The following is a 57,671-nucleotide window of genomic DNA, read 5'->3' on the forward strand; positions in this document are numbered from 1 at the left end:
GCCGGGGAGGTTCACGTCGGCGTCTCCGTCGACGCCACCGGCGCCGGGCAGGCCTACGACCTGTTCGACCTCTACGACGGCAAGCTGACCGCCAGGCCGTCGTTCCTCGATGACGGCGACTACGCCGACGAGACCGGCATCGACCTCGACTTCGCCACGAGCGCCTCCGGCGTCGGCACCTTTGGCCTGGCCGGCCACATCGCCGTCCCGTGGAGCCCCGGCGGCTTCGAGGAGGTGACCTACGAGGACGTCACCATCGACATGGGTGACGTGGTCACCGCGATCTCCACCCCGTTCAAGACCGTGGACCCCTACCTCGGCCCGGTGCGCGACGTGATGGACGTGCTGCGCACTCCGTTCCCCGTGGTCTCCGAGCTGTCGGAGCTCGGCGGCGGCGAGGAGATCTCCATGCTGAGCCTGCTCGGCACCCTGGGCGGCGGTGACGCCCGCGTCGACCTGGCGCTGCGGATCATCGGTTATGTCTCGACGACCGCCGACCTGATCGCGGCCATCGCCGCCTGGCACCCCGAGGACGGCTCCGACACCGCGATCGAGGGTCTTGCGGCCACCGGTGCGTTGGTCACGCTCGACCCCGCCGAGGCGGAGATCGCCTCGTCCTGCTCGGAGACGGTGAAGAAGACGACGCCGTCGGCGACGGCGGGCGGCGCATCCCGCGTCACCCGCTCCACGGCTCCCTGTGAGCCGGCCGACGACACCGCGGCCGCGACCCCGGGCACCATGGACCAGACGACCAACGAGCGTCGCGCGGGGACCCGCAGGACCAAGGAGAGCGTCACCAACAAGACCAAGAGCCTCACCGGCTCGGTCCCTGGCTTCTCGGTGCCCTTCTTGAGCGACCCGGAGCAGCTCGTCGACCTGGTCACGGGGGAGGGCGAGGCGACGTACTTCCGCATCGACTTCGGCAGCCTCGTCGCCAGCGCGACGTACACCCAGACCTTCGGCCCGATCATGGCCGGACCGGTTCCTATCCGCCCGTTCGTGGGTGGCTCGATCTCGGTCGAGGGGCGGCTCGCCGTCGGCTTCGACTCCTATCCGCAGACCCTGGCCGTGCGTGGGCTCTCGCACCCCGGCGCTGTCGACGAGCTCGAGGCGGCGTACGCCGCGTTCGACGGCGGCGACCTGATCCGCGAGGGCTTCTACATCGACGACCTCGACGCCGAGGGCGAGGACGTCCCGGAGGTCAAGCTCGTCACCACCCTCGAAGCCGGCGCCGGGGTGTCCATCGGCATCATCACCGCCGGCTTGAAGGGCGGGGTCACGCTGACGATCAACCTCGACCTCGCCGACCCGTCGCGCGACGGCAAGCTCAGGGCGGCCGAGATCCGCGACGTCTTCTCCGGGGATGCCAGCTGCATCTTCGACGCCTCGGCGACCATCGAGGCCTTCATCGCTGTCTTCATCGAGATCGAGCTCCTCTTCACCTCGCAGAGCTGGGAGTTCGACCTGCTGCGGCTCGGTCCCTACACGCTCTTCGAGTACGGCTGCGAGCCGAAGGTGCCGACGCTCGTCGTGTGGGAGAACAGCAAGCTCGTGCTCACCTCCGGTGACCACGCCGGGCAGCGCGTGTCGGACCTCGTCGACGCCTCTGACGACTACGAGGTGCGGCAGTTCGACGACGACGACATGACCGTCTTCGAGGTGTCGGGGCTCAACTACACCCAGCGGGTCGAGGTCGACCACACGGCGACAGCCGACGGCTATGCCGTGCGCATCTTCGATCCGTCCGTCGCCATCGCGACGGACGTCAAGGAGACCCACTACGTCGCCACGCTCGGCAGCGTGGCCTTCATGGCCGACGGCGGTGCCGCTGTCGACGTCCTGAAGTTCCTCCAGGGCGAGACCTTCGACGACGACGACCAGCTGGTCACCACGCCGTTCACCGCGCCGGTGACGGCCACAGGCGGCGTCGGCAACGACGCCATCTCCACCGGCGACGGAGCCGACCTGGTCTTCGGTGGTGTCGGCGACGACGCGCTCGACACCGGGCTCGGCAACGACCGCGTCTTCGGTGAGGGCGGCAACGACACCATCAACTCGGACGCCGGCACCGACGACGTCAACGGCGGACCCGACCACGACCGGCTCCAGGGTGGTCCGGGTGCCGACCGTGTCTTCGGCGGGGACGGCAACGACTCCGTCGTCGGCGGCACCGGCCGCGACATCAGGGCCGTGCTGGTGGCCGAGACCACTGCGCTCGCCCAGGAGCAAGCCGGGCTCCAGGCTCGCCTGGGCTTCGACAGCGGCGACGTGCTCGTCGGTGGACGAGGGGTCGACAACGTCGACGGTGGCGACGGTTCTGACGTCGTCGTGGGCGGTACTGCCGACTCGCTCACGGGCGGCGCCGTCGCGGATCGCATGACCACGACCACCCGCGTCGTCAACACGCTCGTCCGAGGCTCCACCAACCCGGTCGGAGTCTCGGTCGTGGTGCCCACGGCCAAGGTGCCAGGCCCCGGGGAGCTCGACACGCTCTGTGTCTCCGGGACATTGGAGTCCTCTGCAGCAGGCATGGACTTCGTGACCGGCGGCCCCGAGGCCGACGTGCTCGTCGGCAGTGACGCTCCCGACGTCCTCGACGGCGGGGCGGGCCGCGACGAGCTGTGCGGCCTCAACGGCGACGACCAGCTGTCCGGCGATGGTGCGGCCCAGGCCAGCAGCAACCCGGTCAACGACGTCGACCTGCTGCGCGGAGGTCTGGGCAACGACCAGATCTCGGGCGACCACGGCGCCGACGTGGCGTACGGCGACGACGTGACGCTGGTGCGCAACGGCACCCGTGTCGTCGACGGCAGTCTCGGCTCCGGCGCCCTAGGCGCGGGCGCCGACTACCTCGACGGCGGCGACGGGGCCGACGTGCTCAGCGGCGGCCGCGGGGCCGACCAGGTGGTCGGCGGAGCAGGCGACGACGTCACCTCAGGTGAGGGCGTGGACACGGCGGCGACCGGGACCGAAGCGTCCTCGGTGGCCAGCCGGCTGCTCGACTGCGCCGCCACGACGCGCGTGATCGGCGGGTTCCTCGACCTCAACGGCGACCTGATCGGTGGACCAACGTCCCTGACGGGCGTCGTGCCCGATCACGGACGTGCGGCGGGTTTCGCCGTCGACGACGGCTCGATCCTCACGCCGGGGAGCAGCACGGCATACACCGGCCTGCTCGGCAACGACGTCGTCGTCATCGACGGCGAGGTCGACCTCGACCGGGACGGTGAGGTGACCGACACCGACACCGGCACGATCGACCTGCCGTCCATGCGGTTCGACACCTCGACCGCCTCCGACGGCGACTGCATCCTCGCGGATGACGGCAGCGACCTGCTGCGCGGCGGTCTCGGCTCCGACTACCTCGGCTCCGGCGAGGGCACCGACCTGGCCGACGGCGGCGACGGCGACGACGTCGTCCTCGGCGACGCCGGCACCGACGTGCTCCTCGGCGGTCCCAACTCCGACGTGCTCGTCGGCGGCGACGACGACGACCACCTCGTCGGCGAGGCCGGCGAGGACCGGCTCCGCGGCAACGACGGCAACGACTCGCTGATCGGCGGCACGGAGGTCAACAGCGCCGCCGACGGCCAGGACGTGCTGCTGGCGGGTCGCGGCGACGACGTGCTCGTCGCCGAGAACGGCTCCGTCGTGAGCGGCGCCGTTGCCGCCGCGGTCGCCGTGGCACCCTGGCGCACCTCCACGCTCGTCCCGGCATCGACCGGCTCGGGCAACACCGCGCTGCGCTTCAACGGCAGTGCGGTCGCGTGTGGCACGGCAGCGGCGACGCGATGGGTCACCTTGCGACCGGGTGCGCCGGGGCAGGTGCGCACCCCGACGGCGTCTCCGGGCACCCCGGTGGCCTACGACGAGCTGTACGGCGGCTACGAGTGCGACTTCGTCTTCGGCTCCGCCGGCGACGACATCGTGCGCGGCGGCCAGGACGACGACGTCGTGGAGGGTGGCCCCGGGGCCGACCTCGCCAACGGCGACGCCGGGTCGGACGTCGTGATCGGTGGCAGCACGACCTCGCGGTCCGTGGCGGCCAAGGTCGACGTCGCGCGCACCGGCAGTGGCGCCCCTGACGGCGGCGACACGATCGCGGGCGATGGCGGACCCGACGGCGAGGTCGCGGCCGACCTGATCGCCGGCGACAACGCCACTCCGCTGCGGCGCACCGACGGCACCTACGACCTCACTCTCTGGGACGTGGCCGCGTCGGCGTCTGCCACGACGGCGGGCAACGACACGATCTACGGTGCAGAGCTGGCCCTGACGACCGGTGCCGACCGTGACCGGATCTTCGCCCAGGGCGGCGACGACGCGGCGTACGGCGGAAGCGACATCGACTACGTCGAGGGCAACGCAGGCGCCGACCGTTTGTACGGCGGCACCGGCGACGACGACCTCATCGGTGGCTCGTCGACGGCGTCCGGCCTGCTCGTCGCGACCGTGCGGTTGACCCAGGTGGTTCCCGACCTCGACACGAGCGCGGCGGGGCTTCCGGACGGTGCCGACCTCATCGAGGGCGGCACCGGCAACGACGTCGTGCTGGGCGACAACGGCCGGATCACCCGACCGACCGGCGTGACGAGCACGGCCCCGGCGCCGGCGTACCGCGACGTCGCCATGGCGGACGTGGCGGCCGGCACCACCTCGGGCTCCGACCGGATCGTCGGCGACGCCGGTGACGACGTCCTCTACGGTCAGCTCGACGACGCGACTGCCACGCTCGGGACGGGCGACCTCCTCGAGGGCGGCGCCGACCAGGACGCTCTGCTCGGCGACCTCGGCGTCGTGACCGTCAAGGCTGCGTCGGATCTCTCGGGAACGCTCACGCGGACGGACAACAGCGGGATGATCAGCGAGATCCTCTACCCCGCCACCAGCTGGGTCCCCGTCACCGTGCTGCTGTCGCCGCACGCGGTGCTCGGTGGCCAGGACGTGCTCCTCGGCGACTCAGGCAACGACGTGGTGCGCGGCGGCGGCGGGCGCGACCTCGCCAACGGCGGCGCCGACGACGACGTCGTGTTCGGCGGCGACGGGGACGACGTGGCGTGGGGAGGCACGGGCCACGACCGCCTCTTCGGCGGTTACGGCGCGGACGACCTCGACCTCAAGGCGCGTGCCGGCGACCTGGCGATCTACGCCACCGTGGCGGGCATCGAGGACCGGGACAGCAAGCTCTCCACGACCAACGGCGCCGACCTGATCTACGGCGGTTGGGGTCCCGACGAGCTCCAGGCCGACCAGGGTGCCGCCGGACCCACGCCGGGCAGCGACCAGCTGCTCGACTGGGTCGGCAACCACAACGTCTACTACGTCTGCCAGGGGGCCTACGGCGCCGGACGCACGATCCGCGAGAGCAGCCCCGACGTGATGCTGCTGCTGAGCGACGTCGCGACAGCGGCGGGGGCCACGGCCCTGACGACCAAGGCCTCTGGAGGCTGGTTCGACCTCGGCATGGTGAACAACGCGGACAAGGGCTCCAACACCAAGCCGACACCGGGCGCGCCGGGCAACTTCACCTGCGAGCCCGCCGACTGATCCAGCGGCACCGAAGAACACCCGGGCTCAGCCACAGGCATCTCGTCAGTCGACCGCGCGCAGCGCCTCGCTCGGCTGCAGCTCGGCCTCCATCGCCGCGCGGGTCTTGCTCACCTCAGACTCGTCGCGGCGAGACACGTCGACCCGTTTGACCACATCACCCGTCTTGACGTCTACCACGTGCAGTTCCTTGGTCATGGAGCTCCTCGCCTTCTCATGGGGGACGCTCCTGAGACTTGCCTGCTCGCCGACCTTGGGTCTACACCCGCGTGGGCGTGCGAAACGAGGCCCGTCATCGGCACGGCCTCGGAGAACGTGAGGTGCCCCCACCAGGATTCGAACCTGGGACCGGCGGATTAGAAGTGGGCTCAACCTCCACGTGATTCTGCGGCACACCGCGTCTGACCTGCGCGTTCATTGTGAACCATCGTGGTCAGTTGTGGTCGCCTGCAGCGGTTGTGTGCCACAGGGGTGCCACGGAGAAGCGGCCGCTGAATGACTCCGGAACGTGCCACTCGCGTGTCGGCCGGCGTCGACGGCGGATGCCAATACGAGGGCTACCAGCCGCATATTCAAAGGACGCAAGGCACGACCACCCGACCAAACCATCATCCTGAGACTCGTGACCAGCTAGCCGAAAGAATCTTGAGCCTCGGCTACGGAACGCACACGAGATCAGGGAATCCCAAGGTCCGTTTAACGTGTTGGGTGAACCGGTCTCTCGCATCGTGGAGGTCGCTCCGATCGAGAGGCTCTACCTCGGGCGACTTGGAGTCGCCGTTGCTGCGGGGGACGAGTCGGACGGGCTGACTCACTCCGCTTCAGGGGACGACTAGCCTCAAGTCAGAGGGGACCCGCGGGGCTTGGCTAGTGACGGCGCACCACTCAGGGACGAACCGCACTGGGAATGTTGGAGGCACCTTCCCCCACATGGCTCTTGGCCGGCGGTCAGCGAAGGTGTGGTCCATCGCGGCCACTGGCTAGCGGTATGACAGCAGATCTGATCCGTCGGCGATCAGCAGTCGATCCTCGGCAGCTCCCAACTGCGCGTCGTCCCCAAATTCGTCATCGAGAGTCCAGGCCGCTGACGACTCGTCATTACGGAAGAAGCTGACCTCGCCTTCAGACAGCTCGTACAGGCCACCGTCGACCGGCTGCACCGAGCCGTCATGGCTCCGACCGAGTGCCTCGAACTCCTCGTCGTAGAGGATTCCCTCGCCGAAATCGAAGGCGTAGACGTCGCCCTCGGACCGCACGGGGAAGGCGTAGAAGAAGGATGTGCCGGGATCGAAACTCGCGACGCGTCCATCACGGTCGTAGATCACCACTTTGGTGTCCTCGGTGTCATCCTCGAACGAGAAATCGTTCTTCTGGATGTAGACCTGGTCCGGAAACATGAGGCCGGCTGATCCGCCATCGTCTCCTGTGTCCACGCTCCACAGCTCTTCGCCGTCCTGGCCGTCGAACGCAATAGCGGTGTCTTCTCCGTTGACCACGACAAAGCCGTCAGCGGTCGTCATGTACGGGTAGTCGCCAAGGGCAAGTTCGGCATCAGCCGTCCACTGCTCCTCGCCGTCGAGCGCAAGTCGACGTAGCTGATCGTCCGCGAGAATGAACACGGAACCTCCGTCCACGGCGATGCTCTCGCCGCCTTCAGTTGTCCACTCGACGTCGCCGCTGTCCAGATTGATGCTGCTCAGCTCGTCGTCGTCCGACACGATGGCCTGGCCCTCGAGCACTGTCTCAAGTTCACCGTCGATGGCTAGGACTTCTTCACCGTCCTCTGTCGAACGCAGCGACCCGCCACCATCCGAGCCAGAGAGCCATAGCAGATCAGTCCGCAGCTCTGCGACGCTCAGGTACTCGGCACCTTCGACTTCGACGTCCCACAGTTCGTCGCCGGAGTCGTCGAGCGCAAATAGGGATCCGGACGTCAAGACGTAGGTGCTCTCGCCCTCAGCGACCGCATCCTCGACATCGCCTGGCGCCTGCCACGACCAATCCAGTTCCGGCTCGCTGGTGACGGCAGACGGCAGCGTCATGACTCGATCGGAGGTGCTGCGGCTATGCGCAACCCGCCACCAGGCGATTCCCGCAGCCATGACCAGAGCGAAGATCAACGCAGCTGCGAGGATGGTCGATCGCCTCGACCGTCGTTTCGGTGGTGTCGACTCTGCGCCCTGGATGACGAACTCCCCCAGCGGTGATTGCGCAGTTGGAGCTGGGGCAGATGCTCCGGCGCTCTTGGCTGCCCTCGTGCCAGGGGGCTGCCCTGAGGGATCGACCCGCCCTTCGACAGTTGCCGCTGTGGCGGTTCCGCAGCTTGGGCAGAAGTTGACCTGCGACGGCAAGGAGGCGCCGCAGTGACCGCAGAATCGCATGTTCCCCCCCGGGGGCTATCCTCCGTGCCTTGCCTGGATGGCCTTGACATCAGGCGGCAGCCTAAGTCGTGGGGCGCAAGTCGTCAGGCCTTCGAGAAAACTGACTGACGGCGAACGGTCACTGATGAGCTCGCACCACAAAAGGCGAGAGCATGGACGGCAACGTGCACGGCGTTACACGGCGCGACGAACGTCCCAATGCGTGGCGGACAGTGGCGCATGCGACCGGCGCATGCTCGGGACTGGGTCTGCTGCACGAACGGGTGACAGTCACCCATCCGTGCAGCAGACCCAGGCTCGCCACGATGTGTGTGCCAAGACGTGCGTCATTGCGCCGCCGACAGACCACGCCTGTCGTCACCCGCATTCACGATGGACTCTGACCGCACGACGGGAATCCGGGCGCCAAACGAGCAAATACAAGTCCTCTCGGGACCTGCTTCGAACCGTAGGAGTGTGTTCGGAACTCCATGACATGATTCGCGCATGTTGGACTCAGGTTCGGTACGGCACGCTGTGGCCCGAGGTGCGGCGATGTTGCTACTAGCCGTCGCTCTAGCTGCGGCGGTACCGCCCGACGACGCCAGCGGGTTGGCGGCGCCGCGGGGGCGGGGAGATGTCCACATCTTTAAGTTAGGCGAGAAGGTGGCGCCGCACGGCGGCCGCGTCAGGATAAAGCCGCCCGTGGAGTGGTGGGGCAACGCTCGCGTCCAGCGCAAGAGCATGACGGTCACAATCGGGGCCCGCAACGTCGCGACAGACGTAGGTAGCGTTCGGCTGGGCCCTGGCAAGTATCAGTTGAAGACGAAGGTCAAGTATCAGACGTGGAAGCTTGTACCTCACGTTTTCGTCTTGCCGCCGGGCTCCGTCGTGCGACTGAACAGCACTACAGGGAACGATGTGATCCGAGTGACGTTCTCAGGATGCAGGGTGACGTCGGTAACCGACGTGACCCAGTCTTCTGGAACTCTGACGTACGGGTGCTACTTCCTAGGGTGGAACAAAGTCACCCAGGAGGAGTTCGTCTTTCCCGTTATGCCTGTCCAGGGCACGTACCAGCCCGGCCAATTCAGCGACCAAGTCTTGGAGCACTTTCTTGGCGGCCAGTACGCCGGGTTCGTCAGCTCCACCAACCCTCAGGACTTGATCGACGAGGACACGGCGCTCGACCAACTCACTCTCCCACTAGAGCTCAGCACTGAGTACCAAGCTCCCGGAAACGTCAAGACGCACCGCGACAGTCGGTCGCAAAGCCTCGTCGTCCGGGCAGGAGTGAAGCCGCGGAAGTGTGCGACGTACGCCGACTTCCGGGCGGTGAACTTCGACTTCTCCGAACCGGAGAAGTACGGCGACTCGATGGGTCAGGTCGCGGACACGCTGCGCAGCGCCGGCAAGCGCATCTCGTTCACCGACTACGGCGACTACGTCATTGAGTTCCGCGAGTACCGCGCCTGTGACGAAAACGCCTCACTTAGAGTCGGGTTCGTCGACGGAAGGGCTTACGCAAAGTCCTATTCCACGTGACCGGGCGGTCGGGGCGGAGACAATATTCGTAGCGACCCGCTCAAGCCCGGAAAGTTTCTGCGGTTTGCAGGAGCGACGGGAGGTTGGTGCACCAGGGTCGTCGACGCTCGCATGACGGGGTGCGTCTTTACGCCGCCTGAGTAGGGGCAGTCGAGCAACGCTCGCAACACCCCGCCATGCTCGGCGTCGGTGATTGTTGGCATGCTCCTCGCATGCGCCATCCCATGTACGTCCCGAGCACGGTCTCGCCGAATCCCTTGAGTATTGCCCTGAGTCAGGGCGCAGCCCTACTCGCAACACCACTGCCCGACGACAGCGGACTCATAGTGCAATACGAGGAGGACGGGGATTCCACTCGGCGGAACTACGCCGGTCGCGCAGGTATCGCGGTGGGGCGACTTGGCTGGACCGGCGGCAACGATCGCAGCATCAGGTGCGCGGCGGAGTGCGTCGTCCCTGTTGGGGCCTACGACGACGTCGAGGGAGTCTTCGTCGTTGAAGACCCCGAGGCGCTGGCTGCCTGGATTGGCTGTGAAATCCTCGAACTCGACGAACAACTGATCGATCGCAGCCCTCGATTCGAGGCTCGCCGCGCTGGCGCAGTCCGAGTGATGCCGAACCGGCCGCCGCGGCCGGACGCCTGAGAGCCGCAGGCGCGTCAAACCGCCGCTTGCGGTCCAGCCTTTCAGTCAGCGGCGGGCGGAGGCGCTGATGTCGACTCCGGCCGATCTCATACAACCAGCCCTAGCCAGGCTCCACAGCCGAGAACGCGAACACGAACGCTGGATGCTCCACGCTATTCGTTTCGAAGAGGCTCTGCTCTCGCAGGCAGGATTCCGCGTCGGCGATGAATCGACCAGAGAAGGCGACGCTGTCGCCCTCCTCGAGCTTCGCGAGCGTGTCATAGAGGTCGGATTGCGGATCGATGAGCGTGCCATCGCCGACATCTGAGAAGCCGTTGTTCCACGTGGCGACGTTGATCCCATCCGCGATCTCCAGATCCAGGACGCCGCTGTCGCCGCCGATAGTGGTGTCAACCGAGTCGACTTTGCCCACCCAGCCGGTCACCGAGAGGTCTTTGGGGAGTAGCTCACACATCTCGGCGCTGCGCTTCTCGTGAGCCTTGTGCACGGCAACCTCGTTTCCTCTGCTGGCTTCTTGCGCAGCCTGAACAATGCCGATGAACTCCTGCTCTTCCTTCGGGGTTGTCGCAACCGAGTCGCCGCCGCCAAGCGCCGCACCGATGACGACCAACACGCCGACGACGCCGACCACCCAGACCCATGCAGGGAGGCCCCGGGGCTGATGGGGCTGCGAGCCAGATGCGCCCGCGAATCCGTGGCCGCCGGGAGGAATGTAGCCCGGAGGAGGCGGGCCATAGTTGTTCGTTGAACCAGTTGCCATCTGGGACGCAGGTGGCGGAGGTGGTGGGAGTTGAGCGCGCTGTGCCTCGATGAGGTGCCGCGGCACCCACGTTCGCCCGTCCCACCAATACGCCCCGTCAAGTGACCACTGTGGTGGTGCGCCAGACGTCTCACCGTCCCCAGGCGTGAGTCCACTCGTCATGTCAGGAGCGTAGGCAGCAGGCGTTCTCGGCGCAGCGGATTCGAGCCGACGGTGCAGCGTGACGCGCATCCCTGCGAGCACGCGAGAGCGCTATGGCGAACCTTTTCACCTAGGCACGCCGCCGCCGTTCATACGGCCCGCTTGCCAATTGGCGGGCGGGATGGCTTGCTGTGAACGGGGACTTTGCCTCCCTGGCCAGTGAGGTTCAGGAGTTCAATGCGCAAAGCACCAGATCTCTTTCGAAGGGGAGCCGCGTCATACCGCCGCGTCCGCGGCATCGCGGAACCGCAGCGCTGCTACCTCAGGGCACGTACGAGCCGACGAGGTATTCGATGAACCGCTCCGCGCGGTCAACGTAGGTGTGCACGGTGTCTGGCGCCTTCCCTGCGGCGATGAGATCTCGTTCGTAGTCAGCCAGTGCGGCGCGGAGGCTCTGCTCAATTCTCGTCATACGACAAGCGTGAGTGAAAACACGGGGGTCGTGTCTAGTGCAACTGCCTCTCGACCTTCTGCGACGCCGGCGCCCCGTGGTGCTGCATTCCGCCGCCTGAGGGACTCCGGGCGGCAGCTCAGTTAGTCGCACCAAGTGCACGACCTTCGTACCGAACAGGCTGGCGTTTCTCGATGCAGGGGCAGCGAGCGGGGCTTGGGTGAAGGACTCAGCATCACACCGAGATTCTTGTCAGCCCCACCCGGATTCCGAACCGTCCGGCCTCATTCGAAGAAGTCTTCATCGATCTCCACAACTTGCACGGTTTGCTTGACCTGGACTCCCACGCCGAACCGAATCATCAACCCGGCGAGACGCCGACCGTCGATTAGAATGACACGCGTCGGCAGGTTGGAGACGTAGTCGCGACCGCCCTGGCTGAAGCGCCCGGAAGTGATGAAGACACCCTGGTTCGCCTGGTTTCCATGCAGGGCGCCGACGAACGCCTGAATCTCGGGCCGTCCCACTGCGGCATCAAGTGCGTAGCGCTTGGCCTGAACGTAGATCCGGCTCAGCCCGAGCGCATCCTGGTCGACGATCCCATCGATACCGCCATCGTTCGAGAGCTGGGTCCGAGTTGCGTTGCCCTCAGCGCCGCCATACCCCATAGCGATCAAGAGGTCGAGCACGGCTTGTTCGAAGAACGCCGGCTCCTGAGCATGCAATCGCGCGAGCAGGTCGTCGGCCACGTCGGCATGGATCAGGTCGATCGCCTGACCAATCTGCTCCTCCGGACTGAGCCGGGACTGCGCGTTCGCGGCAGGCGCATCGATCGCCGATTTGGCCGCCTGAGCGGCAGCCAGCGACTCGGTGTACGCCGGAATTGTCCGTAGTTCCTTCTGGGTAATCCCGCTCGGGTACTGATGCACCAGCGTTCTGCCCACATCGGTGATTCGGTAAAGCCCGCGCGAGGGACGCTCTACTGCTTTGCCTCTGGCCAAGTCTGAGGCTGCCCAGCCGATGCGATCGTGGTGCCGCAGCATCCCAGACGAGATCGTCTCAGCCCGCTCGTCTGGCGTAAGGCCGACGTGATCGGCCACGAGTTCATACAGATCGCGTAACCGCCGGGTCTCGCCGTCAAGGAGGACCTGGAGAACCGGCACCATGAATTGGTCCCACGTCGGCATCGGCATGCTTCACCCTATGGCCATCGCAACCGCGGACGATGCGGCAAGTGCGGTCGACGGATCGTCTCGCTCAGTCGATGCACTCCATCAGCAGCAACGGGCGAGTGCGTCCATCCGCCGCTTGTGGGACGAAGACCACGATGACTTCCTCGGACTGTGCCTCACCGGGACCTCGGAACTCGAAGACGGGCGCCTATGTCAGGCGTAACCTGCGGCCATGACGGACGGGGATCTCCAGGCCACGGGAGGCGGCCATCAACTCAAGCCGGGTTGGTATCCGCATCAGACTATGCGTGACACCCAGCGCTATTGGGACGGCAGCCAGTGGACCGATCACAGCGCACCGATGCCCCACCAGCCCTCCCACGCACCAGCTTCTCCCACACCCAAGGTCGACCCATCGTTTGCCTGGGCCCTCGCGGCGACTCCTCTGCTCGGGTTGGTGATCTATTACCTGATCCCTGACGGAGGCTGGTCGACCGTCTTCCTGATCGCCGCGTGGGTGGGCGCCTTTGCGCTGGCCTGGGCAGACAGCAAGCGTTTGGAATCCGCCTACGTCGACGCCAACCCGGCTACGGCGCTCCTGCTTCCGATCCTGTACCTGTGGAGCCGAACCAAGGCCGCGAAGAGCACTCCCGCCATCCCCCTAGCGTGGGTGGCTTCAGCAGTCGTCTACCTCGCCGTCGTGTTGGCGCTTGGTTCGGTCTACACCTACGAGTCTGAGGAGATGGAGTCCGAGATCGAGAAGTGGTTAGCCGACCAGGGGCTGCCGGGAGCAACAGTGGACTGCCCTGCCGACGTCAGCGGCCGCGACGGCGAGCAATTCGACTGTTCGGCCGCGACGGCGGCGGGCACGCTTCCGGTTGTCGTCACGCTCACGGACGATGGCGGTTACAGCTGGCAGGTCGGCTAAGAGGGGCTGGGCGGACCCAGCCCGCAGCGTCGGCGGCCCGTCGTACGGTCTCGCGCATGAGCGACGCAACCTCCCCTGACCCGACCGCCGAGCGTGGGGCTGGTGTCGACGACAGTGACGGCGTCCTCGACCTCGATAACCTGCCGGACTATTGGGAGCTCCTGGATCGCCGGTTCGCGGTGATCGAAGCGCTCCCGGATGTCGCCAAGACTCCCAGGCTTACAGCTCGTCGCTTCGACGAGGCGCAAACCGCTGGACACCGCACGTACTTCGCCGCGACGCGGTACTTGGGCGTGGCCATGGACAACCACCGTGCGCTCGTCGGCCTGATGAAGCACGTGGGAGCTGGATACGTCGCCCCGTGGTCGCTTTTGAGGCCCTTGTTCGAGGCGGCCTTCTTCGCGTGCTGGATCCTCGACCCGGAGACGGGTCTGGATCGACGTCGTCGGGGGTTGCGTTGCGAGGTGAACGACGAGCGTGAGCGGAAGAACCACCTGGAGGCGTTCAAGGGTGTCCCGCAGGTAAGTAGAGCAATCACCGACGAGCTCGCTGAGCGTGACCGGACGGTGGGCCGAACGTACAGAGCGGAGGCCAAGGAGCTGGGCCTGCCGTGGAGCCGTGCCGGCGAGCGGGTCAACGTGGTTAGGGAACTGTCCACCCTGCGCTTCGTGCGCACGTCTAACGACCCGGTGATGTTGGCGATGCTGGTCTCGACATGGCGGATGCTCTCCGGGATCGAGCACGGGCTTGGGTACGCGCTACTTCGGGCGTCCAAGGCGACGACCGAGGCTGTGGTGCCCGGAGGATTCGTGACGCGGCTCACGATCGATGACACCGCATTCGTCACGGCCTGGAAGAGCACCGCCTACCTCCTGCTCGTCGCGTTCGAGCGGCTGGAGCGGCTGCACACACGCTTCGTCAACTGAAGCCGCGTGATCACGCACCCTTATGACGACCGTCCAGAGGCGTCAACTACGGAGCGGAATGCGATCTTGCTCTGCAAGCGCCTCGACCCGATCCGCCGCCAGTCGGACGCACGTCGGCGTGCTACGCCGTCATTCAGTCGCGGTGAGCCGAGATCTCGCGCCGGCAACCAACTCGCCATACCGGGCATCGAAGGGTTCGAGGAGCTCCCGCTCAAGTAGGCAGGACAGATTCCAGAGCGCGACCTGTTCCCCCGCATGCAGCGGAGGGCTGATGCGCTCCTCGCCCTCCCAGCGGTGCAACAGATCGAACAGAATGAGTGCCTCGTCCGCGGATAGGGAGATGACCACGTCGCCGGGTTCAGGCATCCGCCCATCCTGCACACGCGTCGTTGGCGTGGTCAGGCACAAATGCGTCAACTCGCGGCGACTGACCGGCGGATTGGCGCGTACATCGTGGTTGTCGCGCATCGTTGTGTGCCCTAGACGTGCCCTGACGGACATCCGACCACCGAGAACGAAGCAGGTTGCGGGGCAGAATGTGGCCCCTGACCTCGGAGAACGTGAGGTGCCCCCACCAGGATTCGAACCTGGGACCGGCGGATTAGAAGGCCGCTGCTCTATCCAGCTGAGCTATGAGGGCTGGGCGGGCACCATTGTGGCTCACGTTGATGCGCTGCTTCATGCGGACTCGGCCGCTCGGTCGTCAGAGCCTGAGGATGCTCGCCGAGACGAGGTACGACGCGGCGACGGCCTCTGCGTCGTGAAGGTCGCCCGGGGACGCGAGCGTGGCCTCCGAGCGCGCCCGGATGGCTGCGCCAGGGTCCTCGGCGACGAGGTCGAGGCAGAGTCCTGCGACGACGGCACTCGCGTCGTGCTCGTCGAGCCCGTCGAGGGCCAGCCCGTTGTGGAGCAGCGTCGCGGCCTCGACGAACACCTCACGCGCCAGGTCCGGGTCGACCTCGGGTCTCGCTTGAGCCACGGCGTCGGCGGTGGCGACGAGCTGGTCGAGGGGAGGTTCGAAGACCTGGACGGCTGCGGCCATGTGGCGAGGCTCGCAAGCGGAAAGGGCGCCCGCAACCGGATATCGCCCGCACGCGCTAGCGTCCGGTCGCAGGACGAGCACGGAGGGAGCGGGAGTGATGGGGATGCTCGACGGCACGGTGGCAGTGGTCACCGGAGCGGCGCGCGGGATCGGCAGGGCGACGCTGGAGGTGTTCCTCGAGGAGGGCGCACACGTGGTCGCGACCGACCTCGACGGCGACGGGCTCGCCGCGACGGTCGCGGCGACCGGCCACGACGCCGACCGGCTCGTGACCGTCGTCGGCGACGTGTCGGTGGAGGCCGACGCCGACGCGATGATCGCGAAGGCCGTCGACACGTGGGGGCGGCTCGACTGCCTTGTCGCCAACGCCGGCGTCATCCCGCTCAGCACGATCGACGAGACCTCGGTCGAGGACTGGGACCACGTCATGGCCGTCGACGGGCGCGGCATGTTCCTCACCTGCCGCGCCGCGATCCGGGTGATGGCGGAGCAGGGGAGCGGCAGCATCGTGTGCCTGTCGTCGATCAGCGGCATGGCGGGCCAGGCGAGCCAGGCGGCGTACGGCCCGGCGAAGTTCGTCGCGACCGGCCTCACCAAGCACCTGGCCATCGAGTGGGCCGCGCGTGGCATCCGCGTCAACGCCGTCGCCCCCGGCACCATCCAGACCGACGCGGTCAACGCGCTGCTGGAGTCGGAGTCCGGACGCGCCTACGTGGAGCAGATGGAGGGCCAGCACCCGATGGGCCGGCTCGGACAGCCCCGCGAGGTCGCGCAAGCCATCGCCTTCCTCGCCTCGGACCGCTCGAGCTTCGTCACCGGCGAGGTGCTGGCCGTCGACGGCGGCTACCTGGCGCAGTAGGCGCCGAGCCGGTGAGCCAGACGCCATTTCGAAGCAGAAACGCTGCCTAGCTCACCGCCAGTGCGCGACCAAGACCTCGAGCGGTGAACGCCCGCCGGACCCGCTCGGTGAGGACCTCGCGCGCCGCGGCCTGCCGGCGTACGGCGGCGCGCGCGTCGGCCAGATCGACCAGCTCGAGTCGCGCCTCGTCCCCGGGGCGGAGCTGACCGAGCTGGTCGAGGCCCGTCGTGGTCACCACGGCCACGACGGGGTAGCCCGCAGTGACCAGCCGGCCGCGCATCAGCACCAGCAGGCTGCCGTCGGGCACGACCTCGACGGCGCCGAGAGGGACGCCACGGGACAGGATCTCCTCGGTGTGGTTGCGCTCCACCGGGACTCCCTCGAAGCGAAGCCCGACCTCGTCGGACTGCGGGAGCAGGCGCAGGGTCTGGTCCAGTGACGTTGCGCCCAGCACCAGCCGGTCCAGCTCCGGCCCGACAGTGACGGGCACCCGGGTCGGGAGCCGCAGCGCCGCAGGTGCGGCGCCCAACCGGAACAGCCCTCCGAGGTCGTCGGCGGGAGCGGCGTACCTGCTCTCCACGACGAGGGAGTCACCGGGTGCGAGTCGCGTGCCTATGTCCAGCAGACGATCGGGGGCGACGCTGCCGAGGACCCGCGGCGCATCGAGGGCGCCGTTGACCGCGAGGTAGGAGCGGTAGCCGACGTCGGGCACGGGCACCACGAGGGCCGACCCGGCGGCGAGCGGCAGCGCTTCCCACGCCCCGACTCGCGCGCCGCCCACCACCACCTCTCGGGCGGCGCCCGTCACCGCGACCAGCACGTCGGACTCGGCGCGCACGACGAGCTCGGAGCCGGTGACCTCGACGAGTGGGGCGCCGGGCGGGTTGCCGACCAGCAGGTTCGCCACCTGTGCGGAGTGCTGGTCTGCGGCGCCGTTGACGGCGACCCCGATCCCGCCGTGACCCGGCCGGCCGAGGTCCTGGACGACGGCGTGGCCCGCGCGCTCGACCCGCAGCGCCGACGTCACGCGGGATCCGTCGGGACGAACCGGAGCCGGTCGCCCGCGCGGTAGGGCACGTGCGGCGGCGTGTGCACGTCGAAGAGCGGCTGCCGGGTGCGGCCGATGATCTGCCAGCCACCGGGAGACGCCGCGTTGTAGATGATCGACTGGACCCCGCTCATGCCGACCGATCCCGGCTCCATGCGCACTCGCGGGTTGGCCAGCCGCGGCACGCTCGCCGGGATCGCCGGCCCGTCCATCAGTGGGGCGCCCAGGGGCGAGCCGACGAAGCGCACCGTCCACGGCGTCGAGGAGTGCAGCTCGACCACCTCGGCCGGGGTCAGGTCCAACGCCGCGGCGACGCCGGCCAGGTCCGGGCCGTCGTCGCCGCCGTACGACACCGCGATCTCGAGCTCGCGCGGCTCGACGACCTCCGAGGGCCGGGACGACAGTGCGTCCACAGCCGCGCGCATGGCCTCGTGGTCGGTGCTCAGCGGGTCGAACTGCACGAAGACGTTGACGAAGCTGGCCACCACGTCGACCACGCCCGGCACCTCGGTCGCGGAGACCTCACGCAAAGCCCGTCCGAGGTCGCGCGTGGCCGCCCACCGGACCTCCGGGTCGTCGGCGAGGACGTCGACGAGCAGCCCGGCGTCGCCGTACTCCCGGCAGACCAGCCGGACCGGAGAGGCCAAGACGTCAGCCCGCGGTGGGCCGTGCGAACGGGGCGATCTCGACGCCGGCCTCTTCCAGCGCCGCCCGGATCCGCTCGGCGGTGCGCACCGACGACGGATGGTCGCCGTGCATCAGCAGCGAGTCGCAGGTGACCTCGACCCGCTTGCCGTGGCGCGAGGTCACGGACCCGTCGAGCACCATCGAGAGCGCCCGCTCGACGAGGGCGTCCTCGTCGTGCACCAGGGCCTCCGGGTCACGGCGTGACACCAAGGTCCCGTCGTCCTCGAGGTTGCGGTCGACCAGGCCGTAGACCACGACCGGCAGCCCCCGCGCGTGGGCTTCGCGCTCCAGCTCTCCGGTCATCGTGAGGAGCGTCAGGGTCGGCCCGTTGGCAGCGATCTGCTCGATCGCGTCGGCGACCCCCTTGGCGTAGTGCGGGTCGGTGCCGACCAGGGTGCCGAGGCGACCGTGGGGCGAGACGTGCCGCACCTCGGTGCCGGCCGTGCGTGCGAACGCCTGGAGCGCACCCACCTGGTAGATCACGTCGGTGGCGATCTCCTCGCGCGAGAGCTCCATGGCGCGTCTGCCGAAACCGACCAGGTCGGGAAAGCTCGGGTGCGCGCCGATCGAGACGTCGTGCTCGAGGCAGAGCTCGATCGATCGCTTCATCGTGCGCGGGTCGCCGGCGTGGAAGCCGCACGCGATGTTGGCCGAGGTCAGGGTGCGCAGGATGTGCGCGTCGTCGCCCATCGTCCAGGAGCCGAAGCTCTCCCCGATGTCGGCGACGAGGTCGACGGTGCTGCCCATGCGACAAGGATGCCGGGTGGCACGAGCGCCGTCGACCGGGGTCGCCGACGTGGCAGCTGGCGATCAGCCGAGGACGGTGACCGTGCCGGTGTAGATGTCGCGGATGCCGTCGGGGATCGGTTCGCCGACGAGCTGGCCGGCTCCGTGTGCCCCGGCCAGCACGCCGTCGGAGTCGACGATCGCCCAGGTGCCGTTCGAGCCGCTGTCACCGAAGCGGGCAGACACACTCAGCGTGACGCTGCCCGCGCCTTCCGCGCAGTCGAAGCGACGGATGCCGTGGAAGGCGCCGCCTCTGGGATTGAACGCGGCCATCGAGCGTACGTCGACCGCGACGCCGGTCTCGCACCCGTCAACGTTGAGCCAGAACGGATTGTCCCCGCCGACGAAGCTCTGGTCGTTGACCAGCTCGACGGGATACTTGAACGCGGCCTGAGCCGGCGGGGCCACCGCTGTGGCGGCCAGAAGGGTGGTGCTGAGGATCCCGAGAGCGGTGAGTCGTCTCATGGTGAGACCTCCCTGTGGGATTGGATCCTGCGACGCTACGCCCGCATCGCAGCCGTGGCGCGCCGATATCGACCCGGTATGGACCGGGCCGACATCGGCTGTGCCCCACAGCGCCTCTCGGCGCGCCTTCCCCCTAGGCGCGACGGGCGGTGACGAGCAGGTACTCCCACTCCATGGCGCCGTCCTGGTGGGAGCGGTCGCCCAGGGCCGCCAGCTCGGCGTCCAGCTCGGCGGTGCGCTCGGGGTGCTCCGCCAGCGAGGAGTAGACCGCGATCGTCGGGCCGTAGTTGGTCTTGAAGTAGTCGCGGAACGCGGCCCCGTCGGGGAAGGCCGTCACTCGCAGCGTCTGCTGACGTGCCTCGAAGTCGGTCACCCGGTCTCCGAGCAGCGCGCGCACGTGCTCGACGTGACCCCACAACGGCGGGGGCTGGGCGCCCGGAGGCGGCGGCGGGGCGAACGGCTTCATGGTTGAGAAGAGCTGGCCGATGAAGCCCTCCGGCGTCCAGCTGAGGAGGCCGATCGAGCCGCCGGGGCGGACGACGCGGACCAGCTCGTCCGCGGCCACCTGGTGGTGCGGCGCGAACATGATGCCCACGCAGGAGATCGCGGCGTCGTACTCACCGTCCTCGCAGGGCAGCGCCTCGGCGTCGGCGGTCCGCCACTTGATCGTGAGCCCTTCGGCCTCGGCGGCCTTGCGGCCGAGCTCGACGAGCTCGGGGGTCAGGTCGGTGGCGGTGACGTGGGCGCCGCGGCGGGCGGCGGGCAGGGACTCGTTGCCGGATCCGCCGGCGATGGTCAGCACCTTCTGGCCCGCCTGGATGCCGGTGGTCTCGACGAGGACGTCGCCCAGGTCGTGGATGATCTCGGTGGCGACGGCGTTGTAGTTGCCGAGCGCCCACATCTTGGCGTGCTTGGCCTTCAGCGCGACGTCTTCGGGTGTGGTCGTGATGGTCATGGTGTCTCCCCGTCAGGTGTCTTGTCGTTCTCGACACGACGAACCTAGGAGTTGCTCGCCTCCGGCCACATCGGTGCAACCGCGCATCTTCTGCGCGTACGCGGTCAGCGACCGTGGCGGCGTACGCGTAGTCGGCCTGCCCGACGGCGGCGCCGCGTCAGACCCGGGACAGTAGCCGTGCCACGGCGGCGGTGCGCGCCGCCTTCCCCTGCAGGCCGAGCTTCGCGTAGAGGTTCTGCAGGTGCCGCTCGACCGTCCGCACGGACAGGTGCAGCCTCCCGGCGATGGCGTCGTTGTCGAGCCCGTCGGCCGCGAGTCGCAGGATCTCGACCTCGCGTGGGGAGAGGCCCGTCAGGGTGTCGGACGGCGGGGGCGCGACTGCCCCGTCGGCCGCCACGAAGTCGGTGATCTCGCGCAGCAGCACCTGCCAGGCCGGCTCGTCCTCGAGCACGATGTGGTTCTTGCTCTCCAGGGCCACGAGGCGGGCGCCGGGGATCTGCGCGGCGAGGTAGCGGCTCTCGTCGAAGCTGTTCATCAGGTCGCCCCGACTGTGCACGACGACGGTCGGGAGGCTGAGCCGGGGCAGGACGTGCCGGGCATCCGCCTGGCGGCGCTGGGTGCGCGCGAGCATCGCGGTCTCGGCGGTCGCCGCCATCCGTTGCAGCTCGTCCACCCAGCGCATCTGCTCCTCGGTCGCGTCGGGGATCATCAACGAGGTGAAGACGCGCCGGAACTCCGGCGTCGGACGCTCCCACCCCACCTTGATCAGCGCCTGGAACGCGTCGTCGAGCTCGACCTCCTCGGAGGTCGCGTGCTGCATGGCGTTGGCATAGCTGCCGTAGAGCATCAGCCTGGTCAGCCGCTCGGGGTGACGGTCGGCGTACTCGAGCGCGACCGGGCCCGCCTGCGCCATCGCCAGCATCGCGAACGAATCGAGGCCGGCGTCGTCAGCCACCGCCTCCAGGTCGGCGACCCGCAGCTCGAGGCTGTGGTCGGTCACGCCGCGGTCCGAGAGACCGTGCCCGCGCTCGTCGAACCTGATGACCGTCGCGATCTTGCCGAGCTCGACGAGGTAGTGCCGCCACACCGGGCTCTGCCAGTCGAACTGCAGGTGGCTCAGCCAGCACCCGTCGACCAGCAACGGTGGACCGGAGCCGTGGACGGCGTACGCGATGTTGACCCCGTCGGCAGAACGCGCGAAGCGGATGTCCTGCACGCTGCTGGTCGCCCCCGCCGCCATGGAGCGGATGGTACGCCGCGTCGTGCCGGCATGGGGCTCGTGACAGTTGCCAGCGCAACTTCCTCGAGACCCGGCGACCGGTCAGGGCAGGAGCGAGCCCATCCACTCCTCGACCTCGGCGGAGGTGCGGGGCAGGGCGACCGAGAGGTTGCGGTAGCCGTCGGCCGTCACGACGATGTCGTCCTCGATGCGGATGCCGATGCCGCGCAGCTCCTCGGGGACGAGCAGGTCGTCCTCCTGGAAGTAGAGGCCGGGCTCGACGGTGAGGACCATGCCCTCGGCGAGCTGTCCCTTGGCGTACGCCTCGGGCGCGGACTGGCCGCAGTCGTGCACGTCCATGCCGAGCATGTGGCTGGTGCCGTGCAGCGTCCAGCGGGCGTAGACCTTGGAGTCGGGGTCGAGCGCCTCTGCGGCGGAGACGGGCAGCAGCCCCAGCGACTCGAGGCCGTGCGCCAGCACCTCCATCGCAGCGGTGTGCGGCGCGGTGAAGGGTACGCCGGGGCGCACCGCCTCGTTGCCTGCCTGCTGCGCGGCGTACACGAGGTCGTAGAGCTCGCGCTGCACTGTGGTGAAGGTGCCGTCGACGGGCAGGGTGCGGGTGACGTCGGCGGTGTAGAGGTTGTGGCCCTCCGCGCCCATGTCGAGCAGCACCAGCTCGCCGGGCGTGATCGGGCCGGAGTTCTCGATCCAGTGCAGCGTCGTCGCGTGGCGGCCACCGCCCACGATCGAGTCGTAGCCGATGTCGTTGCCCATCGCCCGTGCGCGGCGGAAGAAGGTTCCCTCGATCCAGCGCTCGCCGAACTCGATCGCCCGGTCCCACTCGCGCACCGAGTCGGCGAACCCGAGCGTGGTGATGTCGCAGGCCTGCTGCAGCTCGGCGAGCTCCCACTCGTCCTTGATGAGCCGCATCTCGGAGGCGACCCGCGCGAAGTCGTTGTCCGTCGCGCTGTCGGCCGCGACCAGCGCGTCGACCCGCGGGTCCACGCCCCTCAGCACGCGTGTCTTGCCCGTGCCGGACAGGGCGGAGGGCAGGTCGTCGATGTGCCGGACCTCGAGGCCGAGCGAGGACGAGATCTCGTGCGCGGACGGCCGGCGCCCGGCCCACAGCTCGCCGTACTGGCGGTCGCGGAAGAACTCGTCCGTGTTGCGCTCCGACCGGGGGCGCGCGTAGAGGACAGACTCGTTGCCGCGGATGACCAGCACCGCGTCGGAGGTCTGGTTCCCGCAGAAGTAGGTGTGGGCGGTGTCGGGCCGGAACCGGTAGTCGGTGTCGTAGGCCCGGACCTTGTAGGGCCCCGCAGGCAGCACCAAGGTCTCGCCCGCGAACATCTCCGCCAGGCGCTGGCGCCGGTCCGCGGCGTACGACGCCACCGGGTGCGGCGGCAGGTCGAGCTCGCGGTCGCCCCAGCCCTGCCGCATGAACGCCGAGTAGGCCTCGGGGACGGCCGGGTCGTGGGACTCGGTCTTGAGCTGGGTCTCCTCGATCTGGCCGTGCTCGATCTGGTTCTCGAGGGGAGCTTCCGGGTGTGTGTGCTCGGTCACCCGGCCACTGTACGCCGGGGCGCGGGCGGCAGGCATGGCCCCGGATAGGCTTCCCGCGTGCCGACCCTTGGGGCCGCCGGACCCCGCAACAGCATCGCCTTCACCCTCGTGGTGACGGTGCTGTCGGTCGTCGGCGCGGTCGGCATGCTGCTCGTCATCGCCCTGTCAGGAGCCCCGGGCTCGCTGGCGCTGGCCACCGTCCTGGCGGCCCTGCCGGTGGGGCCGCTCGTGGCGTGCTACCTCTGGCTGGACCGCTACGAGCCCGAGCCGAAGAGCCTGCTCGCGACCGGCCTGGTCTGGGGCGGCTTCGTCGCCACCGCCGGCACGTTGGTGATCCAGGGCGTCGGGGGACTCTTCGTCCCGATCTCGGAGAGCGCCAGCCTGGCGATCGCCGCGCCGGTCGTCGAGGAGGCGGCCAAGGGGTGCTTCCTGCTGCTCTTGTTGTGGTGGCGCCGCCACGAGCTGGACGGGATCCTCGACGGGCTCGTCTACGCCGGCATGGTCGGCATCGGCTTTGCCTTCGTGGAGAACATCCTCTATCTCGCGGCTGCCTACAACGGCACCGACGCGACCGGGCCTGGCGGGGCTGAGGCGCTCACCGGCACGTTCGTCATCCGGTGCCTGGTCAGCCCGTTCGCCCACCCGCTCTTCACCTCCTTCATCGGCATCGGAGTGGGCCTGGCCGTGAGCCGGAAGTCGCTCGCTGTGCGGATGGGAGCGCCGCTCCTCGGGTACGTCCTCGCTGTGGCGACCCACGCGGCGTGGAACGCCTCGACCCTCGGAGGTCTCGACGGCTTCGTCGGCGTCTACGTCCTGCTCATGACCCCCACGTTCGTGGCGGTCATCGTGTTCGCGGTCTTCGTGCGCCGTCGCGAGCGACGGATGCTGGTCGCCGCGCTGGAAGACGCGTCGCGGCGGGGCCTGCTGCCGGCCAGCGACATCCCGTGGCTGGTCGACCTCGGTGCCCGGCGCACCGCCCGCGCCCACGCCCGGCGAGAGGGCGCGCAAGCGCTCGAGGCGATGCGCGACTACCAGCAGGCTGCCGTCGAGCTCGGCTTCCTCCACCACCGATACCTGCGCGGCACGCCGCCGGTCGACTACGCCGCCCGCGGGGCGGCGTACCTCACCGAGATCCGCGCGGTCCGCCCGTACGTCTCCTTCCCCGGACAGCTGGTGCCTGCACGATGAACGCGCCCAAGGGTGAACGCACGCCCGACCTGCCCACCGACTACGCCGCCATGCTCACCGCACTCGTGAGATTGCGTGGGGCGTTCCAGGAGACCCGGCTGCCGCTCGAGCTGCCCGGGGCGGCCGAGGCCCGCGCCACCGCCACCGAGGTGGTCGATCAGCTCGAGGACTACGTCATCCCGCGGTTGATGACGATCGACGCGCCCCTGTTGACGGTGGTGGGCGGCTCGACCGGGGCCGGCAAGTCGACGCTGGTCAATTCCCTGGTCGGCCGGCGCGTCACCCAGCCGGGGCTGCTGCGGCCGACGACGAGGTCTCCCGTGCTGGTGCACAACCCGGCGGACGCCGAGTGGTTCGGCCAGGACCGGCTGCTGCCCGACCTCGAACGCGTCTCCCACTCGACCAACGACCCGGGGGCTCTCCAGCTGGTGCCCGCTGACACGGTCCCGCCCGGGTTGGCCATCCTCGACGCGCCCGACATCGACTCCGTGGAGGAGCGCAACCGCACGCTGGCGGCCCAGCTGCTCGCCGCCGCCGACATGTGGTTGTTCGTCACCTCGGCGGCGCGCTACGCCGACCAGGTGCCGTGGGACCTCCTGCGCAACGCGGCCGAGCGGTCGGCCGCCGTCGCGGTGGTGCTCGACCGGACGCCCGAGGACGCCGTCGACACGGTCTCGACCCACCTGGCCCGGATGCTGGCGAGCCGTGGTCTCAAGGACTCCCCGCTCTTCGTGGTGCGCGAGGCCGAGGTCGGCGACGACGGCCTGCTCCAGCCGGCCGAGGTGGCCGACATCCGCGGATGGCTCGCCTCGCTGGCCGAGGACGCCGAGGCCCGGGCCGGAGTGGTGAAGCAGACGCTTGAGGGGGCGGTGCGGACCATCGCACGACGCACCCACGAGGTCGCCGACGCCGCTGCCGTGCAGGTCGACTCGGCCGTGCGGCTGCTCGAGGACGCCGACAAGGCGTACGACGACGCGCTGGCGTCGGTCGAGCAGGCGTCCGCCGACGGCACCCTCCTGCGCGGCGAGGTGCTCGCGCGCTGGCAGGAGTACGTCGGCACCGGCGAGCTGCTGCGCTCCCTGGAGACGCGGGTCGGTTGGCTGCGCGACAAGGTCGTCAACCTGGTCAAGGGCAAGCCGCAGCAGGCCGAGCGGGTGACGGTCGCGGTCGAGTCCGGCCTGGAGATGCTGCTCACCGAGCACGCCGAGGCGGCCGCGGAGCGGGCGGAGGCGTCCTGGCAGTCCCACGCGGCCGGGCAGGCGCTGCTGACCGACGCCGGTGAAGACCTCGGGCGGGCCTCGCGTGACTTCCGGCGCAGGGCCGAACGCACCGTGCGTGACTGGCAGGCGGGCGTCCTGGAGATGGTGACCACCGAGGGAGCCGACAAACGGTCGACCGCCCGGTTCCTCGCGTTCGGCGTCAACGGGCTGTCGGTGGCGCTGATGATCGTGGTCTTCGCGCACACGGCCGGCATCACCGGCGCCGAGGCCGGCATCGCGGGAGGGTCGGCCGTGCTCGGGCAGAAGCTCCTCGAGGCGGTCTTCGGTGACCAGGCGGTGCGCACCCTCGCCGAGCGTGCACGCGCCGACCTCCACCAGCGCGTGATCCAGCTCTTCGAGTCGGAGCGGGCGCGCTACACCGACCTCCTCGATGCCCTCGACGTGCGCCCGGGCGCTCCGGACGCGCTGCGCGCCGCCGCCCGCCGGGTCGACGACCTGCGCTTCGCCGCACAGTCCGAGTCCGGCTTCCTGCACCACGCCTGAGGGGCCGGCACCGAGCACACAGGCTCACGCGACGGCAAGCGACCGAGGTAGGTCGGGAGCGTCGGGGCGTACCCCCTACGCTTGGCAGGCGGGGACCACCGACTCGGGGCTGACGAGGGAGAAGATGACGTCGTTGCTGGAGGGAGCCAGGAGACTGGTCACCCGAAGCACTGATCTTGGCGCGCGGCTGGCCGGTCTCGAGGAGGCCGTCGAGGCGAGTCGCGGTCGGCTCCCCGCCGTCTCCGTCCGGCACGCCGCCGGGGTCGTCGAGCGGGCGGGAGCGCGGCTGCGGCTCTCCGCCGACCACACGGTGGTCGCGATCGCAGGAGCGACGGGGTCGGGCAAGTCGTCGACCTTCAACGCTCTGACCGGACTCGAGATCTCCTCGGTCGGCGTGCGCCGCCCCACGACGTCGTGGACCACCGCCTGCGTGTGGGGCCAGCAGGGGGCCGACGAGCTGCTCGACTGGCTGGAGATCCCGCCGCGTCACCGGGTCGTGCGCGACACGCTGCTCGAGTCCGGCCGCGAGGACAAGCAGATGCAGGGCGTGGTGCTCCTCGACCTGCCGGACCACGACTCGACCGAGGTCTCCCACCACCTGGAGGTCGATCGGCTCGTGCAGATCGCCGACATGCTCGTGTGGGTCCTCGATCCGCAGAAGTACGCCGACGCGGCGATCCACGACCGCTACCTCGCCCCGCTCGCGGGGCACCGCGACGTCATGCTCGTGGTCCTCAACCACATCGACACGGTTCCGGAGCAGCGCCGCCAGAGCATGCTCGACGACGTGCAGAAGCTCCTGGTCCAAGACGGTCTGGGCGGTGTCGCGGTGCTCGCGATCAGCGCGCGGCACCAGACCGGCATCCCCGAGCTCCGGACCGAGGTCGTGAAGCGGGTAGCGGTCAAGAAGGTCGCGCGCACCCGCCTCGAGGCTGACGTGCGCGGCGCCGCCCAGGACCTGGCGGAGCTCACCGGCGATGCCAGGCCGGGAGCCCTGCCGAGCGCGCGGGTGCACGCCCTGGACGACGCGATCGCCGACGCGGCCGGGGTGCCGGTCGTCGTGGACGCGGTCGAGAAGTCCACCCGGCTGCGCGCGGGGCGCGCGACCGGCTGGCCGTTGCTGACCTTCGTGTCCAAGCTGCGCCCGGACCCGCTCAAGCGGCTCCACCTCGACCTGGGGCCGGCGGGCCGGGCCCTCACCGGCCGGGCGCGCACGTCGGTGCCCGCGGCCTCGCCGGTCCAGCGCGCGCGCGTCGACAACGAGGTGCGCGCGCTGGCCGACGAGGTCTCGCACGGCCTCGGCGACGCGTGGGCCAAGGCGATCCGCCGCGCGTCCACGACGCGGCTCGACGACCTGTCCGACCGGCTGGACGCCGCTCTTGGCGCGACCGATCTCGGCATGCAGCGGCTGCCGATCTGGGCGGGGCTGGTGCGGGTGGTCCAGTGGGTGCTCATCCTGACCGCGATCGCCGGCGCGCTCTGGCTGACCACTCTGGCCGGCATGTCCTACCTCGCCCTGCCCGACCCTGACGTTCCCTCGATCTACGGTCTGCCGCTCCCGACCCTGATGCTCGCAGGCGGGGTGGTCCTGGGCATCCTGTTCGCGCTCGTGTGCCGGATCCTGGTCGCCTTGACCGCGACCCGACGCGCCCACGTGGCGGACCGCCGGTTGCGCCACGCGATCGGCACGGTCTCCCGCGAGCTGGTCATCGACCCGGTCGAGGCCGAGCTGGCGGCGTACACCCGGGCCCGGGAGGGGTTGGCCAAGGCTCTCAGCTGATCGGCTGAGTGCGGAGCGCCGGGCGGCCCACCTCAGGTCCACAGGGGACGGCCAAGCAGGTTCCTCCACAGGCCGCCAGCGCAGGAGAGGGACCTGTCGGCGCCCACGCCGAGAGTCGGTCGCGATCACCGATCCCGACCGAAGGAGCTGGCAGCGATGCACGAGACCCTCATCACCTTGCAGGGCTACGTGGGCGGCGACGTCCGCATCCGATCCGCCGGCGACACCGAGGTGGCGACCTTCCGGGTCGCCTGCACCCCGCGTCGCTGGTCCCGTCGAGACCAGTCGTGGGTGGACGCGCCGACGCAGTGGTACGCCGTGAACTGCTGGCGGGCGCTGGCCCACCACGTGGACCGGTCCGTGCGCCGGGGCGACCCGGTCGTGGTGCACGGGCGCCTGAGCCCCAACGCGTGGACCAACAGCGAGGGCGTCGAGGTGGTCACCTACGAGGTCGAGGCGCAGTTCGTGGGTCATGACCTCAACCGCGGCACGACCTCGTTCACCAAGCGGGTCCGGCAGGCGCCGGCCCAAGGGGATGCCGGTGCGCCTGCGGCGCCCCAGCCGGGCACACCGGTCGACCTCTCCGACACCGCCGCGGCCTGAGCATGGGGTCCGAAATCGGTCGAGGCCGGCTGCCCGCGTCAGCTAGGCTCGAGCCGTGGAGTGAGTCCGAAGTGCCCCAGCGCCCCTGCCGTCACGACTTCCTGTCCGGACGGCGTCCGCTGACGACCTCAGGACTCCACCATGGCTCACGCCACTGCCGCGACGCTCACCGTCGCCGGCCTCGACGTCTCGCTCGGGGCGCGCACGCTCGTCTCCGGGCTCGACCTGACGCTGGCGCCGGGTGACGTCACCGCGCTCGTCGGTCCCAACGGCTCCGGCAAGTCCACGCTCATGCGACTGCTCGTCGGCGACCTGCCGATCGAGCAGGGGTCGGTGCGGCTCGCCCCACCCGGCGCGACCCTGGCCTGGCTGCCGCAGACGCTCCCGGCACGCGCGGAGTCGCTCCTCGACTACGTCCGCCGCCGCACGGGAGTCGAGGCGGCCGATCGGCGGCTCGAGTCGGCGGCTGACCGGCTCGCCTCGGCAGAGCAGGGGGCGGAGGACGACTACGCTGAGGCACTGGAGCGCTGGCTCGCCCTGGGCGGCGCCAACCTGGTCGACAGGCTGCCGGAAGTGACGGCTCGGGTCGGGCTGACCGTCCCGGCGGACCGCCCGCTCGGCAGTCTCTCCGGCGGTGAGGCGGCCCGGGTCTCGCTCGTGGCGGTGCTGCTGAGCCACTACGACGTGCTGCTCCTCGACGAGCCGACCAACGACCTGGACCGGCGCGGGCAGCGGCTCGTGGTCGACTTCGTGCGCGGACACGAGGGACCCGTCCTCGTGGCCAGCCACGACCGTGCGTTCCTCGACGAGGTGGCGACCGGCGTGGTCGAGCTCGACCTGCACCAGGGGCGGGTCGGCCACTACGCAGGAGGGTGGAGCGACTACGCGCAGGCACGTGACCTCACGAGGGCTCAGGAGTGGGAGGCGTACGCCGGCTACGCCTCGGCGCGCGACGCGCTGGTCGCCCAGTCGCGGCAACGGCAGGGATGGGCCGCGCGCGGGCACCGGGCGGTCCGGTCGGGTGCCGAGGCGGACAAGCACCTGCGCGAGCGCGACCGCGCCCGCGCGGACCGCCAGCTCGGCAAGGCGGCGCGGGTCGCCCGCGCGGTCGACCGGCTGGAGGTGGTGGAACAGCCCCGCAAGGAGTGGCAGCTGAGCTATGCGATCTCCGAAGGGCCACCCTCCACCGACGTCGTCGCGTCCCTGGACGCCGCGGTGGCGGCGCGCGGGTCGTTCCGGATCGGTCCGGTCTCGCTGGTGCTCGGCCGAGGCGACCGGGTGGCGCTCACCGGCGACAACGGCAGCGGCAAGACGACCCTGGTCGGCGCCCTGTTGGGGTCGCTCCCGCTCGAGTCCGGCCGGGCGTCGGTGGGGTCGCGGGTCTCCCTCGGCGTCCTCGACCAGCAGCGGGCGCTGCTCGACAGCGACGACCCGGTGCTGGAGATCGTTCGTGGCGCCCTGGGCGCGCACCTCACCGAGGGCGACGACGGGGAGGTCCGCACCCTCCTCGCCAAGTTCGGGCTCGGGGCGGACCACGTGCACCGGCCCGGACGCAGCCTGAGCCTGGGGGAGCGGACTCGGGCGCTCCTGGCGGTGTTCCAGGGCCGGGCGGTCAACACCCTCGTGCTCGACGAGCCGACCAACCACCTCGACGTGGCGGCGATCCAGCAGCTCGAGCAGGCCGTGGCCGGGTTCGGCGGCACGCTCGTCGTGGTCAGCCATGATCGGCGCTTCCTCCAGTCCGTCGGCGTGACGAGCGAGTGGCACGTGGAGGCCGGTGCGGTCAGCGTCGCCGAGCTGTCGTGAGCCGGGGATTCGGACACGCCACGCGGCGTCGATAGGTTCTGACCATGGCTGAGTACGTCTTCACACTGCGCAACGTGCGCAAGGCCCACGGTGACAAGGTCGTCCTCGACAACGTCACCCTCTCGTTCCTCCACGGGGCCAAGATCGGGGTCGTCGGCCCCAACGGCACCGGCAAGTCGTCGCTGCTGAAGATCATGGCCGGGCTCGACGTGCCCAACAACGGCGACGCGCTCCTCGACCCGGGCGCGACCGTCGGCATGCTCCAGCAGGAGCCGCCCCTCAGCGAGGGCCGGACCGTCCTGGAGAACGTCGAGGAGGCCGTGCACGAGATCAAGGGCAAGCTCGACCGCTTCAACGCGATCTCCGAGGAGCTGGCCGACCCCGAGGCCGACTACGACAAGCTCCTCGCCGAGATGGGCGACCTGCAGACCGACCTCGACCACGCCAACGCCTGGGATCTCGACAGCCGCCTCGACCAGGCCATGGACGCGCTGCGCTGCCCGCCGCCCGACGTCCTCGTCGACAACCTGTCGGGAGGCGAGCGCCGCCGGGTCGCCCTGTGCAAGCTGCTCCTCCAGCAGCCGTCGCTGCTGCTGCTCGACGAGCCCACCAACCACCTCGACGCCGAGTCGGTCCAGTGGCTCGAGGGCCACCTGGCGTCCTACCCCGGCGCCGTCCTGGCCGTCACCCACGACCGCTACTTCCTCGACAACGTCGCCCAGTGGATCCTCGAGCTCGACCGCGGCAAGGCGCACCCCTACGAGGGCAACTACACGACGTACCTCGAGACCAAGCAGAGCCGGCTCAAGATCGAGGGGCAGAAGGACGCCAAGCGCGCGAAGATGCTCGAGCGCGAGCTCGAGTGGGTGCGCTCCAACGCCAAGGCCCGCCAGACCAAGAGCAAGTCCCGGTTGGCGCGCTACGAGGAGATGGCGGCCGAGGCCGACCGGATGCGCAAGATCGACACCTCCGAGATCAACATCCCGGCGGGTCCTCGCCTGGGCGACATCGTGCTGGAGGCCCACGACCTCGAGAAGGGCTTCGAGGGCCGCACGCTCATGCACGACCTGTCCTTCACGCTGCCGCGCGCCGGCATCGTCGGCGTGATCGGCCCCAACGGCGTCGGCAAGACCACGCTCTTCCGGATGATCACCGGCCAGGAGGAGCCCGACGGCGGTGAGCTCAAGGTCGGCACCACCGTGAAGATCTCCTACGTCGACCAGAGCCGCGGCGGCATCGACCCCAACAAGAACGTCTGGGAGGTCGTCTCCGACGGGCTGGACTTCATCAAGGTCGCGAACTTCGAGATGAACTCACGCGCGTACGTCGCGTCCTTCGGCTTCAAGGGACCCGACCAGCAGAAGAAGGCCGGCGTCCTCTCCGGCGGTGAGCGCAACCGCCTCAACCTGGCGCTCACCCTGAAGATGGGCGGCAACATGCTGCTCCTCGACGAGCCGACCAACGACCTCGACGTCGAGACGCTCCAGTCGCTCGAGGACGCGCTGCTCGACTTCCCGGGCTGCGCCGTGGTCACGTCGCACGACCGGTGGTTCCTCGACCGGATCGCCACGCACATCCTGGCCTGGGAGGGCGACGACGAGGACCCGGCCAAGTGGTTCTGGTTCGAGGGCAACTTCGCGGCCTACGAGGAGAACAAGATCGAGCGCCTCGGGCTCGAGGCCGCACGGCCGCACCGGGTCACGCACCGGAGACTCACCCGCGACTGACGGTGGCGGTTCTGAAGCTCGCGTCCCGGCAGGCGCGCGTCACCTGATCTCGGCAGCCGGGTGCCGGCTCACGAGGTGGTCGGCGACCGAGTTCATCGCCCGTCCGAGGGCGGCGAAGTCGTCGTCGGAGACCAGGTCGACGAGGTTGGCGCGGACGCCACTGACGTGCACGTGGGCGGCGCGCTCGAGGAGGGTGTGGCCGGCGTCGGTCATCGAGGCGAGGATGCCGCGGCCGTCCTCGGGGGACATGATGCGCTCGAGGTAGCCGGCGTCCTCCATGCGCTGCACCGTGTGGGTGACGCGGCTGCGGCTGTGGCACATCGCGTCGGCGAGCTGGGCCATCCGCATCCGGCGGCCGGGTTGCTCGGAGAGGCGGACGAGGATCTCGTACTCCGTCAGCGAGACGCGGAAGGACGCCCGCAGGTCGGCGTCCAGGCGGTCCATCAGCAGCGTCGTCCCCATCACCAGGGCGCGCCAGGAGCGCTGCTGGTCCTCGTCCAGCCAACGCGTGACAGGGCCGATCCGAGGGATCGACTCCGCGTCCGTGGGGGCGTCGGTGGGGGGTTCGCCCGAGGTCTGGGTCATGGTGCGAAGTCTAGGAACCGCCCGCGCCCGTCCCGGCAGCGCCACACCGACAGCTCAGCGCCTGGCGTCAGGCGCACCCTGTCAAGGTGACGTCACTGCGTCAGGCGAGCCGCTCGAGGATGAGCGCCATGCCCTGCCCACCGCCGACGCACATGGTGATCAAACCGGTGCTCTTGTCGTGCCAGTCGAGCGAGTTCAGCATCGTGGCCTGCAGACGGGCCCCGGTCATCCCGAAGGGGTGGCCGACCGCGATCGCGCCGCCGTTGACGTTCAGGCGGTCGAGGTCGATGCCGAGGTCCTGGTACGACGGCACCACCTGCGCCGCGAACGCCTCGTTGATCTCGACGAGGTCGATGTCGTCGATGGTCATGCCGGCGTGCGCCAGCGCCCGGCGGCTGGCCTCGACCGGGCCCAGGCCCATGATCTCGGGGGAGAGACCCGACACGCCCGTGGCGACGATCCGGGCGAGCGGGGTGAGCCCCAGCTCGGCCGCCTTCGTGTCCGACATGACGACCACGGCGGCGGCGCCGTCGTTGAGCGGGCAGCAGTTGCCGGCGGTGACCACGCCGTCGGGTCGGAAGACGGGCTTGAGCTGTGACACGGCGTCGTACGTCACGCCCGCACGCGGGCCGTCGTCGGTCGACACCACGGTGCCGTCGGGCAGCGTGACCGGCGTGATCTCCCGGGTCCAGAAGCCGTCCGCGATGGCCTTCTCCGCGAGGTTCTGCGACCGGACGCCGAACTCGTCGAGCTCCTCGCGCCGCAGCCCGCGCAGCGTGGCGACGTTCTCAGCCGTCTGGCCCATCGCGATGTAGACGTCGGGGAGGGCGCCGTCCTCGCGGGGGTCGTGCCACGTGCCGGCGCCCCCGGCTGACGCCGACTCCGATCGCGCGATCGCCTCGGCGAAGACGTCGTTGCGGTTGGCCCCCGCCTCGGAGGTGCCGCGGTCGTAGCGGGAGACCGTCTCGACCCCTGCGGACACGATGACGTCGGCCTCACCGGCCTTGATCGCGTGGAAGGCCATCCGGGTGGTCTGGGTCGACGACGCGCAGTAGCGGGTGAGGGTGGCGCCTGGCACGTCGTCGAGGCCGAGCAGCACGGTGACCACGCGGGCCATGTTGAACCCGCTCTCCCCGCCCGGCCGCCCGCAGCCGAGGAGCAGGTCGTCGATCGTGTGCGGGTCGAGCGCGGGGACCTTGTCGAGCACCGCACGCACCACTTGCGCCGTCAGGTCGTCGGGGCGAAGGTCGACCAGCGAGCCTCTGCCGGCGCGGCCGATGGGGGAGCGGGCGGTTGCGACGATCACGGCCTCAGGCATGCCGCCCACACTAACGACGGGTCGCGCTGCCAGCATGGTGGTGTGCGCCACGTCTACGACTGCCCCATGCGCTGGGCCGACCTCGACCTGCTGGGCCACGTCAACAACGTCGTCTACGTCGACTACCTCCAGGAGGCGCGCGTCGACATGCTTCGCGTGCACGCGCGGGACCGGCGCGCCGACGACCTCGCCGACGGCGTGGTGGTGGTGCGGCACGAGGTGGAGTACGTCCGCCCGCTGGAGTTCAGGTTCGCGCCCGTCCGGATCGAGACATGGGTGACCCAGATCCGCGCCGCGAGCTTCACGGTGGCCTACGAGGTGGTGGACGAGACCCCCGAGGGGCGAGTCGTGCACCTCCGGGCGACCACGGTGCTGACGCCGTACGTCTTCGGCACGGCGCGCCCCAGACGCCTCACGCCTGAGGAGCGAGCGACGCTCGAGCCCTTCCTCGGCGAGGCCCCGACGCTGCGCGGAGCCCCTGACGGCAGTCGGCCGGAGCCACCGCCGCCCTCGGCCGAGCACTTCCCCGTCCGCGTCCGCTGGTCCGACGTGGACGCCTACGGTCACGTGAACAACGTGAAGTACTTCGAGTACCTCCAGGAGGCCCGGATCCCGCTGCTGGCCACGTTCGGCCGGGAGCTGCCCGGCGCGGGCGTGAGCGAGCGGTCCGTGGTGGCGCGGACCGACGTGCAGTACCGCCAGCCGATCCTCTTCAACACCGACCCCTACGACTGCCTCTCGTGGGTGTCGCGGGTCGGCGACCGGTCCCTGGAGCTGTCGAGCGAGATCCGCGACGGCGACGCGGTCCTGGCGCAGGCCCGGGTCGTGCTCGTGTGGTTCGACCCGGCGGCTGGCCGGTCGGCCGCACTCCCGGAGCCTGTGCGCCAGGCGGCCCTGACGCGACTCAGTCGAGCGTGTTGACCATCGACTGAGCGGCGTACGTCACGTAGGTCCAGAACTTCGCGTCCTGCTCGGGCGTGAGCGCGACGCCGTCCAGGCCCTTGCGGAAGGCGGCGAGCCAGTGGTCGCGTGCGTCGGGGGTGACGCGGAAGGGCGCGTGTCGCATCCTCAGGCGCGGATGGCCGCGGGTGTCGGAGTACGTCGTGGGACCACCCCAGTACTGCACGAGGAACAGCGTGAAGCGCTCGGCCGCCGGGCCCAGGTCCTCCTCGGGGTAGAGCGGCCGCAGCACCTCGTCGTGGGCCACCTCTTCGTAGAAGCCCTCGACGATCCTGCGGATCGTCTCGAACCCGCCGATCTCGTCGTAGAAGGTGGTCTGTGCTGCCTCGGTCACCTGTCCATTGTGCCGAGGGGTCGGTCAGCGGCTCTCACGGGGCGGGCGCGGGGGCCAGGGCGATGCCCTCGTGCTCGAAGCGGGCCTTGACCCGTTCGCGCATCTCCCGCGCGACCCGCCACTGCGAGAGCGGTGCCGTCTTGAGCGTCAGCCGGACCGTCATCGCCTCCGACGTCAGCTCCTGGACGCCCCACACCTCCGGTTCCTCGAGCACGACCCCGGTGAAGTCCTCGTCGAGCCAGAGGTCGTGGGCGACCTCCTGCAGCACCGCACGCACCTTGACCAGGTCGGTGCTGGGCACCACCGGGATGTCGAGGACCGTGCGCGCCCAGTTCTGGCTCTGGTTGCCCACGCGCAGGATCTCGCCGTTGCGGATGTACCAGACCGTGCCGTTGACGTCACGCAGCCGGGTGACCCGCAGCGTCACCGCCTCGACCGTGCCGGACACCGTCGCCAGGTCGATGGAGTCGCCGACGCCGAACTGGTCCTCGAAGATCATGAAGATCCCGGCGAGGAAGTCCTTCACCAGGCTCTGCGCGCCGAAGCCGAGCGCGACGCCGAGGATGCCGGCGCTGGCCAGGATCGGCGCGATGTTGACGCCGACCTCGGCCAGGATCGTGACGAAGAGGATCGCGAAGATGACGCCGCTCGCGATGCTCTTCAGGAGACTGCCGAGGGTCTGGGCCCGTTGCACCCGCCGGGTCGTGCCCGGGTCGTCCAGCGACAGCGCGTCGCCGAGCGACACGCCGCGGACCGAGATCTTGCTCAGCCGCTGCGGGAGGATGCCGTCCTCGGCGCTGCGCACGAAGCGGTCGATCGCCCGGTGCGTGAACCACCGCACCACCAGTGCGATGACGAACATCGCCAAGACCCGCAGCGGCTTCCCGACCAGCCAGTGCGTCGCGTCGGTGAAGAACTCGCCGGCGGTGACCTGAGTCAACATTGGACTAGTCTGTCGCGCGTGACGACCTCACGCAGACCCGCCCTTCGTACGACGGCGCGCGTCGCCGCCGTCGCCCTCTCGGCCGGCCTGGTGCTGGCCGGACCGCCAGCGCTCGCCGACGTCCCCGACGGTTGGCCGACGCCGCCGTCGATCCCGCTGCTGGACGGGTTGTTCATCTACGTCTTCGCCCCGCTCGGCCTCGTCGTCCTGATCGCGCTGCTCGTCCTCGCCCCGTCCCTGGCGCGCGGCGAGCGGCTGGGCCCGGAGAAGCCGGGCGGCGACCAGTGGTTCGGCGGCCGCCGCGGGGGGCCGGACGCACTCGAGTCCGGCACGCCCGCCAAGGAGTCGGGTGGGGCCAGTGGCAGCTGGTGAGCTGAGCGCGGCGCAGCGCTTCGAGATCGACCGGGCGATCCGCGCCGCGGAGCAGGCCAGCAGGTGCGAGTTCTCCGTCTTCGTGGGGGCCGCCGGCATCGACCCGCGGCGGCACGCGACGCGCCTGCACTCCTCGCTGGTGGTGCCCGACCGCAGCGTGCTGGTGCTGGTCGACCCCCGCGCCAAGGTGATCGAGGTCGTGACCGGCTCGACGGTGCGGCGTACGCTCACCGACTCGGCCGTCGGTCTTGCCGTCCTCGAGATGCAGTCGGCCTTCGCCGCGGGCGACCTCGTGGGCGGCATCAGGCGTGGGGTCTCGATGCTCGCCGAGCACGCCCGCGCGCCCGAGACGCTGCACGCGGGCGAGTAGCCCTACCGCGCCTCGGCGTCCTTGGCCTGCGCCGCGAGCGCGCGGGCCATGTCGGAGCGCCCTTCGCGCACGTAGCGCTTCGCGGCCGGGTTGGCCTCGGAGGTCTCGAGCCACTCGTCGAGCCGCGCGATCGTCTCGGCGGAGATGAGGGGACGCAGGAACATCAGCTCGAGGGCGGTGGACGCACGCTGCACGCCCTTCTCCTCCCAGACCGTCTCGGCCATCTCGAGGTACTTCTCGAGGTAGGGCTGGAGCAGGTCCTCCTGGCCGCTCACCGGGAACGCGTAGGCGATCTGGCGCATCGTCTCGTTGGCGACGTCGTCACGCTCGACGGCGTCGCGCCAGGCCTCGGCCTTCGCCTCGGCGGTCGGGCGCACGGTGCGCGCGAGCGCGGCGTGCTCCTGGCCGGAGATGGTGTTGTCGCGCGACAGCTCCTCGTTGATGCGGTCCTCCTCGGCCCGGCCTCCGCGGGCCAGCGAGGACAGCAGCGTCCACCGGAGGTCGGTGTCGACGACCAGGCCGTCGAGCGTCTGCGAACCGTCGAGCAGGGCGGCCACGAAGTCGAGGGCCTCGTCGGAACGAGCCGCTGACGCGAACACCCGCACGAACGCGAGCTGGTGGTCCGAGCCGGGCGCCGCGTCGAGCAGCAGCTCGCGCACCCCCTGCTCCCACGAGGCGCGCAACGCGTCGCGACCAGCGGGGTCCGAGTAGTAGTTGACGACCAGCTGCGCGTACATCGGGAACCGCTCGACAGCGGTGATGTCGGACTCGGCGCCGATGCCGTTGAGCACGAGCCGCACGAAGTCGGTCGGGGTCATCTCGGCGTCACGGGTCATGTCCCAGGCGGCGCCCCACAACAGCGCCCGGGCGAGGGAGTCGTCGAACTTGTCCATGTTGGCGACCGCGGTGGCCAGACTCCGCTCGTCGAGGCGGATCTTGGCGTAGGTGAGGTCGCCGTCGTTGAGCAGCAGCAGGTCGGGCTGGGTCTGGCCGACGAGGTCCGGCACCTCGGTGAGCTCGCCGACGACGTCGATCTCGAGCGACGTACGTCGCACGAAGTGCTCGTGACCGGGTGCTCCTTGGACGTCGTACAGACCGACCCCGATGCGGTGCCGGCGGATCGTCGGGAACTCCGGCGCAGCGGTCTGCACGACCGAGAACGAGGTGTAGGCGCCGTCGTCGCCCACCTCGAACCGCGGAGCCAGGGTGTTCACGCCCGAGGTCTGCAGCCACTCCTTGGCCCATGAGTCGAGCTCACGTCCGGACGTCTTCTCGAGCGACTCGAGCAGGTCGCTGAACTCGGAGTTCGAGAACGCGTGCGCCTTGAAGTAGTCGCGCAGGCCGACGAGGAACTCGTCGATGCCGACCCACGCAACCAGCTGCTTGAGCGTGGAGGCGCCCTTGGCGTACGTGATGCCGTCGAAGTTGACCTCGACGGCGTGGAGGTCGTGGTTGTCGGCGGCGATCGGGTGCGTCGAGGGGAGCTGGTCCTGGCGGTAGGCCCAGTTCTTGCGGGCGTTGGTGAAGCCGGTCCACGCCTCGGTGTACTCCGTGGCCTCGACCATGGCGTGGTGGGAGGCCCACTCGGCGAAGGACTCGTTGAGCCACAGGTCGTCCCACCACTTCATGGTGACCAGGTCGCCGAACCACATGTGCGCCATCTCGTGGAGCACGGTGTTGGCGCGCTGCTCGTAGAAGGAGTGCGTCTGCCGGGACCGGGGGAGGTACTCGTCGCGGAAGGTCACCGCGCCGGCGTTCTCCATCGCGCCCATGTTGTACTCCGGCACGTAGAGCTGGTCGTACTTGCCGAAGGGGTAGGGGAAGTCGAAGGCCTGCTCGAAGAACGCGAAGCCCTGCTTGGTCACCTTGTTGAGCTCGTCGTGGTCGAGGTGCTCGGCGAGTGACTGGCGGCAGAAGTGCCCGAGCTCGATGGTGCCGTGCTTGCCTTCGTAGACGTCGTCGACGCGGTGGTACTCGCCCGCGACGAGTGCGGTGATGTAGGTGGACATCCGCTCGGTGGTCGGGAACCGCCACAGCCCCTTGCCGTCACCGAGGTCCTCGGGGTCGGGCGTGGGCGCGTTGGACACGACGACCCAGTGACCCGGGGCGGTGACGTTGAAGGTGAAGACGGACTTGAGGTCGGGCTGCTCGAAGGTGGTGTAGACGCGCCGGGCGTCGGGCACCTCGAACTGGGAGTAGAGGTAGACGCGTTGGTCGGCCGGGTCGACGAACCGGTGCAGGCCCTCGCCGGTGTGGCTGTAGGGCATCTCGGCGTGCACCCGCAGCTCGTTGTCGGTCTGGAGGTCGTCGAGCCTGATCCGGTGGTCGCGATAGACGTCGTGCACCTCCAGCTGACTGCCGTTGAGCGTGATCTCGTGCACGGTGGAGGCGCCGTGCAGGTCGGCGAAGCTCGAGCTCCCGGGCTGAGTGCACCCGAACCGGATCACGGTGGTGCTCTCGAAGACCTTGTCGCCGACGGTGAGGTCGAGGTCGATGGCGTAGGAGTCGACGTCCAGGAGTGCGCCGCGGGTAGCGGCCTCGTCCCGGGTCAGGTTGGTTCCAGGCATGGAGGCGATCATGTCATCCGCTCCTCGGCGCCGGACAACGACTTCGGTGCTGGCCGAAGCAACGGGAATAGGACCATGGTCCGTTTTTGCTGGGACTGACATGAGCGATGCCGACTTCTGGTTCGATCCCGCCTGCCCGTTCGCCTGGATCACGTCCCGCTGGATCAAGGAGGTGCAGGAGGTGCGCGACATCAAGGTCACCTGGCACGTGATGTCGCTGGCGTACCTCAACCAACACCGAGTCGAGTCCGGGGACATCTCGGAGGAGTACCGCGGCTTCCTCGAGCCGACCCGCGGTCCCGTCCGGGTCCTGGTCGCCGCCGAGGACCGGTACGGCGCCGAGGTGCTCGACCGGCTCTACACCGCCTTCGGCGAGCTGATCCACCACGAGAAGCACCCCAAGGACCGGGATCTCGTCGTCCAGGCGCTGGCCCGGGCCGAGCTCGACCCGGCGCTGGTGGACGCGATGGACGACGAGGCGTGGGACGCGTACGTCATCGCCTCGCACCACGAGGGCATGGACCAGGTCGGCGACGACGTCGGCACGCCCACGATCGCCTTCGAGGGCGCGGCCTTCTTCGGCCCGGTGCTCAACAAGATCCCGCGCGGCGAGGAGGCCGGCGTGATCTGGGACGCCACCGTCACGCTGTCCAAGGTGCCGTCCTTCTTCGAGCTCAAGCGCAGCCGCACCGGCGACCTGTCCTTCGACTGAGGCCCGGTACGCCGACTGCTACATGATGCCGAGCAGGCCGAGCGGTTCAGCGAGCTCGGTCTCCTCGTAGGTGAAGTGCGAGCGCAGGACACGCGCGAACGTGCCGACGGCCTCCTCGAGGTCGGGCAGCACGTCGGGGTCCGCGTCGACGCGGGACGCGAGCGCGTCGACGTGCTCGAGGTGCTCGTGGATGACGACGTGCTCCTCGGCGAGACGGTCGACGACCGGCTTGACCCTCGCGTGCGCGCCGAGGGCGGGGAACATCGCCGAGTCCTCGAGCGAGTGGTGCATGGTCACGAAGCGGCACAGCTGCGCGCAGTGCTGCGACAGCGTCGTCCCGCCCGCCGCGCCCAGCGCGGCCGCGAGCTGGCTGACCGACTCGCGGACGTCGGAGGCCGACCCCTCGCCGCGGCGTACCTCGCCCACCCGCGCCTCGAGGCCGGTGAGCTCGGCCCGGAAGACGTCGTGGATCTGGCGCAGGTGCGTCCCGGCCGCCTGCTGGGCCGGGGTCAGGCTCAACCCGAGTCGCACGGTGGGACGCGTCGCCTCGTCGAGGGCAGCCGTCGGCTTCCCCGCCGGTGTCGCGCTCACGAGCCCCCCGTCCCGATGGCCGCAGCGGTGGCCGCGGCCGTGACCGCCGCCATCGTGGCGGCGGTGACCGCGTCGATGGCGTCCTTGACCGCCTTGGCCGCCCAGTTGCCCTCGGCGACCGCCCTGGCGCGTGCCTTGACGTCGCGATCGGTCACACCGAGGTGTGGCACGGTCTTGTGGGCGCGGCCGGCGGCGACGAGGAGAGCCACGATGGTGCCGAGCCGCGGGTCCGGCTCGGTGCCCTCGACCAGCACGGCGGTGAGGTCGCGGCGCAGCGCCTCCTCGTGCCTGCGGTCGGCCGCCGGCCAGGTGGTGCGGGGGAAGATGCCGAGGATCTTCGACTCCTTGCGCTCGAGGATGCCGGCGTCGACCAGGCGGGTGGTGAGCTTGTCGCGCGCGCCCTTGCCGAGCCGGCCCACCAGGTCCTGCGCGGACCTGTCCTTCTCGTGGACCAGCTGGAAGGCCTCCGCCAGCAACGGGTCGCGAGGGGGGAGGTCGGGCGCGTCGGCCATGCTGATCCGGACCTTGGCAGGCACCCAGAGGCCCTTCTTCTCGCCGATCCTGACGGCGTCCATCAGAGCCAGCTCCGCCAGGAGCGCCCCTCCCAGCAACGGGGTGAGCTCGACGCTGCCCTGCACGGTGCCGGTGTCGTCGTCGAGCATGAGGAGGAGCAGGTCCTCCGCGATCAGCGTCATGCGGACTCGTCGGTCGGGGCCATGCCGGCAACGCTAATGGGCGGACCGTCGAGGTGTCGCGCGTCGTTACTAGGCTCTGGTCCATGAGTCATGTCCTGTCCGCCGTCGCCTGGCCGTACGCCAACGGCCCGCGCCACATCGGCCACGTGGCCGGTTTCGGTGTGCCCTCCGACGTCTTCAGCAGGTACATGCGGATGGCCGGCCACGATGTCCTGATGGTCTCGGGCACCGACGAGCACGGGACGCCGATCCTGGTGGCCGCCGACCAGGAGGGCGTCTCGGCCCGTGTCCTGGCCGACAAGAACAACGCGATCATCGTCTCGGACCTGGTCGACCTCGGGCTGTCGTACGACCTCTTCACGCGGACGACGACCGGCAACCACTACCTCGTCGTGCAGGAGCTCTTCGAGACCGTGCACCGCAACGGCTACATGGTCGAGCAGACGGCGCAGGCCGCGATCAGCCCGTCGACCGGGCGCACCTTGCCCGACCGCTACATCGAGGGCACCTGCCCGATCTGCGGGTACGCCGACGCGCGCGGCGACCAGTGCGACAACTGCGGCAACCAGCTCGACCCCATCGACCTGATCAACCCGCGCAGCAAGATCAACGGCGAGACGCCCGAGTTCGTGGAGACGCAGCACTTCTTCCTCGACCTGCCCGCGCTGGCCGAGTCGCTGGGGGAGTGGCTCGACGAGCGCGACGCTAGCGGCACCTGGCGGCCCAACGTCATCAAGTTCTCCAAGAACCTCGTCGAGGACCTCAAGCCGCGGGCGATGACGCGCGACATCGACTGGGGCATCCCGGTGCCGCTCGACGGGTGGCGCGACCAGCCGACCAAGCGGCTCTACGTCTGGTTCGACGCGGTCATCGGCTATCTCTCGGCGTCCATCGAGTGGGCGCGACGCCTCGACCAGCCGGATCGCTGGCGCGACTGGTGGAACGACGCCGACGCCCTGGCGTACTACTTCATGGGCAAGGACAACATCGTCTTCCACAGCGTCATCTGGCCGGCCGAGCTGCTGGCGTACGACGGCCGCGGCGACCGTGGTGGCGAACCGGGCGCCTACGGCGAGCTCAACCTGCCCACGGAGGTCGTGTCGAGCGAGTTCCTGACCATGGGGGACCAGCAGTTCTCGACCAGCCGCGGACACGTGCTCCTCGTGGGCGACTTCCTGGCCCGCTACGGCCCGGACGCCCTGCGCTACTGGATCTGCGCCGCCGGCCCCGAGACCTCCGACGCGCCCTTCACCTGGGCGGACTTCGTGACCCGCAACAACTCCGAGCTGGTCGCCGGGTGGGGCAACCTGGTCAACCGGACCGCGACGATGGTGGCCAAGAGCTTCGGCGAGATCCCCGCGGCCGGACCCCTCGAGCCCGTGGACGAGCAGGTGCTGGCCGCCGTGCGCGCCGGCTTCGAATCGGTCGGCGACCTGCTCCGCCGGCACCGCCTGCGCGCCGCGACCGCCGAGGCGATGCGCGTCGTGGGCGAGGTCAACAAGTACCTCACCGTCACCGAGCCCTACAAGATGAAGGACGAGTCGCAGCGCGAGCGCCTCGGCACCGTGCTGCACGTCGCCGCGCAGTGCGTCCTCGACTGCAACACCCTGCTCGCACCGGTGCTCCCGCACGCGTCCAACAAGGTCTGGACGACCTTCGGAGGAGAGGGTGTCTTCATGCCCATGCCGCGCACCGAGACCGTCGAGGAGCTCGATCCCGGCCACGGCGCGGGGCTCGACTTCTACCCGATCATCACCGGCGACTACTCCGCGACTCCGGCGTGGGAGAGCCGCCCGGTCACGGTGGGGGCGAAGGTCGAGAAGCCGACACCGATCTTCACCAAGCTCGACCCGTCGGTGGTCGACGAGGAGCTGGCTCGCGTCCCGGGCTGATCGTTGGGCCACAACCGTGCAATTGCTGGGTTGTTGTCCGGCCAGGACCCGAATCAGGACCACAACCAGACAATTGCGCGGTTGTTGCCCTCCTGTGGGGCCGCCCAGCCTGACAGGCTGACCGCATGACGGGCGAGGTGACCGAGAAGGACCGGGCTGAGGTCGCGGAGACCCGGGCAGGGGCGGCCGAGGACGCGGCCGTCGAGCCCCGAGAGCAGATCGCGTCGGTGCGTGACGTCGACGCGGGCGGCGTCCCGTGCCGGTTCTACTCACCGACCGAGCCGAGGGGCGTGCTGCTCTACTTCCACGGCGGCGGCTTCGTGTACGGCGACCTCGACACTCACGACGCGCACTGCCGCCGGATGGTCAACCGGTCGGGCTGGGCGGTGCTGGCGGTGCACTACAGGCGGGCGCCGGAGCACGCGTTCCCTGCGGCGGTGGACGACGCCGAGCAGGTCGCCGACTGGTTGCTGACCGAAGCGCAGGGCCGCCACCGCCTCGTCGTCGGCGGCGACTCGGCCGGCGCCAACCTGGCGCTCACCGTCGCGCTGCGGCATCCGGACCGGTTCGTCGGGCAGCTGCTCGTCTACCCGTTCCTCGACCCGTCCTGCGACAGCTACGACCGGTCGGTCCCGGACCCCGACTTCGGCATGGAGGACCTGGTGTGGTTCTGGCGGATGTACCTCCAGGGCCAGGGGGCGGCCGGCGACCTGCGCGCCGACCCGCTGCTCGCGGCGTCGTACGCCGGTCTGCCGCCCGCCCTCCTGCAGCTGGCCGAGCTCGACGTGCTCACGCCACCGGGTCGGCTGCTCGCCGACCGGCTCGCCGGTGACGGCGTGCCGACCGACGTCGTGGTCTACCCCGGGGTCGGGCACGGGTTCTGGCGCCATGACGACAACGACCAGGGCGAGCCCGCTCTGGCCGACGTGGCCAGGTTCCTGAGACGTTTCGAGCCGCCTGCGGCGGGTACCGGCCCGTCATGACCCGACCCCACCTCGCCGGTGCCGTCGAGGACGGCTGGAACCGCGCACTCGGCGGCGCGCTGCGGTCGCGTGGCTGGCGGCACCTCGTGGTGCCGCACACGGGCTATGCCCGCGCGGGGGCCGACGGGTTCGTGCGCGTGCTCGCGCGGGTGGTCCTGGGCCCCGACGCGGACCCGCGCCTGGGGGCCGAGCGGGACGAGCGCCGCGCCTACCGCCGGGGCTGGCGCAACTTCCTGACCGCCGAGGCGATGGACGTCGAGGTGGTCGTCGAGATCGGGGGAGCGACGTACTCGACACGCACCGATCGATCCGGGCACGTCGACCTCCGGCTGCCGGTCTCCGGGCTCGAGCCGGGCTGGATCGAGGCGACGCTGACCGCCCCCGGCTCCGAACCCTCCGTCGCGCCGATCCTGTCGGTCGACCCCGCCCAGACCTTCGGGCTGGTCAGCGACATCGACGACACCGTGTTGCAGACCTCGCTGCCGCGGCCGCTGCTGGCGGCGTACAACACGTTCGTCGTGCAGGAGCGGTCGCGCCGGCCGGTGCCCGGCATGGCCTCGCTGTACGACGCCGTGCTGGGCCGGCGCCCCGGAGCGCCGACGGTCTACGTCTCCACTGGCGCCTGGAACACCGCTCCGATGCTGTCGCGCTTCCTGGCTCGCCACGGCTACCCGCCCGGGCCGCTGATGCTCACGGACTGGGGGCCGACGAACACGGGCTGGTTCCGCAGCGGCCAGGAGCACAAGCACGCCTGCTTGGAGTCGCTCGTCGCGGACTTCCCGTCGATCCGGTGGCTGCTCGTGGGCGACGACGGGCAGCACGACCCGGAGATCTACGCAGACTTCGCCGTCAAGCATCCCGATCGCGTCCGCGCGATCGCCCTGCGGGAGCTGTCGGCCGCCCAGCAGGTGCTGAGCCACGGCACGCCGACCGAGAAGGCCGAGTCGGCCGGCGCGCACCCCCCGGCCGGCGTACCGGAGGTCCGCGGGCCGAACGGCGACGCGATCGCGGCCGACCTCCTGCCCCTCGTGTCCGGGCCACCCGACTGACGGTGCCGCCTGACCGACCCGTCTGAGAGACCCGCTGGCAGACTTTGGGCATGCGCGTCCACATCGGGTCCGACCACGCCGGCCTCGAGCTCAAGGCCCACCTGCTCGCCCGGCTGACCGAGCTCGGTCACGAACCCGTCGACCACGGACCGTTCGTCTACGACGCGCTCGACGACTACCCCGTCTTCTGCCTGCGCGCCGCGGCCGCGGTCGTGCGCGACCAGGAGGCCGGCGTCGAGGCGCTCGGCATCGTGGTCGGAGGCTCCGGCAACGGCGAGCAGATCGCGGCCAACAAGGTGCCGGGCGTGCGCTCGGCGCTGGCCTGGTCCGACGAGACGGCCAGCCTGGCCCGCGAGCACAACGACGCCAACGTGATCTCCGTCGGCGGCCGGATGCACACCCTCGAGGACATGACGCGCTTCGTCGAGATCTTCCTGGCCACCCCGTTCAGTGGCGACGAGCGGCACGTGCGCCGCATCGGCATGCTGGCCGACTACGAGTCCACCGGCACGCTGCCGCCGCTCCCCGAGAGCGCGCAGGGTCTCGGGCCGGATGCCTGAGGGACACACCCTCCGCCGGCTCGCGGATGCGCTGACGGACGCCTTCGCCGGTCGTGTGGTCGGGGTCAGCTCGCCCAACGGCCGCTTCGCCGCGGACGCCGAACAGCTCGACGGCACCCTCCTGGTCGGCGCCGACTCGGCCGGCAAGCACCTCTTCGTCGAGCTCGACCATCTCGGCGTGGCCCGCTTCGTGCACATCCACCTCGGGCTGATCGGCAAGCTGGACATCGTCACCGGCGCCGACGAACTGCCGCCGCCCGTCGGTGAGGTGCGCCTGCGGCTGGCCGCTCGCGACGCCCGCGACACGTCGTACGCCGACCTTCGCGGGGCCATCGTCGTCGACCTCGTGGGCGCCGCCCGGCGCGACGAGGTGATCGCCCGGTTGGGGCCCGACCCGTTGCGCCCCGACGCGCAGCCCGAGCGCGCCTGGGCGCGCATCTCCAGGAGCAGCCGCCCGATCGGTGACCTCCTGCTCGACCAGCAGGTCACCGCGGGCGTCGGCAACATCTACCGCTGCGAGGTGCTCTTCCGGCACCGGATCCACCCGTTGCGCCCGGGCAGGACGCTGCGGCGCGGGCAGTGGCAGGCGATCTGGGACGACCTGGTCGTGCTGATGGCCGAAGGCGTGCGCACCGGACGCATCGACACCGTGCGGCCCGAGCACACGCCGGAGGCGATGGGGCGCCCGCCGCGGCAGGACCGGCACGGGAGCGAGGTCTACGTCTATCGGCGCACCGGCCAGCCGTGCCTGGTCTGCGGGAAGGCGGTGCGCTCCGACGTCTTGGCCGGGCGCAACCTGTTCTGGTGTGGGCATTGTCAGCGCGTGTACCGCTCGCGCGCTCTACAGTAGGGCGACCACCACGCCACTGAACGCCCGAAGGACCACCCCTCATGAGCGCTGAACGCGTGGAGATCGCGCGTCCCGGGGGCCTTCTCCGTCGCCGCTGGCTCTCCTGGGCGCGCGGCCTCGAGGAGTCCGAGAGCGGGCCGTTCCTCGTCCTGATGGCCCTCAGCATCGCCTTCGCGACAGCGATCGCGGTGTGGCCCGAGTGGCTGCCGCCCAGCGTGATCCTGCTGCCGCTGACCCTGGGCTCGGTGACGCTGGGCCCGCGCCAGCTGCCGTGGTTCGTCGTGGCCAGCCTCGGCTTCGTCGCGCTCAGCGTGCCCCTGCAGGCGGAGCTCGGCGCCCGGCTCATGGTGTCCTACGGCCTGATCTTCGTCGTCGGCTTCATCTTCCTGGTCATCTCCTTCCGTCGTACGACGCTCGGCGTCGCGGGCTCGCGGGGAGAGTCGATGCTCGTCGAGCTGCGCGACCGGATCATGCGGGTGAGCAACCTCCCGCGGCTGCCGGGCGACTGGTACGCCGAGGTGGTGCTCCGCTCCGCGGGAGGTACGCCGTTCGCGGGCGACTTCGTGGTCGCGGCGCGTCCGGGCAACGGTCAGCGGCTCGAGATCGCCGTCGTCGACGTGTCGGGCAAGGGTGCCCAGGCGGGCGTGCGCGCGCTGCAGCTGTCCGGGGCCTTCGGCGGCCTGCTCGGCGCGGTGCCGCCCCACATGTTCCTGGAGGCGGCCAACGACTACCTGCTCCAGCAGGAGTGGGCCGAGGGCTTCGCCACGGCGATCCACCTCTCGGTCGACCTGAAGACCGGCGTCATCGAGGTGCGCAGCGCCGGACACCCGCCCGCGGTCAAGCTCAACGCGGGCATCGGGCGCTGGTCGGCGGTGCCCTCGGAGGGGCCCGCTCTCGGGCTGATCCCGCACACGACGTACGCCTGCGTGCACGGCCAGCTGCGCCGCGGCGACGCGATCATGCTCTACACCGACGGCCTGGTGGAGACGCCGACGCGCGACATGGGGCTCGGCATCGACCGGCTGCTCGGCCAGGCGGAGCGGGTGCTGCGCTCCGGCTTCGACACCCAGGGCATCGAGAAGCTGATCGAGACGCTCGGCTCGCGCCACGACGACCGGGCGCTGCTGGTGCTCCACCGACGCTGAGCCCAGCCCCGGAGGGGCAGCCGATTGGGACGCGCCGGGCCGCTCTGGCACCATGACACCCGCTGGTCGTGAGACTGTTCACGCCGTCCGGGGCCAGCGCGCGGATGTAGCTCAATGGTAGAGCCCCAGTCTTCCAAACTGGCTACGCGGGTTCGATTCCCGTCATCCGCTCCAGACGGCTCCCGATGTCCAGAACCTGGCGCCGGGGACCGCTGAAACCGGGGCGTAGCGTAGTGGCTAGCGCGCCTGCTTTGGGAGCAGGAGACCGCAGGTTCGAGTCCTGTCGCCCCGACCAGTTCCACCGACGCCCGGACGTCTCGATTCGGGCCGCTTACAGGCGTGCACTACGCTGGCGGATGGCTTCCCGGGGGATCCGCGACGCGTGTCCGCAGCCGGGCGTGTGACTCGTCTGAGGCCGCCGCCCGCACCCCCAGTCACTGAGCACCAGTCCCTGCACCACATCCCTTGGCATTGATCGGAGAAACACCTGTGAAGAGCGCCGTCGAGACCTTGAGCCCGACCAGGGCCAAGCTGACCGTCGAGGTGCCCTTCGAGGAGCTCAAGCCGAGCCTCGACGCGGCGTACAAGCAGATCGCCCAGCAGATCAACGTCCCCGGCTTCCGCCGCGGCAAGGTCCCGCCGATGGTGATCGACCGCCAGGTCGGCCGCGGGGCGGTGCTCAACGAGGCGATCAACGACGTGGTCCCGAAGGCGTACGCCGAGGCGCTGCGCGAGAACGACCTGGTCCCGCTGGCCCAGCCCGAGATCGAGGTCACCAAGCTCGAAGACAACGAGTCCCTGGAGTTCACCGCCGAGGTCGACATCCGGCCCGAAGTCGAGCTGCCGTCCTACGACGACCTGTCGGCGACCGTCGACGACATCACCGTCAGCGACGACGACGTCACCGAGCAGCTCGACGCCCTGCGCGAGCGGTTCGCCACCCTGAGCGACGTCGAGCGCCCGGTCGCCGACGGCGACTTCGTGGTCATGGACCTCAAGGCCACCCAGGACGGCGAGGCCGTCGAGGGTGCCGAGGTCGCCGGGATGTCCTACAAGGTGGGTCGCGGCGGCATGCTCGACGGGCTCGACGAGGCCCTGCTCGGCATGAGCGCCGGCGAGGAGAAGGTGTTCACCTCCCAGCTCGTGGGCGGCGACCTGGTCGGACAGGACGTCGAGGTCGCTGTCTCTGTCGCGCAGGTCCAGGAGCAGGAGCTCCCCGAGCTCGACGACGACTTCGCCCAGCAGGCCAGCGAGTTCGACACCATCGGCGAGCTCACCGACGACGTGCGCGAGCGGCTCGGCCGCGGCAAGCGACTCGAACAGGCCGCCGCTGCCCGCGACGCCGTCCTCGAGTCGCTCATCGCGAAGGTCGACGTGCCGCTCCCCGACGCGCTCGTCGACGAGGAGGTCACCGCCCGCCGGCGCAACATCGAGCAGCAGCTGGCGTACGCCGGGCTGACGATGGACGCCTATCTCGAGGAAGAGGGCCAGACCCTCGAAGAGTTCGAGGCGGACAACGAGCGGCACGCCCGCGACTCCCTGGTCGGCCAGATCCTGCTCGACGAGATCGCCAAGAAGGACGAGATCGGCATCGAGCAGGCGGAGCTCCAGGAGCACATCATCCGGCGCGCGCAGCAGTCCGGGCAGGACCCGCAGTCGTTCGCGAACCACATGTTCGAGCACAACCACATCCCCGAGCTGGTCGCCGAGATCCGCCGGGGCAAGGCGCTCGCGCAGATCGTGGAGTCCGCGACGGTCACCGACGCCTCCGGCAACCGTGTCGAGCTGAAGAACCTCCTGCCCGACGGCACCATCGGCGAGCCGGTGGCCGAGGTCGACGGGGACGAGCCCGACGAGACGCCCGCCGAGGAGTCCTCCGACAAGGAGTGACCTGCTCGGCCGCGCTCGTGAACCAACAGCGCGGCAGCGTCAGCCGAAGCCGTCTCGGTCGAGCCCTGCGAAGACCAGCCGCGGCCGTCCGTCGACGAGCAGCTGCTTCGCGCTCAGCTCGATCACGGCGTCCCCGCCCAGGTGGGGTCGGTGCCGGTGACGCTCAGTGAGACCGACTGCAGGTGGGCGGCGTCGGGACCGGTCATCAGCACGATCTCGCCCGCGTCGAGGCGGGCGACGTGGTCGGGTCCGAAGTAGACGAACGCCGCACCGGACACCTCGAACGTCACGTCCTCGCTCGCGCCGGCGCCCAGCTCGACCCGGCGCCAGTCGAGCAGCTCCACGAGCGGACGGGTGACGCGGGCCACCGGGTCGCGGAAGTACAGCTGGACCACTTCTCCGCAGTCGCGATGGCCGGTGTTGGTCACCCGCACGGAGACGGTGACGGACCCGTCGGCGGCCACTCCGGGGGCAGACAGCATGGGCGCGTCGTACGACACCGACGAGTAGGTCAGCCCGTGACCGAACGGCAGCCGGGGATGGGTCAGCGCATCGACGTAGCGACCCTCCTGGTGGTCGACGTCAGCCCGGATCAGCCGCCCGGTGGGCCGTTGGTGGGTGCTGGTCGGGATGTGGCCGGTCGAGAGGGGGAACGTCATCGGCAGCCGGCCGACCGGGGGGTTGGCACCGGTGAGCACCTCGGCCAGGGCGGGACCGGCCTCGACCCCGGGGTGCCAGACGACGAGCACGGCGTCGGCCAGGTCGAGCACGGCCGTGAGGTCGAGCGGGCGGCCCGTGTAGACGACCGCGACGAGCGGCTTGCCCAGACCGGCCAGCGCACGCAGCCCGTCGAGCTGGCCGGGGGGCAGGCCGAGGTCGACGACGGAGTTGGCCTCGCCGGAGCGGCCCGGGTGCTCGCCGAGGAGCACGACGGTGGTGTCGGCGGTGCGGGTGAGCTTGAGCGTCTCGTCGGCGAACCGGCCCTGGTCGACGGTCAGCCGGTCGCCGAGCGCCTCGCTCAGGGCCGCGGCCGGGGTGACGACGTCGTCGCCGCGCCCGTCGAGCACCCACGTGCCCAGCAGTGCGTCGCCCTCCTCGACGAACGCACCGGTCAGCAGGACCGTGCCGTCACTGTCGAGCGGCAGCACCCCCTCGTTGCGCACCAGCACGTGGGCGGCGTGGGCGGCGCGCCGGGCGAGGGTCCGGGACTCGGGGGTGGGCTCGTTGCCCGTCGGTCGGCGTTCGGGCGTCGCCGACCCGTCGAAGAGGCCCAGGCGGAACTTCATCCGCAGCACCCGTCTGCAGGCGTCGTCGACGAGCTCCTCGGCGACCTCGCCGGAGCGCACCAGGTCGGCGAGGTGGTCGCGGTAGGCACCGCTGACCATGTCGAGGTCGACGCCGGCCACGATCGCCAGCCGGGCCGCCTCCCGGTTGTCCGTCGCCACGCCTTGAGACACGATCTGGCCGATGCCGTTCCAGTCCGCGACCACCACGCCGTCGAAGCCCCACTCGTCCTTCAGGACGTCGCGCAGGAGCCGCCGGTGAGCGTGCATGGGAGTGCCGTCGACGTCGTTGAAGGACGCCATCACGCTGAGCACCCCGGCGTCCACGGCGTCGCGGAACGGACGCAGGTGCAGGTTGCGCAGGGTGTTCTCGCCGACGGACACCGTGTCGTAGTCGCGCCCGCCCGCCGACAGGCCGTAGCCGACGAAGTGCTTGGCGCAGGCGCCCAGCCGGTCGGGTGACGACGGGTCGTCCCCCTGGAAGCCCGCCACCGCCGCCGCCGCCATCCGGCCGGCGAGCACCGGTGCCTCGCCGAACGACTCGGCGACGCGTCCCCAGCGCGGTTCTTCGGAGATGTCCATCATCGGGGCGAAGGTCCAGGCGATCCCGTCGACGGCCGCCTCTCGGGCAGCGGCCTCGGCGCAGTCGCGCACCAGATCGGGGTCGAACGAGGCGGCCAGTCCGAGCGGGATGGGGACCACCGTGCGGTGGCCGTGGATCACGTCGCGGCCGAAGAGGACCGGGATGCCGAGGCGGCTGCCGCCGACGGCCTGCTCCTGGATCTCGTCGATCACCCCGGCCAGGACGCCCTCGTCGCGGATGTTGCCCGCGGTGGCGCCGGAGGCGTACAGGCTGGAGCCGATCCCGCCGGCACGCAGCGTGTCGGTGTCGGCGGCGAGGTCGATGTTGGCGACCTGGTGGGTCTGGCCGACCTTCTCCTCGAGCGTCATCTCGGCCATCAAGGCGGCGACGCGGGACTCCAGGTCGCGAACCGGGTCGAGGGCAGGGTCGAACCAGGGTGCTGCGGGGGCATCCATCAGAAGGTCTCCACGTGGAGGTCGTGCCCGGCGGCGACGGCCGCCACCAGGTCGTCGGTGCGCACGGTCGCGCCGGGGCGGCGGTGCGGGTTGCTCAGCGCGGACAGCTCCAGCTCGCGGTCGCCCGCCGTGACGCGCCGGACGCCGACACCCTCGGGCCCGACCGCGTACTGGAGGCGCGCCTGGTGACCGCCCACCCGGACGAGGGCGACGAGGCCGTCGGCCTCGGGCGGCAGGACCGGGTCGATCTCGACTAGACCGGCCCGGCGGCGTACGCCGAGGAGCCGCTCGACCACCAGGCGCAGCGCGAGTCCGGGGCCGGAGGAGTAGACCCGCCAGCCGCCCTCGAGGGGAACCTCGCCCGCCATGAGGTCCGCGTAGCGAGCCGAGGCGTCGGCGCGGTCGGAGAAGGCGCCGTCGGAGGAGGAGTAATAGCAGCTGCGCTGGCGCGGCCGGCTCTGCGGGACCCGGTCGCTCAGCCCCCACGGGCTCACCTGGGCCAGGGCGCGCAGCAGACCCGCCCCGTCGCCCACGCGGGCCAGCGCCTCGGCGTACCGCAGGTGGGCATGCATGTACATCAGCCCGATCTCCCGGCCCCAGAACGTGCTGGCCTCGGCGCGCTGGAAGACCTCCATCGGGCCGCCACGGTAGGCCACCGGCTTGTCGAAGAGCCGCGCGCCGTCCGGACCGAGCAGGTGCTTTTCGATCAGCGCGAGGTGCCGGGCGGCGTCGTCGGGGCCGAGCACGTCGGAGGCGATGGCGTGGATCCATGGCAGCACGCCGAAGGTGAGACCGGTCCGCCCGTCGCGCGGGTGCACCAGCGGCTCGGGGGCGGACCCGACGTCGGTGTCGTCGAAGAGCAGGTAGCCCGGCAGCACGCCGTCGATGAGCGCGGTCGTGCCGATCTCGGCGCGGGTGCGCGCCGACATCTCCGCCGCCGTCGCCGCCAGCGATGCCGCCGCGCCGGTGGTGACGAGCCCGGCCGCGAGTGCGTCGAGGGCCTGCACCTGCAGGACGGCGGTCCACACCGACGCCAGCTGCTCGGCCAGCCGCGGGTCGGCGGGCTGGAGGGAGTCGTTCCAGTCGCCGTGGCCGTACGCCGGCAGCGCTGTGCCCGGGACGGCCATCGCCTGGATGCGCTCGACCGCGCAGCGCAGGTGCTCCTCGACCGTCGCGGGCTCGGTCGGTCCGTCGTCGCCGACGAACGGCACCTTCTCCTCGAGCAGGCTCGCGTCGCCGGTCGCCTGCAGGTGCTCGCCGACGGCGAGCAGCGGCCAGAAGACCACGTCGCCGTGCGAGTCCTGCTGGCCGTGGTGAGCCGATCCGGCAGGCGGGGCCGTGAACTCGAAGGCCTGAGCCCAGTCGCCCCGGGCGTTCTGCGCGCGCAGGATCCGCAGCAGCACGTCGCGGACGACGTCGTGCCGGTCCAGCGCGGTCAGCAGGCCGACCGGGCCCTGGCAGACGTCCCGGGTGCCCCAACCACCGCCGCTGAACTGCTCGAGACCGCGGGGCGAGAGGTAGTGGACCAAGGCGTCGTGGGCGAACCACGGGGCCGCGGCGGCGAGCGAGGCCACCTGGTCGGCGGCCGGGCCCCCTGCGGGGGCCTCCACGACGAGCGAACCGGTCACCGACTGCCAGAACTGCTGTCCCCACCGTTGCGCCGGGTCCCCGTCCTGGTCGTGATCGTCGTCGCGGCTGGACGTCAGTCGCAGCACCCACGGCTGGTCCCCGAGAGCGGGAGCGTCGAGGACGATCCACTCGGCGTCCCTGGTCGCCATTGCGTCACCGCCGTCGACGGTCCAGTCGTCGACGCGGGCGTCACGGTCGAGGTGCAGGGTGGCGCGCACCCGCGGCGGCGTACCGGACAGGACGCGCACCTCGAGCGCCAGCTCGTGCGCGGCTGCCGGAGCGCGGGACGTGACCTCGATCAGCCCGCCGTCCCCCGTGGCGTACCACCACCAGGCAGCGTCCAGCCCGAGGCACCAGGCGCTCGGCGTCTCCAGGAGGCGCCAGCCCGCGCCCGTGTCGACCAGCAGACGCAGTCCGTGGTGGCGGAACAGGCCGAGGTATGACCGTCGACCGCTCAACAGCGGCTCGCGGCCCACGTGCCCCCGGGTGACCTGGGAGTGGAAGACGCCGCCCATCCAGACGGTCGAGGTGAGGCTGCCGGCGTCGGGGGTCAGGGTGTCGCCGGTGCGGAGCAGCTGCCCGTGCGGCCGCAGCACGGCGAGCTCCTTGGCCGCCGTCACGACCTCGCCGCGAGCGCACTGCCACGCGGCCCAGTGGTCGCCCGCCTCTTGAGAGCCGTCCGCTTGATGGCCCTCCTCGACCCAGCCGACGGTGCCGGTCAGGCCCAGGTCCGCCAGCTCGAGCGCGGTCAGCTCTCGGCACTCGAGCACCGGAGCGCAGGCCAGGAGACGGCCGGTGTCGGTGTCTGTGTCGGGGCCGGTGTCCGGCAGCGTGGAGGGGGCCTCGACCCGAGCCGGCGTCAGTGGTGCGAAGGCCGCCAGGGCGGTGTCGAGGTGGTGGGCGTCGCCCGGCCCGGTGGCGTCGGGGTGGTCGCGCAGCAGCAGGCCCGCGAAGCCGAGGGCGACGGTGTGCCCGGCCGGAAGGTCGACCGCTTCGGCCTGGAGGGCGACCAGCGTGTGCTCGTGCTGGAGCCGCCGCGACGGAAGGTCCACGTCGAGCCCGGTCCAGAGGGCGCCTCGCGGCGTCCTGGTGAGGAGCTGGTGCGCGTCCGTGGCCCAGCCGACGGCGCGGTCGAGGCAGCCGACGAGCAGCCATGGTGCCGCCGGTCCCGGCATGTTCTGACGGACGGCGAGAGCGGTCCCGTGCGCGTCCGTGTCGACAGGGGAGACGTCGAGGTACTGGCTCACGTAGTACTCGTTGGTGTGCACCGCGTCCGGGTGGGCGAGGGCAGGGTCCTGCGTGAGCACAGCGTCCAGCCGGACCGGGCTTTCGCCGTGGTTGGTCACCTGCAGTGCCCACCGCCACGCCAGCGCCCCTTCCGTCTGCCCGTCCCTCTGCCCGTCCGTCTGCCCGTCCGTCTGCCCGTCCGTCCCCCCGCCGGCCAGCTCGAGGGTCAGCTTGTAGGCGAGGCCGTCCCATCGGCCGGTGGCGACCAGCGCGCCGTCGACCACGTCGACGGTCCCGGGCGAGAGCGGTCCGAGCAGGGGTCGGTGACGCGGGCCCTCGTCGTCGTGGCGGCGCAGGTGCACGTTGGTAGGGCCCGCCTCGGCGATGCCTGCGGGGTAGAGCAGCAGGCTGATCGGGTCGCCGCCGGACGCGGCTTCGAAGCGCGTCAGGCCGCCGTGCGACGCGGCCTCGACGACGAGGCCGGCCGCCGACTTGATGGGCGCCGAGTGGACGGAGGCCGAGTGGACGGCGGCCGAGTGGATGGACAGTGGATCGTTCCCGAGAGAAGCCTGGTCACGGCTCATGGCACTCATGCCTACCAGTTACCGACGATCGATCGTCAGGGGGAAGGCGCGTGTAAATACGTGTAAGAAGACGCCGTCTCGCAACAGGTCCTCCATGAAGGTACTTACATGACCGCCGACGAGCCCATCTCCAGCCTCGACGTGTCGATCCGGGCTGCGGACCCATCTACGCTGAGGGCCTCCTGGAAGGAGCCTTCTTGTCGAGTCCCGAGCCCGGTGCTGCGGCTGACGAGCGTCCGGTCACCATCTACACCGTGGCCGACCGTGCCGGGGTGTCCATCGCGACGGTCTCCCGGGTCCTCCGCGGCACCACCCCGACCTCGCCCGTGACGCGTCGCAAGGTGCTCCAGGCGGTGGAGGACCTCGACTACATCCCGCTGCGCGCGGCCAGGAAGGTCGACGTGCCGCGGCACCAGACCCACGGGCTGGTGCTGCCGGGGCTGGTCGGGCCCTATTACTCCGAGCTCCTCACCGGCTTCGAGTCGGCCGCCGCCCGGCTCGGCCAGTCGGTCGTGATCCAGCTCGCGGGTCCGCAGGTCGACCTCGAGGGCGCCGTACGTCGGTTGCTGGCCCGCGTCGACGGCGTGGTGCTGGCCAACGACACCGTGTCCGACAGCTTCGTCCGCGCGGTGTGTCGCGGGACTCCGACCGTGCTCATCGCGCGCAACCCCGTCCTCGGGTGTGACGCGGTCCTCGTGGAGAACCAGGATGCGTCCCGGGAGCTGACCGAGCACCTCCTCGGCCATGACCGACGACGACTGGTCTTCCTCGGCGACCCCGCAGACTCCCACGACGTGACCGAGCGGTACGCCGGCTTCCGCGAGGCGCTGACCGGCGCCGGCGTGGAGGAGACCCGCCCGCCCGTCCGGCTGCGCCTTGAGGAGCAGTCCGGCCCCGCAGCGGTGCAGGCCCTGTTGGAGGTGCCGGACCTCGACGGTGTGGTCTGCGCGAACGACGAGCTGGCGGTCTCGGTCCTCTCGCTGCTGAGCCGGCGCGGCGTACGCGTGCCCGACGACGTGGCGGTCACCGGCTTCGACGACATCATGACCGCGCGGTTCGTGCCGCCCGGGCTCACCACGGTGCGGCAGCCCACGCGGGCCGTCGGCCACTGGGCGGCGATCCGGCTGCACGAGCGGATCGAGGGACGCACCTACGACGTGCACCCGCAGGTGCTGCCCACCACCCTCGTGACGCGCGGCTCGTGCGGCTGCGCCTGGGACGGTCCGTCGTTGCCGGCTGCCACCGCGCCCCTCGTCGAGCATGCCTGAGCCGATCCTGCATCGGGTGGGCGTCGGACACGCGGCGGTCCTTCGTCGCCATGGCCGGGCCGAGCGGGCTGCCGGCGGACAGCGTCCGCGACGACCTGGACCCGTCCAGCCGAGGCGGCTACACCTCGCCCACCGACATCGGCGGCTACCTGTGGCGCACGGCCGCAGTGACTACCCCTGACAGCCCCGGACGATCCGGCCGCCGGGGCAAAGGCGGTCTAGAGCGGGCTATCGCCGGATAGTGCGTACGCACTAGACAACCCCTCACATCATCGGGATGGACTCACCTCTGCGCAAAGGAGACACTCGCATGTCGTTCCAGCTCAAGAAGCCGTCGACCGGCTTCCTCGTCGCCACTGTGGCGCTCGTGCTCGCCCTCGGGGGGACCGCGGTCGCGTCCCAGCAGGACGGAGCCGCCCGGGCGGGCTCCGACGCGGCAGCCGCTCCGCTGACCAAGAAGCAGGTCAAGAAGATCGCCAAGAAGGTCGCGAAGGCTCAGGCAAACAAGGCGATCACCGCCCGTGCGCCGGGCCTCACGGTCGCCAAGGCGGCGTTGGCCGACAAGGCGACGCTGGCGGACAAGGCCACGTTCGCCGACTCCGCCACCAACGCCACCAACGCGGCGAACGCCGCCAAGGTCGGCAACATCGAGGTCGCGAAGTTCAGCTTGAACATCGCGGCCGACGGGCCCGCGGTCACGCTCGTGAACCTGTCCGGGTTGAACCTCGTGGCGTCCTGCCCGGCCGGTGTCCCTGACCTCGAGGCGTTTGCCAACGGCGGCCAGCTGCGCCACTCCACGCTCGACAACGGCGACAACGTCAGCACCGGAGGCACCAGCAGCGTCAGCCCCACCGGCAGCAA

Annotated in this window: 47 protein-coding genes and 3 tRNA genes (2 of these 50 cut by a window edge); 27 read left to right on the forward strand and 23 right to left on the reverse strand. The window is 70.4% G+C overall.

Annotation, left to right across the window (positions count from 1 at the left end):
• On the forward strand, positions 1-5,547 hold the 3' portion of the coding sequence (locus ABD295_RS01805; RefSeq protein WP_344301879.1) for a calcium-binding protein. 3,930 nt of this gene lie to the left of the window's left edge; only the last 5,547 of its 9,477 coding nucleotides appear in the window; its start codon lies beyond the left edge, outside the window; the stop codon is at positions 5,545-5,547.
• Positions 5,548-5,592: 45 nt separating this feature from the next.
• Here the strand turns inward: ABD295_RS01805 and ABD295_RS01810 are convergent, their stop codons facing one another.
• Both ABD295_RS01810 and ABD295_RS01815 read right to left on the reverse strand, forming a co-directional pair.
• Positions 5,593-5,745, reverse strand: coding sequence for a hypothetical protein (locus ABD295_RS01810; protein WP_344301880.1), 153 nt, complete (start codon positions 5,743-5,745; stop codon positions 5,593-5,595).
• Between the two features lie 782 nt (positions 5,746-6,527).
• Positions 6,528-7,649 (reverse strand): outer membrane protein assembly factor BamB family protein, encoded by a 1,122-nt coding sequence (locus ABD295_RS01815; RefSeq protein WP_344301881.1) that lies wholly within the window; start codon positions 7,647-7,649, stop codon positions 6,528-6,530.
• 813 nt (positions 7,650-8,462) lie between these two features.
• Here ABD295_RS01815 and ABD295_RS01820 point away from each other — a divergent pair.
• Positions 8,463-9,452 carry a hypothetical protein gene (locus tag ABD295_RS01820; RefSeq protein WP_344301882.1) on the forward strand — a complete coding sequence of 330 codons (990 nt, stop codon included), beginning with the start codon at positions 8,463-8,465 and terminating at the stop codon, positions 9,450-9,452.
• A gap of 212 nt (positions 9,453-9,664) precedes the next feature.
• On the forward strand, positions 9,665-10,096 hold the full coding sequence (locus tag ABD295_RS01825; protein WP_344301883.1) for a hypothetical protein: 432 nt from the start codon (positions 9,665-9,667) through the stop codon (positions 10,094-10,096).
• Positions 10,097-10,196: 100 nt separating this feature from the next.
• Here ABD295_RS01825 and ABD295_RS01830 read toward each other — a convergent pair whose 3' ends face one another.
• Positions 10,197-10,727 (reverse strand): hypothetical protein, encoded by a 531-nt coding sequence (locus tag ABD295_RS01830; RefSeq protein WP_344301884.1) that lies wholly within the window; start codon positions 10,725-10,727, stop codon positions 10,197-10,199.
• A gap of 1,005 nt (positions 10,728-11,732) precedes the next feature.
• The gene (locus ABD295_RS01835; RefSeq protein ID WP_344301885.1) at positions 11,733-12,641 is read right to left on the reverse strand and encodes a restriction endonuclease; all 909 of its coding nucleotides are present in this window, start codon (positions 12,639-12,641) and stop codon (positions 11,733-11,735) included.
• A 211-nt stretch (positions 12,642-12,852) separates the two neighbouring features.
• Here ABD295_RS01835 and ABD295_RS01840 point away from each other — a divergent pair, with 211 nt between their 5' ends.
• Positions 12,853-13,548, forward strand: a complete 696-nt coding sequence (locus ABD295_RS01840; RefSeq protein WP_344301886.1) for a DUF2510 domain-containing protein — start codon at positions 12,853-12,855, stop codon at positions 13,546-13,548.
• A gap of 56 nt (positions 13,549-13,604) precedes the next feature.
• Positions 13,605-14,474, forward strand: coding sequence for a hypothetical protein (locus tag ABD295_RS01845; RefSeq protein ID WP_344301887.1), 870 nt, complete (start codon positions 13,605-13,607; stop codon positions 14,472-14,474).
• A gap of 129 nt (positions 14,475-14,603) precedes the next feature.
• On the opposite strand, the gene ABD295_RS01850 is transcribed toward ABD295_RS01845, so the two are convergent.
• The 3 genes from ABD295_RS01850 to ABD295_RS01860 all read right to left on the reverse strand — a co-directional run bounded on the left by ABD295_RS01850 (position 14,604) and on the right by ABD295_RS01860 (position 15,516).
• Positions 14,604-14,942, reverse strand: coding sequence for a hypothetical protein (locus ABD295_RS01850; protein ID WP_344301888.1), 339 nt, complete (start codon positions 14,940-14,942; stop codon positions 14,604-14,606).
• A 98-nt stretch (positions 14,943-15,040) separates the two neighbouring features.
• A tRNA-Arg gene (locus ABD295_RS01855) sits at positions 15,041-15,114 on the reverse strand.
• Between the two features lie 63 nt (positions 15,115-15,177).
• Complete coding sequence (locus ABD295_RS01860; protein ID WP_344301889.1) at positions 15,178-15,516, reverse strand: hypothetical protein; 339 nt, start codon at positions 15,514-15,516, stop codon at positions 15,178-15,180.
• Positions 15,517-15,613: 97 nt separating this feature from the next.
• Here ABD295_RS01860 and ABD295_RS01865 point away from each other — a divergent pair, with 97 nt between their 5' ends.
• Entirely contained in the window at positions 15,614-16,375 is a 762-nt protein-coding gene (locus ABD295_RS01865) for an SDR family NAD(P)-dependent oxidoreductase (RefSeq protein WP_344301890.1), read from the forward strand.
• Between the two features lie 46 nt (positions 16,376-16,421).
• On the opposite strand, the gene ABD295_RS01870 is transcribed toward ABD295_RS01865, so the two are convergent.
• The 7 genes from ABD295_RS01870 to ABD295_RS01900 all read right to left on the reverse strand — a co-directional run bounded on the left by ABD295_RS01870 (position 16,422) and on the right by ABD295_RS01900 (position 23,098).
• Positions 16,422-17,402, reverse strand: coding sequence for a 5-oxoprolinase subunit C family protein (locus ABD295_RS01870; RefSeq protein WP_344301892.1), 981 nt, complete (start codon positions 17,400-17,402; stop codon positions 16,422-16,424).
• Positions 17,399-18,070 carry a 5-oxoprolinase subunit B family protein gene (locus tag ABD295_RS01875; RefSeq protein ID WP_344301893.1) on the reverse strand — a complete coding sequence of 224 codons (672 nt, stop codon included), beginning with the start codon at positions 18,068-18,070 and terminating at the stop codon, positions 17,399-17,401. Before ABD295_RS01875 ends, ABD295_RS01870 begins: the two co-directional genes overlap by 4 nt.
• 4 nt (positions 18,071-18,074) lie before the next feature.
• Positions 18,075-18,857 carry a LamB/YcsF family protein gene (locus ABD295_RS01880; protein WP_344301894.1) on the reverse strand — a complete coding sequence of 261 codons (783 nt, stop codon included), beginning with the start codon at positions 18,855-18,857 and terminating at the stop codon, positions 18,075-18,077.
• A 63-nt stretch (positions 18,858-18,920) separates the two neighbouring features.
• Positions 18,921-19,361, reverse strand: a complete 441-nt coding sequence (locus ABD295_RS01885; RefSeq protein ID WP_344301895.1) for a hypothetical protein — start codon at positions 19,359-19,361, stop codon at positions 18,921-18,923.
• A 133-nt stretch (positions 19,362-19,494) separates the two neighbouring features.
• Positions 19,495-20,316: a class I SAM-dependent methyltransferase gene (locus tag ABD295_RS01890; RefSeq protein ID WP_344301896.1), complete on the reverse strand. Its 822-nt coding sequence runs from the start codon at positions 20,314-20,316 to the stop codon at positions 19,495-19,497.
• Between the two features lie 157 nt (positions 20,317-20,473).
• Positions 20,474-21,556 carry an alpha/beta fold hydrolase gene (locus ABD295_RS01895; protein WP_344301897.1) on the reverse strand — a complete coding sequence of 361 codons (1,083 nt, stop codon included), beginning with the start codon at positions 21,554-21,556 and terminating at the stop codon, positions 20,474-20,476.
• A gap of 81 nt (positions 21,557-21,637) precedes the next feature.
• On the reverse strand, positions 21,638-23,098 hold the full coding sequence (locus ABD295_RS01900) for an aminopeptidase P family protein (RefSeq protein ID WP_344301898.1): 1,461 nt from the start codon (positions 23,096-23,098) through the stop codon (positions 21,638-21,640).
• Between the two features lie 57 nt (positions 23,099-23,155).
• Between ABD295_RS01900 and ABD295_RS01905 the strand changes: the two genes are divergently transcribed.
• The 6 genes from ABD295_RS01905 (at position 23,156) to ettA (ending at position 31,965) form a co-directional block, all read left to right on the forward strand.
• Complete coding sequence (locus ABD295_RS01905) at positions 23,156-24,286, forward strand: PrsW family intramembrane metalloprotease (RefSeq protein ID WP_344301899.1); 1,131 nt, start codon at positions 23,156-23,158, stop codon at positions 24,284-24,286.
• Entirely contained in the window at positions 24,283-26,049 is a 1,767-nt protein-coding gene (locus tag ABD295_RS01910; protein WP_344301901.1) for a dynamin family protein, read from the forward strand. The genes ABD295_RS01905 and ABD295_RS01910 overlap by 4 nt, the downstream gene beginning before the upstream one ends.
• A gap of 124 nt (positions 26,050-26,173) precedes the next feature.
• On the forward strand, positions 26,174-27,829 hold the full coding sequence (locus ABD295_RS01915) for a GTPase (RefSeq protein ID WP_344301902.1): 1,656 nt from the start codon (positions 26,174-26,176) through the stop codon (positions 27,827-27,829).
• A gap of 156 nt (positions 27,830-27,985) precedes the next feature.
• Positions 27,986-28,432, forward strand: coding sequence for a single-stranded DNA-binding protein (locus ABD295_RS01920; protein ID WP_344301903.1), 447 nt, complete (start codon positions 27,986-27,988; stop codon positions 28,430-28,432).
• A gap of 141 nt (positions 28,433-28,573) precedes the next feature.
• Positions 28,574-30,238, forward strand: a complete 1,665-nt coding sequence (locus ABD295_RS01925) for an ABC-F family ATP-binding cassette domain-containing protein (protein ID WP_344301904.1) — start codon at positions 28,574-28,576, stop codon at positions 30,236-30,238.
• 44 nt (positions 30,239-30,282) lie between these two features.
• On the forward strand, positions 30,283-31,965 hold the full coding sequence (gene ettA, locus ABD295_RS01930; protein ID WP_344301905.1) for an energy-dependent translational throttle protein EttA: 1,683 nt from the start codon (positions 30,283-30,285) through the stop codon (positions 31,963-31,965).
• A gap of 39 nt (positions 31,966-32,004) precedes the next feature.
• Here ettA and ABD295_RS01935 read toward each other — a convergent pair whose 3' ends face one another.
• Both ABD295_RS01935 and ABD295_RS01940 read right to left on the reverse strand, forming a co-directional pair.
• Positions 32,005-32,550, reverse strand: a complete 546-nt coding sequence (locus tag ABD295_RS01935) for a MarR family winged helix-turn-helix transcriptional regulator (RefSeq protein WP_344301906.1) — start codon at positions 32,548-32,550, stop codon at positions 32,005-32,007.
• Between the two features lie 100 nt (positions 32,551-32,650).
• Positions 32,651-33,868: an acetyl-CoA C-acetyltransferase gene (locus tag ABD295_RS01940; protein WP_344301907.1), complete on the reverse strand. Its 1,218-nt coding sequence runs from the start codon at positions 33,866-33,868 to the stop codon at positions 32,651-32,653.
• 42 nt (positions 33,869-33,910) lie between these two features.
• Here ABD295_RS01940 and ABD295_RS01945 point away from each other — a divergent pair, with 42 nt between their 5' ends.
• Positions 33,911-34,789, forward strand: a complete 879-nt coding sequence (locus ABD295_RS01945) for an acyl-CoA thioesterase (protein ID WP_344301908.1) — start codon at positions 33,911-33,913, stop codon at positions 34,787-34,789.
• Here the strand turns inward: ABD295_RS01945 and ABD295_RS01950 are convergent.
• On the reverse strand, positions 34,773-35,162 hold the full coding sequence (locus ABD295_RS01950) for a globin (RefSeq protein ID WP_344301909.1): 390 nt from the start codon (positions 35,160-35,162) through the stop codon (positions 34,773-34,775). The genes ABD295_RS01945 and ABD295_RS01950 overlap by 17 nt on opposite strands.
• Before the next feature lie 34 nt (positions 35,163-35,196).
• Positions 35,197-36,105, reverse strand: coding sequence for a mechanosensitive ion channel family protein (locus ABD295_RS01955; protein WP_344301910.1), 909 nt, complete (start codon positions 36,103-36,105; stop codon positions 35,197-35,199).
• A gap of 18 nt (positions 36,106-36,123) precedes the next feature.
• Between ABD295_RS01955 and ABD295_RS01960 the strand changes: the two genes are divergently transcribed.
• Positions 36,124-36,477, forward strand: coding sequence for a hypothetical protein (locus ABD295_RS01960; RefSeq protein WP_344301911.1), 354 nt, complete (start codon positions 36,124-36,126; stop codon positions 36,475-36,477).
• The gene (locus ABD295_RS01965; protein ID WP_344301913.1) at positions 36,464-36,847 is read left to right on the forward strand and encodes a DUF5130 family protein; all 384 of its coding nucleotides are present in this window, start codon (positions 36,464-36,466) and stop codon (positions 36,845-36,847) included. The genes ABD295_RS01960 and ABD295_RS01965 overlap by 14 nt, the downstream gene beginning before the upstream one ends.
• A 2-nt stretch (positions 36,848-36,849) precedes the next feature.
• On the opposite strand, the gene pepN is transcribed toward ABD295_RS01965, so the two are convergent.
• On the reverse strand, positions 36,850-39,414 hold the full coding sequence (pepN, locus tag ABD295_RS01970; RefSeq protein ID WP_344301915.1) for an aminopeptidase N: 2,565 nt from the start codon (positions 39,412-39,414) through the stop codon (positions 36,850-36,852).
• Positions 39,415-39,514: 100 nt separating this feature from the next.
• On the opposite strand from pepN, the gene ABD295_RS01975 reads away from it, so the two are divergent.
• Entirely contained in the window at positions 39,515-40,126 is a 612-nt protein-coding gene (locus ABD295_RS01975) for a mycothiol-dependent nitroreductase Rv2466c family protein (protein WP_344301916.1), read from the forward strand.
• An 18-nt stretch (positions 40,127-40,144) separates the two neighbouring features.
• Here the strand turns inward: ABD295_RS01975 and ABD295_RS01980 are convergent, their stop codons facing one another.
• Entirely contained in the window at positions 40,145-40,717 is a 573-nt protein-coding gene (locus ABD295_RS01980; protein WP_344301917.1) for a hemerythrin domain-containing protein, read from the reverse strand.
• Complete coding sequence (locus ABD295_RS01985) at positions 40,714-41,412, reverse strand: GOLPH3/VPS74 family protein (protein WP_344301918.1); 699 nt, start codon at positions 41,410-41,412, stop codon at positions 40,714-40,716. Before ABD295_RS01985 ends, ABD295_RS01980 begins: the two co-directional genes overlap by 4 nt.
• A gap of 83 nt (positions 41,413-41,495) precedes the next feature.
• On the opposite strand from ABD295_RS01985, the gene metG reads away from it, so the two are divergent.
• The 9 genes from metG (at position 41,496) to tig (ending at position 49,781) form a co-directional block, all read left to right on the forward strand.
• Complete coding sequence (metG, locus tag ABD295_RS01990) at positions 41,496-43,304, forward strand: methionine--tRNA ligase (protein WP_344301920.1); 1,809 nt, start codon at positions 41,496-41,498, stop codon at positions 43,302-43,304.
• A gap of 125 nt (positions 43,305-43,429) precedes the next feature.
• Positions 43,430-44,287: an alpha/beta hydrolase gene (locus ABD295_RS01995; protein ID WP_344301921.1), complete on the forward strand. Its 858-nt coding sequence runs from the start codon at positions 43,430-43,432 to the stop codon at positions 44,285-44,287.
• Positions 44,284-45,336 (forward strand): App1 family protein phosphatidate phosphatase, encoded by a 1,053-nt coding sequence (locus ABD295_RS02000; protein ID WP_344301922.1) that lies wholly within the window; start codon positions 44,284-44,286, stop codon positions 45,334-45,336. Before ABD295_RS01995 ends, ABD295_RS02000 begins: the two co-directional genes overlap by 4 nt.
• Before the next feature lie 50 nt (positions 45,337-45,386).
• Positions 45,387-45,896 (forward strand): ribose-5-phosphate isomerase, encoded by a 510-nt coding sequence (locus ABD295_RS02005; protein WP_344301923.1) that lies wholly within the window; start codon positions 45,387-45,389, stop codon positions 45,894-45,896.
• On the forward strand, positions 45,889-46,746 hold the full coding sequence (locus ABD295_RS02010; protein ID WP_344301924.1) for an Fpg/Nei family DNA glycosylase: 858 nt from the start codon (positions 45,889-45,891) through the stop codon (positions 46,744-46,746). The genes ABD295_RS02005 and ABD295_RS02010 overlap by 8 nt, the downstream gene beginning before the upstream one ends.
• 41 nt (positions 46,747-46,787) lie before the next feature.
• Positions 46,788-47,891 carry a PP2C family protein-serine/threonine phosphatase gene (locus ABD295_RS02015; protein WP_344301925.1) on the forward strand — a complete coding sequence of 368 codons (1,104 nt, stop codon included), beginning with the start codon at positions 46,788-46,790 and terminating at the stop codon, positions 47,889-47,891.
• A gap of 100 nt (positions 47,892-47,991) precedes the next feature.
• A tRNA-Gly gene (locus tag ABD295_RS02020) sits at positions 47,992-48,065 on the forward strand.
• Between the two features lie 45 nt (positions 48,066-48,110).
• Positions 48,111-48,186: transfer RNA gene (locus ABD295_RS02025), tRNA-Pro, on the forward strand.
• Positions 48,187-48,380: 194 nt separating this feature from the next.
• On the forward strand, positions 48,381-49,781 hold the full coding sequence (tig, locus tag ABD295_RS02030) for a trigger factor (protein ID WP_344301926.1): 1,401 nt from the start codon (positions 48,381-48,383) through the stop codon (positions 49,779-49,781).
• A gap of 122 nt (positions 49,782-49,903) precedes the next feature.
• Here the strand turns inward: tig and ABD295_RS02035 are convergent, their stop codons facing one another.
• Together ABD295_RS02035 and ABD295_RS02040 are read right to left on the reverse strand one after the other, a co-directional pair.
• The gene (locus ABD295_RS02035; RefSeq protein WP_344301927.1) at positions 49,904-52,102 is read right to left on the reverse strand and encodes a glycoside hydrolase family 3 N-terminal domain-containing protein; all 2,199 of its coding nucleotides are present in this window, start codon (positions 52,100-52,102) and stop codon (positions 49,904-49,906) included.
• Positions 52,102-55,542 carry a GH36-type glycosyl hydrolase domain-containing protein gene (locus ABD295_RS02040; protein ID WP_344301928.1) on the reverse strand — a complete coding sequence of 1,147 codons (3,441 nt, stop codon included), beginning with the start codon at positions 55,540-55,542 and terminating at the stop codon, positions 52,102-52,104. The genes ABD295_RS02035 and ABD295_RS02040 overlap by 1 nt, the downstream gene beginning before the upstream one ends.
• A gap of 197 nt (positions 55,543-55,739) precedes the next feature.
• Here ABD295_RS02040 and ABD295_RS02045 point away from each other — a divergent pair, with 197 nt between their 5' ends.
• Both ABD295_RS02045 and ABD295_RS02050 read left to right on the forward strand, forming a co-directional pair.
• Positions 55,740-56,810: a LacI family DNA-binding transcriptional regulator gene (locus ABD295_RS02045; RefSeq protein WP_344301930.1), complete on the forward strand. Its 1,071-nt coding sequence runs from the start codon at positions 55,740-55,742 to the stop codon at positions 56,808-56,810.
• A 310-nt stretch (positions 56,811-57,120) separates the two neighbouring features.
• A protein-coding gene (locus ABD295_RS02050) for a hypothetical protein (protein WP_344301931.1) crosses the window boundary here: on the forward strand, positions 57,121-57,671 show its 5' portion. It continues 139 nt past the right edge of the window; 551 of the gene's 690 nt are visible here — the first part of the coding sequence; its start codon is at positions 57,121-57,123; the stop codon falls past the right edge of the window.

The sequence above is a fragment of the Nocardioides bigeumensis genome (assembly GCF_039531755.1).
GTDB lineage: Bacteria > Actinomycetota > Actinomycetes > Propionibacteriales > Nocardioidaceae > Nocardioides > Nocardioides bigeumensis.

What these genes read in the sequence shown, in the direction of transcription:
- ABD295_RS01810 (WP_344301880.1), bottom strand. Translation starts at nt 5,745, where the DNA reads ATGACCAAGGAACTGCACGTGGTAGACGTCAAGACGGGTGATGTGGTC.
- ABD295_RS01815 (WP_344301881.1), bottom strand. Translation starts at nt 7,649, where the DNA reads ATGGCTGCGGGAATCGCCTGGTGGCGGGTTGCGCATAGCCGCAGCACC.
- ABD295_RS01820 (WP_344301882.1), top strand. Translation starts at nt 8,463, where the DNA reads ATGTTGCTACTAGCCGTCGCTCTAGCTGCGGCGGTACCGCCCGACGAC.
- ABD295_RS01825 (WP_344301883.1), top strand. Translation starts at nt 9,665, where the DNA reads ATGCGCCATCCCATGTACGTCCCGAGCACGGTCTCGCCGAATCCCTTG.
- ABD295_RS01835 (WP_344301885.1), bottom strand. Translation starts at nt 12,641, where the DNA reads ATGCCGATGCCGACGTGGGACCAATTCATGGTGCCGGTTCTCCAGGTC.
- ABD295_RS01840 (WP_344301886.1), top strand. Translation starts at nt 12,853, where the DNA reads ATGACGGACGGGGATCTCCAGGCCACGGGAGGCGGCCATCAACTCAAG.
- ABD295_RS01845 (WP_344301887.1), top strand. Translation starts at nt 13,605, where the DNA reads ATGAGCGACGCAACCTCCCCTGACCCGACCGCCGAGCGTGGGGCTGGT.
- ABD295_RS01850 (WP_344301888.1), bottom strand. Translation starts at nt 14,942, where the DNA reads ATGCGCGACAACCACGATGTACGCGCCAATCCGCCGGTCAGTCGCCGC.
- ABD295_RS01860 (WP_344301889.1), bottom strand. Translation starts at nt 15,516, where the DNA reads ATGGCCGCAGCCGTCCAGGTCTTCGAACCTCCCCTCGACCAGCTCGTC.
- ABD295_RS01865 (WP_344301890.1), top strand. Translation starts at nt 15,614, where the DNA reads ATGGGGATGCTCGACGGCACGGTGGCAGTGGTCACCGGAGCGGCGCGC.
- ABD295_RS01880 (WP_344301894.1), bottom strand. Translation starts at nt 18,857, where the DNA reads ATGGGCAGCACCGTCGACCTCGTCGCCGACATCGGGGAGAGCTTCGGC.
- ABD295_RS01885 (WP_344301895.1), bottom strand. Translation starts at nt 19,361, where the DNA reads ATGAGACGACTCACCGCTCTCGGGATCCTCAGCACCACCCTTCTGGCC.
- ABD295_RS01890 (WP_344301896.1), bottom strand. Translation starts at nt 20,316, where the DNA reads ATGACCATCACGACCACACCCGAAGACGTCGCGCTGAAGGCCAAGCAC.
- ABD295_RS01895 (WP_344301897.1), bottom strand. Translation starts at nt 21,556, where the DNA reads ATGGCGGCGGGGGCGACCAGCAGCGTGCAGGACATCCGCTTCGCGCGT.
- ABD295_RS01910 (WP_344301901.1), top strand. Translation starts at nt 24,283, where the DNA reads ATGAACGCGCCCAAGGGTGAACGCACGCCCGACCTGCCCACCGACTAC.
- ABD295_RS01915 (WP_344301902.1), top strand. Translation starts at nt 26,174, where the DNA reads ATGACGTCGTTGCTGGAGGGAGCCAGGAGACTGGTCACCCGAAGCACT.
- ABD295_RS01920 (WP_344301903.1), top strand. Translation starts at nt 27,986, where the DNA reads ATGCACGAGACCCTCATCACCTTGCAGGGCTACGTGGGCGGCGACGTC.
- ABD295_RS01925 (WP_344301904.1), top strand. Translation starts at nt 28,574, where the DNA reads ATGGCTCACGCCACTGCCGCGACGCTCACCGTCGCCGGCCTCGACGTC.
- ettA (WP_344301905.1), top strand. Translation starts at nt 30,283, where the DNA reads ATGGCTGAGTACGTCTTCACACTGCGCAACGTGCGCAAGGCCCACGGT.
- ABD295_RS01935 (WP_344301906.1), bottom strand. Translation starts at nt 32,550, where the DNA reads ATGACCCAGACCTCGGGCGAACCCCCCACCGACGCCCCCACGGACGCG.
- ABD295_RS01940 (WP_344301907.1), bottom strand. Translation starts at nt 33,868, where the DNA reads ATGCCTGAGGCCGTGATCGTCGCAACCGCCCGCTCCCCCATCGGCCGC.
- ABD295_RS01955 (WP_344301910.1), bottom strand. Translation starts at nt 36,105, where the DNA reads ATGTTGACTCAGGTCACCGCCGGCGAGTTCTTCACCGACGCGACGCAC.
- pepN (WP_344301915.1), bottom strand. Translation starts at nt 39,414, where the DNA reads ATGCCTGGAACCAACCTGACCCGGGACGAGGCCGCTACCCGCGGCGCA.
- ABD295_RS01975 (WP_344301916.1), top strand. Translation starts at nt 39,515, where the DNA reads ATGAGCGATGCCGACTTCTGGTTCGATCCCGCCTGCCCGTTCGCCTGG.
- ABD295_RS01985 (WP_344301918.1), bottom strand. Translation starts at nt 41,412, where the DNA reads ATGACGCTGATCGCGGAGGACCTGCTCCTCCTCATGCTCGACGACGAC.
- metG (WP_344301920.1), top strand. Translation starts at nt 41,496, where the DNA reads ATGAGTCATGTCCTGTCCGCCGTCGCCTGGCCGTACGCCAACGGCCCG.
- ABD295_RS01995 (WP_344301921.1), top strand. Translation starts at nt 43,430, where the DNA reads ATGACGGGCGAGGTGACCGAGAAGGACCGGGCTGAGGTCGCGGAGACC.
- ABD295_RS02000 (WP_344301922.1), top strand. Translation starts at nt 44,284, where the DNA reads ATGACCCGACCCCACCTCGCCGGTGCCGTCGAGGACGGCTGGAACCGC.
- ABD295_RS02005 (WP_344301923.1), top strand. Translation starts at nt 45,387, where the DNA reads ATGCGCGTCCACATCGGGTCCGACCACGCCGGCCTCGAGCTCAAGGCC.
- ABD295_RS02010 (WP_344301924.1), top strand. Translation starts at nt 45,889, where the DNA reads ATGCCTGAGGGACACACCCTCCGCCGGCTCGCGGATGCGCTGACGGAC.
- ABD295_RS02015 (WP_344301925.1), top strand. Translation starts at nt 46,788, where the DNA reads ATGAGCGCTGAACGCGTGGAGATCGCGCGTCCCGGGGGCCTTCTCCGT.
- ABD295_RS02035 (WP_344301927.1), bottom strand. Translation starts at nt 52,102, where the DNA reads ATGGATGCCCCCGCAGCACCCTGGTTCGACCCTGCCCTCGACCCGGTT.
- ABD295_RS02040 (WP_344301928.1), bottom strand. Translation starts at nt 55,542, where the DNA reads ATGAGCCGTGACCAGGCTTCTCTCGGGAACGATCCACTGTCCATCCAC.